This window comes from uncultured Paraglaciecola sp., assembly GCF_937123705.1.
GTDB lineage: Bacteria > Pseudomonadota > Gammaproteobacteria > Enterobacterales > Alteromonadaceae > Paraglaciecola.
Genome location: NZ_CAKZKO010000011.1, coordinates 1 through 57,354 on the forward strand (window position 1 = coordinate 1; position 57,354 = coordinate 57,354).

Annotated in this window: 57 protein-coding genes, 3 tRNA genes, 1 other RNA gene, 1 pseudogene and 1 riboswitch (1 of these 63 only partly in view); of the genes and pseudogenes, 19 read left to right on the forward strand and 43 right to left on the reverse strand. The window is 41.3% G+C overall.

Annotated features, from left to right (window positions below; translation table 11 throughout):
- Positions 1-530 (forward strand): annotated as a pseudogene (locus tag Q0688_RS01985) (RepB family plasmid replication initiator protein); the annotation flags it as partial.
- A gap of 96 nt (positions 531-626) precedes the next feature.
- Positions 627-1,559, forward strand: a complete 933-nt coding sequence (locus Q0688_RS01990; protein ID WP_299072477.1) for a hypothetical protein — start codon at positions 627-629, stop codon at positions 1,557-1,559.
- A gap of 151 nt (positions 1,560-1,710) precedes the next feature.
- Here the strand turns inward: Q0688_RS01990 and Q0688_RS01995 are convergent, their stop codons facing one another.
- The 6 genes from Q0688_RS01995 to Q0688_RS02015 form a co-directional block, all read right to left on the reverse strand.
- Complete coding sequence (locus tag Q0688_RS01995) at positions 1,711-3,573, reverse strand: DUF3732 domain-containing protein (RefSeq protein ID WP_299072480.1); 1,863 nt, start codon at positions 3,571-3,573, stop codon at positions 1,711-1,713.
- Positions 3,570-4,013 (reverse strand): three component ABC system middle component, encoded by a 444-nt coding sequence (locus Q0688_RS27620; protein ID WP_367179773.1) that lies wholly within the window; start codon positions 4,011-4,013, stop codon positions 3,570-3,572. The genes Q0688_RS01995 and Q0688_RS27620 overlap by 4 nt, the downstream gene beginning before the upstream one ends.
- Positions 4,010-5,224, reverse strand: a complete 1,215-nt coding sequence (locus tag Q0688_RS02000) for an ABC-three component system protein (RefSeq protein ID WP_299072483.1) — start codon at positions 5,222-5,224, stop codon at positions 4,010-4,012. The genes Q0688_RS27620 and Q0688_RS02000 overlap by 4 nt, the downstream gene beginning before the upstream one ends.
- Positions 5,225-5,404 carry a helix-turn-helix domain-containing protein gene (locus Q0688_RS02005; protein WP_299072486.1) on the reverse strand — a complete coding sequence of 60 codons (180 nt, stop codon included), beginning with the start codon at positions 5,402-5,404 and terminating at the stop codon, positions 5,225-5,227.
- A gap of 122 nt (positions 5,405-5,526) precedes the next feature.
- The gene (locus Q0688_RS02010; RefSeq protein WP_299072489.1) at positions 5,527-6,879 is read right to left on the reverse strand and encodes a hypothetical protein; all 1,353 of its coding nucleotides are present in this window, start codon (positions 6,877-6,879) and stop codon (positions 5,527-5,529) included.
- Entirely contained in the window at positions 6,869-7,387 is a 519-nt protein-coding gene (locus Q0688_RS02015) for a MobC family plasmid mobilization relaxosome protein (RefSeq protein ID WP_299072492.1), read from the reverse strand. Before Q0688_RS02015 ends, Q0688_RS02010 begins: the two co-directional genes overlap by 11 nt.
- 644 nt (positions 7,388-8,031) lie before the next feature.
- On the opposite strand from Q0688_RS02015, the gene Q0688_RS02020 reads away from it, so the two are divergent.
- Both Q0688_RS02020 and Q0688_RS02025 read left to right on the forward strand, forming a co-directional pair.
- Positions 8,032-8,217: a hypothetical protein gene (locus tag Q0688_RS02020; RefSeq protein ID WP_016390411.1), complete on the forward strand. Its 186-nt coding sequence runs from the start codon at positions 8,032-8,034 to the stop codon at positions 8,215-8,217.
- A 349-nt stretch (positions 8,218-8,566) separates the two neighbouring features.
- Positions 8,567-9,856, forward strand: a complete 1,290-nt coding sequence (locus Q0688_RS02025; protein WP_299072509.1) for a DUF6538 domain-containing protein — start codon at positions 8,567-8,569, stop codon at positions 9,854-9,856.
- Position 9,857: 1 nt separating this feature from the next.
- Here Q0688_RS02025 and Q0688_RS02030 read toward each other — a convergent pair whose 3' ends face one another.
- A complete protein-coding gene (locus Q0688_RS02030) occupies positions 9,858-10,313 on the reverse strand; it encodes a hypothetical protein (protein WP_299072512.1) in 456 nt (151 codons plus the stop codon).
- Positions 10,314-10,380: 67 nt separating this feature from the next.
- Positions 10,381-11,103: a hypothetical protein gene (locus Q0688_RS02035; RefSeq protein ID WP_299072515.1), complete on the reverse strand. Its 723-nt coding sequence runs from the start codon at positions 11,101-11,103 to the stop codon at positions 10,381-10,383.
- 195 nt (positions 11,104-11,298) lie between these two features.
- Between Q0688_RS02035 and Q0688_RS02040 the strand changes: the two genes are divergently transcribed.
- The 4 genes from Q0688_RS02040 (at position 11,299) to Q0688_RS02055 (ending at position 14,274) form a co-directional block, all read left to right on the forward strand.
- Complete coding sequence (locus Q0688_RS02040) at positions 11,299-12,984, forward strand: type IV secretory system conjugative DNA transfer family protein (RefSeq protein ID WP_299072517.1); 1,686 nt, start codon at positions 11,299-11,301, stop codon at positions 12,982-12,984.
- A gap of 182 nt (positions 12,985-13,166) precedes the next feature.
- On the forward strand, positions 13,167-13,598 hold the full coding sequence (locus Q0688_RS02045; protein WP_299072518.1) for a hypothetical protein: 432 nt from the start codon (positions 13,167-13,169) through the stop codon (positions 13,596-13,598).
- A gap of 4 nt (positions 13,599-13,602) precedes the next feature.
- The gene (locus tag Q0688_RS02050) at positions 13,603-13,998 is read left to right on the forward strand and encodes a hypothetical protein (protein ID WP_299072520.1); all 396 of its coding nucleotides are present in this window, start codon (positions 13,603-13,605) and stop codon (positions 13,996-13,998) included.
- 12 nt (positions 13,999-14,010) lie between these two features.
- The gene (locus Q0688_RS02055; protein WP_299072523.1) at positions 14,011-14,274 is read left to right on the forward strand and encodes a hypothetical protein; all 264 of its coding nucleotides are present in this window, start codon (positions 14,011-14,013) and stop codon (positions 14,272-14,274) included.
- Between the two features lie 81 nt (positions 14,275-14,355).
- On the opposite strand, the gene Q0688_RS02060 is transcribed toward Q0688_RS02055, so the two are convergent.
- From Q0688_RS02060 to Q0688_RS02075, 4 genes are all read right to left on the reverse strand, one after another.
- On the reverse strand, positions 14,356-15,243 hold the full coding sequence (locus Q0688_RS02060) for a hypothetical protein (protein ID WP_299072525.1): 888 nt from the start codon (positions 15,241-15,243) through the stop codon (positions 14,356-14,358).
- 167 nt (positions 15,244-15,410) lie between these two features.
- Positions 15,411-16,682: a site-specific integrase gene (locus Q0688_RS02065; RefSeq protein ID WP_299072528.1), complete on the reverse strand. Its 1,272-nt coding sequence runs from the start codon at positions 16,680-16,682 to the stop codon at positions 15,411-15,413.
- Between the two features lie 410 nt (positions 16,683-17,092).
- Positions 17,093-17,728, reverse strand: a complete 636-nt coding sequence (locus tag Q0688_RS02070) for a mobile mystery protein B (protein WP_299072529.1) — start codon at positions 17,726-17,728, stop codon at positions 17,093-17,095.
- Positions 17,725-18,192, reverse strand: coding sequence for a mobile mystery protein A (locus Q0688_RS02075; RefSeq protein ID WP_299072532.1), 468 nt, complete (start codon positions 18,190-18,192; stop codon positions 17,725-17,727). The genes Q0688_RS02070 and Q0688_RS02075 overlap by 4 nt, the downstream gene beginning before the upstream one ends.
- A gap of 624 nt (positions 18,193-18,816) precedes the next feature.
- Between Q0688_RS02075 and Q0688_RS02080 the strand changes: the two genes are divergently transcribed.
- Positions 18,817-19,071, forward strand: a complete 255-nt coding sequence (locus Q0688_RS02080; RefSeq protein WP_299072537.1) for a helix-turn-helix transcriptional regulator — start codon at positions 18,817-18,819, stop codon at positions 19,069-19,071.
- Positions 19,072-19,135: 64 nt separating this feature from the next.
- Here Q0688_RS02080 and rimI read toward each other — a convergent pair whose 3' ends face one another.
- The 7 genes from rimI to Q0688_RS02115 all read right to left on the reverse strand — a co-directional run bounded on the left by rimI (position 19,136) and on the right by Q0688_RS02115 (position 24,159).
- On the reverse strand, positions 19,136-19,582 hold the full coding sequence (rimI, locus tag Q0688_RS02085) for a ribosomal protein S18-alanine N-acetyltransferase (protein ID WP_299072540.1): 447 nt from the start codon (positions 19,580-19,582) through the stop codon (positions 19,136-19,138).
- 22 nt (positions 19,583-19,604) lie between these two features.
- On the reverse strand, positions 19,605-20,096 hold the full coding sequence (locus Q0688_RS02090) for a DNA polymerase III subunit psi (RefSeq protein WP_299072543.1): 492 nt from the start codon (positions 20,094-20,096) through the stop codon (positions 19,605-19,607).
- Between the two features lie 70 nt (positions 20,097-20,166).
- A tRNA-Trp gene (locus Q0688_RS02095) sits at positions 20,167-20,243 on the reverse strand.
- Between the two features lie 112 nt (positions 20,244-20,355).
- On the reverse strand, positions 20,356-21,147 hold the full coding sequence (locus Q0688_RS02100) for a phosphotransferase (RefSeq protein WP_299072546.1): 792 nt from the start codon (positions 21,145-21,147) through the stop codon (positions 20,356-20,358).
- On the reverse strand, positions 21,144-21,749 hold the full coding sequence (pnuC, locus tag Q0688_RS02105; protein WP_299072549.1) for a nicotinamide riboside transporter PnuC: 606 nt from the start codon (positions 21,747-21,749) through the stop codon (positions 21,144-21,146). The genes Q0688_RS02100 and pnuC overlap by 4 nt, the downstream gene beginning before the upstream one ends.
- On the reverse strand, positions 21,749-22,006 hold the full coding sequence (locus Q0688_RS02110) for a hypothetical protein (protein ID WP_299072552.1): 258 nt from the start codon (positions 22,004-22,006) through the stop codon (positions 21,749-21,751). Before Q0688_RS02110 ends, pnuC begins: the two co-directional genes overlap by 1 nt.
- Positions 22,007-22,065: 59 nt before the next feature.
- On the reverse strand, positions 22,066-24,159 hold the full coding sequence (locus tag Q0688_RS02115; protein ID WP_299072554.1) for a TonB-dependent receptor: 2,094 nt from the start codon (positions 24,157-24,159) through the stop codon (positions 22,066-22,068).
- A 57-nt stretch (positions 24,160-24,216) separates the two neighbouring features.
- A riboswitch (TPP riboswitch) is annotated at positions 24,217-24,320 on the reverse strand.
- 161 nt (positions 24,321-24,481) lie between these two features.
- On the opposite strand from Q0688_RS02115, the gene Q0688_RS02120 reads away from it, so the two are divergent.
- Positions 24,482-26,602, forward strand: a complete 2,121-nt coding sequence (locus Q0688_RS02120) for a GNAT family N-acetyltransferase (protein ID WP_299072556.1) — start codon at positions 24,482-24,484, stop codon at positions 26,600-26,602.
- On the opposite strand, the gene Q0688_RS02125 is transcribed toward Q0688_RS02120, so the two are convergent.
- From Q0688_RS02125 to Q0688_RS02155, 7 genes are all read right to left on the reverse strand, one after another.
- Positions 26,599-28,560 carry a hypothetical protein gene (locus Q0688_RS02125; protein WP_299072559.1) on the reverse strand — a complete coding sequence of 654 codons (1,962 nt, stop codon included), beginning with the start codon at positions 28,558-28,560 and terminating at the stop codon, positions 26,599-26,601. The genes Q0688_RS02120 and Q0688_RS02125 overlap by 4 nt on opposite strands.
- A gap of 178 nt (positions 28,561-28,738) precedes the next feature.
- Positions 28,739-30,001: a hypothetical protein gene (locus Q0688_RS02130; protein ID WP_299072562.1), complete on the reverse strand. Its 1,263-nt coding sequence runs from the start codon at positions 29,999-30,001 to the stop codon at positions 28,739-28,741.
- Positions 30,001-30,612 carry an energy transducer TonB gene (locus tag Q0688_RS02135; RefSeq protein WP_299072565.1) on the reverse strand — a complete coding sequence of 204 codons (612 nt, stop codon included), beginning with the start codon at positions 30,610-30,612 and terminating at the stop codon, positions 30,001-30,003. Before Q0688_RS02135 ends, Q0688_RS02130 begins: the two co-directional genes overlap by 1 nt.
- Position 30,613: 1 nt before the next feature.
- Positions 30,614-31,012: a biopolymer transporter ExbD gene (locus Q0688_RS02140; RefSeq protein ID WP_299072568.1), complete on the reverse strand. Its 399-nt coding sequence runs from the start codon at positions 31,010-31,012 to the stop codon at positions 30,614-30,616.
- A gap of 12 nt (positions 31,013-31,024) precedes the next feature.
- Entirely contained in the window at positions 31,025-31,549 is a 525-nt protein-coding gene (locus Q0688_RS02145; RefSeq protein WP_299072571.1) for a MotA/TolQ/ExbB proton channel family protein, read from the reverse strand.
- Between the two features lies 1 nt (position 31,550).
- Positions 31,551-32,903: a MotA/TolQ/ExbB proton channel family protein gene (locus Q0688_RS02150; RefSeq protein ID WP_299072574.1), complete on the reverse strand. Its 1,353-nt coding sequence runs from the start codon at positions 32,901-32,903 to the stop codon at positions 31,551-31,553.
- Between the two features lie 5 nt (positions 32,904-32,908).
- On the reverse strand, positions 32,909-33,673 hold the full coding sequence (locus tag Q0688_RS02155) for a DUF3450 domain-containing protein (protein WP_299072577.1): 765 nt from the start codon (positions 33,671-33,673) through the stop codon (positions 32,909-32,911).
- Positions 33,674-34,017: 344 nt separating this feature from the next.
- On the opposite strand from Q0688_RS02155, the gene Q0688_RS02160 reads away from it, so the two are divergent.
- Positions 34,018-34,278: a late competence development ComFB family protein gene (locus Q0688_RS02160; RefSeq protein ID WP_299072580.1), complete on the forward strand. Its 261-nt coding sequence runs from the start codon at positions 34,018-34,020 to the stop codon at positions 34,276-34,278.
- A gap of 21 nt (positions 34,279-34,299) precedes the next feature.
- Here the strand turns inward: Q0688_RS02160 and ffs are convergent.
- Both ffs and Q0688_RS02170 read right to left on the reverse strand, forming a co-directional pair.
- Positions 34,300-34,396: signal recognition particle sRNA small type (gene ffs, locus Q0688_RS02165), an RNA gene on the reverse strand.
- A gap of 119 nt (positions 34,397-34,515) precedes the next feature.
- A complete protein-coding gene (locus tag Q0688_RS02170; protein ID WP_299072582.1) occupies positions 34,516-35,562 on the reverse strand; it encodes a Glu/Leu/Phe/Val dehydrogenase dimerization domain-containing protein in 1,047 nt (348 codons plus the stop codon).
- 214 nt (positions 35,563-35,776) lie between these two features.
- On the opposite strand from Q0688_RS02170, the gene Q0688_RS02175 reads away from it, so the two are divergent.
- Positions 35,777-36,244, forward strand: coding sequence for an Lrp/AsnC family transcriptional regulator (locus Q0688_RS02175; RefSeq protein WP_299072585.1), 468 nt, complete (start codon positions 35,777-35,779; stop codon positions 36,242-36,244).
- 266 nt (positions 36,245-36,510) lie between these two features.
- On the opposite strand, the gene tyrR is transcribed toward Q0688_RS02175, so the two are convergent.
- From tyrR to pspA, 7 genes are all read right to left on the reverse strand, one after another.
- Positions 36,511-38,067 carry a transcriptional regulator TyrR gene (gene tyrR / locus Q0688_RS02180; protein ID WP_299072586.1) on the reverse strand — a complete coding sequence of 519 codons (1,557 nt, stop codon included), beginning with the start codon at positions 38,065-38,067 and terminating at the stop codon, positions 36,511-36,513.
- 218 nt (positions 38,068-38,285) lie between these two features.
- Complete coding sequence (gene phhA, locus Q0688_RS02185) at positions 38,286-39,086, reverse strand: phenylalanine 4-monooxygenase (RefSeq protein WP_299072589.1); 801 nt, start codon at positions 39,084-39,086, stop codon at positions 38,286-38,288.
- 155 nt (positions 39,087-39,241) lie between these two features.
- Positions 39,242-40,300 carry a YcjF family protein gene (locus Q0688_RS02190; protein WP_299072592.1) on the reverse strand — a complete coding sequence of 353 codons (1,059 nt, stop codon included), beginning with the start codon at positions 40,298-40,300 and terminating at the stop codon, positions 39,242-39,244.
- Positions 40,297-41,727: a YcjX family protein gene (locus Q0688_RS02195; RefSeq protein WP_299072595.1), complete on the reverse strand. Its 1,431-nt coding sequence runs from the start codon at positions 41,725-41,727 to the stop codon at positions 40,297-40,299. The genes Q0688_RS02190 and Q0688_RS02195 overlap by 4 nt, the downstream gene beginning before the upstream one ends.
- 71 nt (positions 41,728-41,798) lie before the next feature.
- Positions 41,799-42,263, reverse strand: a complete 465-nt coding sequence (gene pspC, locus Q0688_RS02200) for an envelope stress response membrane protein PspC (protein WP_299072598.1) — start codon at positions 42,261-42,263, stop codon at positions 41,799-41,801.
- Positions 42,260-42,496, reverse strand: a complete 237-nt coding sequence (gene pspB, locus Q0688_RS02205; protein ID WP_299072600.1) for an envelope stress response membrane protein PspB — start codon at positions 42,494-42,496, stop codon at positions 42,260-42,262. Before pspB ends, pspC begins: the two co-directional genes overlap by 4 nt.
- Before the next feature lie 42 nt (positions 42,497-42,538).
- The gene (pspA, locus tag Q0688_RS02210) at positions 42,539-43,216 is read right to left on the reverse strand and encodes a phage shock protein PspA (RefSeq protein ID WP_299072603.1); all 678 of its coding nucleotides are present in this window, start codon (positions 43,214-43,216) and stop codon (positions 42,539-42,541) included.
- A 238-nt stretch (positions 43,217-43,454) separates the two neighbouring features.
- Between pspA and pspF the strand changes: the two genes are divergently transcribed.
- The 6 genes from pspF (at position 43,455) to Q0688_RS02240 (ending at position 49,890) form a co-directional block, all read left to right on the forward strand.
- Positions 43,455-44,552, forward strand: coding sequence for a phage shock protein operon transcriptional activator (gene pspF / locus Q0688_RS02215; RefSeq protein ID WP_299072606.1), 1,098 nt, complete (start codon positions 43,455-43,457; stop codon positions 44,550-44,552).
- Positions 44,553-44,621: 69 nt separating this feature from the next.
- Positions 44,622-46,199 carry an ABC transporter substrate-binding protein gene (locus tag Q0688_RS02220; RefSeq protein WP_299072609.1) on the forward strand — a complete coding sequence of 526 codons (1,578 nt, stop codon included), beginning with the start codon at positions 44,622-44,624 and terminating at the stop codon, positions 46,197-46,199.
- Positions 46,199-47,230, forward strand: coding sequence for an ABC transporter permease subunit (locus Q0688_RS02225; protein WP_299072612.1), 1,032 nt, complete (start codon positions 46,199-46,201; stop codon positions 47,228-47,230). The genes Q0688_RS02220 and Q0688_RS02225 overlap by 1 nt, the downstream gene beginning before the upstream one ends.
- The gene (locus Q0688_RS02230; RefSeq protein ID WP_299072615.1) at positions 47,217-48,110 is read left to right on the forward strand and encodes an ABC transporter permease subunit; all 894 of its coding nucleotides are present in this window, start codon (positions 47,217-47,219) and stop codon (positions 48,108-48,110) included. The genes Q0688_RS02225 and Q0688_RS02230 overlap by 14 nt, the downstream gene beginning before the upstream one ends.
- Positions 48,110-49,105, forward strand: coding sequence for an oligopeptide/dipeptide ABC transporter ATP-binding protein (locus tag Q0688_RS02235; RefSeq protein ID WP_299072618.1), 996 nt, complete (start codon positions 48,110-48,112; stop codon positions 49,103-49,105). Before Q0688_RS02230 ends, Q0688_RS02235 begins: the two co-directional genes overlap by 1 nt.
- Positions 49,105-49,890 carry an ATP-binding cassette domain-containing protein gene (locus tag Q0688_RS02240; RefSeq protein ID WP_299072621.1) on the forward strand — a complete coding sequence of 262 codons (786 nt, stop codon included), beginning with the start codon at positions 49,105-49,107 and terminating at the stop codon, positions 49,888-49,890. Before Q0688_RS02235 ends, Q0688_RS02240 begins: the two co-directional genes overlap by 1 nt.
- A gap of 37 nt (positions 49,891-49,927) precedes the next feature.
- Here Q0688_RS02240 and Q0688_RS02245 read toward each other — a convergent pair whose 3' ends face one another.
- The 3 genes from Q0688_RS02245 to Q0688_RS02255 are packed head-to-tail and all read right to left on the reverse strand — an operon-like array spanning position 49,928 to position 53,150.
- A complete protein-coding gene (locus Q0688_RS02245; protein WP_299072624.1) occupies positions 49,928-51,058 on the reverse strand; it encodes a sodium ion-translocating decarboxylase subunit beta in 1,131 nt (376 codons plus the stop codon).
- A gap of 9 nt (positions 51,059-51,067) precedes the next feature.
- Positions 51,068-52,858 carry a sodium-extruding oxaloacetate decarboxylase subunit alpha gene (oadA, locus tag Q0688_RS02250; RefSeq protein ID WP_299072627.1) on the reverse strand — a complete coding sequence of 597 codons (1,791 nt, stop codon included), beginning with the start codon at positions 52,856-52,858 and terminating at the stop codon, positions 51,068-51,070.
- Between the two features lie 25 nt (positions 52,859-52,883).
- Entirely contained in the window at positions 52,884-53,150 is a 267-nt protein-coding gene (locus Q0688_RS02255; protein ID WP_299072630.1) for an OadG family protein, read from the reverse strand.
- 44 nt (positions 53,151-53,194) lie between these two features.
- Here Q0688_RS02255 and Q0688_RS02260 point away from each other — a divergent pair, with 44 nt between their 5' ends.
- Positions 53,195-53,323, forward strand: a complete 129-nt coding sequence (locus tag Q0688_RS02260; RefSeq protein ID WP_299072633.1) for a hypothetical protein — start codon at positions 53,195-53,197, stop codon at positions 53,321-53,323.
- Between the two features lie 19 nt (positions 53,324-53,342).
- On the opposite strand, the gene Q0688_RS02265 is transcribed toward Q0688_RS02260, so the two are convergent.
- The 5 genes from Q0688_RS02265 to Q0688_RS02285 form a co-directional block, all read right to left on the reverse strand.
- A tRNA-Arg gene (locus tag Q0688_RS02265) sits at positions 53,343-53,419 on the reverse strand.
- A 27-nt stretch (positions 53,420-53,446) separates the two neighbouring features.
- Positions 53,447-53,536: transfer RNA gene (locus tag Q0688_RS02270), tRNA-Ser, on the reverse strand.
- Between the two features lie 287 nt (positions 53,537-53,823).
- On the reverse strand, positions 53,824-54,039 hold the full coding sequence (gene csrA / locus Q0688_RS02275; RefSeq protein ID WP_299072636.1) for a carbon storage regulator CsrA: 216 nt from the start codon (positions 54,037-54,039) through the stop codon (positions 53,824-53,826).
- A 152-nt stretch (positions 54,040-54,191) separates the two neighbouring features.
- The gene (alaS, locus tag Q0688_RS02280; RefSeq protein ID WP_299072639.1) at positions 54,192-56,789 is read right to left on the reverse strand and encodes an alanine--tRNA ligase; all 2,598 of its coding nucleotides are present in this window, start codon (positions 56,787-56,789) and stop codon (positions 54,192-54,194) included.
- A 112-nt stretch (positions 56,790-56,901) separates the two neighbouring features.
- Positions 56,902-57,354: the 3' portion of a regulatory protein RecX gene (locus Q0688_RS02285; RefSeq protein WP_299072642.1), read on the reverse strand. 3 nt of this gene lie beyond the right edge of the window; the window shows 453 of its 456 coding nt (coding positions 4-456); the start codon falls outside the window, past its right edge — the gene reads right to left on this strand; its stop codon occupies positions 56,902-56,904.

Genomic DNA, 57,354 nt, shown 5'->3' on the forward strand with positions numbered 1-57,354 from the left:
AGAGTGAGTATGCAATCAGGCTGTATGAGCTGATAATCCAATGGCGAGCAGTTGGCAAAGTGCCTAAATTAGAGCTACAGGAGTTACGCAATAAGCTAGGCGTTGACCCTGAACAATATCAAAAAATGTGTAATTTTAAAGCAAAGGTATTAGACCTTGCTGTCAGTCAGATAAACGACCATACCGATATTACCGCTACCTATGAGCAGCACAAAACTGGCAAAGCGATTACTGGCTTTACGTTCACATTCAAGCAGAAGCCAAGCGCCAAAGCAGCAGCTAAGGGGGCGAACCCAGCGCGAGATACAGACACGCCCGATATGTTTAATGACATGACAGACAGCCAAATAGCCACGTTCAGTAGTAAGCTGGCACGACTGCCCGAACTTGGTAACGATGCCCCTATTGGTGGAAGCACTGACGACTACGCCACGCTGATAGCCACCCATCTAGCCGACCCAGTGAAGCAAAAGAAGTATCACAAGTACCTTGATAAGCTAGGTTTCAAGCCAACCAAAAGCAAAGCATAGCAGCCCAACCGATAACCAGCCCAGCCACCTACAACCACTCATAGGTGGCTTTTTAGTGCGCGACCAATCTACCCAGCAAGTAAAAAACGCACAAAAATGCGTGTCGGCAAGTTTGAAGAACTTCAAAGATTATGGGAGATCATTAATCAAAAAGCTGTTCTTGAATACAAAATTGCAGATGAAGATGAGTTTTTAGCATTGTTTAAAAGTTATCTTGTACAAGAATCTGATAAATTCAAGAAAACTGGCGTTCAGACACGCATTGAGAAAGTATATATCCACAACGAAACAGCCATGTCAAAGATAGTACATGGTGATGACGATGATTTTGCTAAATTTAGCACAATGACATACCGAGAATTCTTAAACCGTTTATCACAAGAAGCTTTCATTAAAATTTCAACTCTTCATAAAGCCTTTGCTTCAATTGAAGAAAAAATTGATATAACAGAATATCTTAATATCCAGACGATCAGAAAAATAATTTCAGGGTTCAGAAAATACTTGTTAAATAACTCATTTAACAAGTTTGGCCTTGGCTATAACATCATATCTAACTCCATACATCCAACAAGATTCACTACTACAGATGGTTCACCTAAAAAAGATGTGCTTGCTAGTGACTTAGGAGTACAGAGCGATGAACTTTTAAAACCATTAGATGCATACCTCTTTGATGAAGTTTTTTATGATTCTGAATTAGAAAAATTAAACATTACAGATGGAGAAATCACCTCCGTATCTGTGTTTACTAAAATCCCAAAAAACTCGATAAAAATTCCAGTTGCAGGTGGATATACATATTCGCCAGATTTTGCCTACGTAGTAAAAACAACGAGCGGCGAGTACCTCAACTTTATTATTGAAACTAAAAATGTTGATGGAAAAGATAGCCTGCGCCAAGAAGAAGAGAGAAAAATAGAACATGCTAAGGAGCTGTTTAATCAAATAAGCAAAGATATTAAAGTTGATTTTATGACTCAATTTGCAGATGACGTTATTTATGATCTAATAAAACGGCATACATAAAATGAATTAGGCTGTATTAGATGTAGTAGCTCAGATGTAGTAGCTCAGACCTGATCACGCTTCCTACATTCTACGGTTCTTACGTTTTGATACTTATCCCACCTGTTATTAGTGTCCGCCATAAGCCGACACTTTAACCCATTTTCTTCAATTACGAATTTGATTTTAAGCTATCGAAGTACTCTTGAGGGACAAGTGCGTTTCCATTTCGAAACTCTTCGACCAAATGGATATTGTCAAAATTATTAAAGTAGTCAGAAGGAACATGCTCCAAAACAATCATCTGGAAGGATTTCTTCATATCATTTAAAATACTGCCTGTAAAATTATCTAATAATTTAAACGCATCGATGACTTTTGCTTTATCCGAGTGCTGAAGTCTTTTTTCCGAAAGGTTTTCTTCTTCACCATAATACGGTCTACTAGGCTGATCAATTAGCAAAAATGAAGGAACATGTTTGCTATTTTTTGTTAGCATTAGCTCATGAAGACCTAAGAACATAAAGAGGTGTTTAAACATATCGTTCGAACTACTTCCGGAAGCTTCAATATACGTCGTTTTAGGCTTTCTAAAATCGATTTTCTTGTCTTTATAATTAAAGACTGGCTGGTAGCTTCCGTAGTTCTCCAATGATGGCTCAACCAGTTTCATGTATCCTTGAATGATCTCTTCTAAAACCTTAATACATAAATCCCTATTCTCTGTGGTATCAGCAACCTGAATTGAACTTAGCTGATCCTCAATTCCTTTTGTCGATGTGATTTCATCATCATTATTATTGGAGGTATATAGGTCGAGTTTAGTCTTAGTTTGACCTAGAAAAATGTACTTATCCCTATCATCGCTAAAGCTCTTTACTTTTTTAGGTAAGGCTTTGGCCGCTTCTTCAAGTTCATTTATCAGTCGTTTGCATTCTGCGATTTCATCTGAGGTTTTTCCGTCAATAGGCGTTCTTTTCTTATTTGCTTGCTTAATCCGATGAAAATCCTCATCTAAAGAACTAATCAGATCATCAAATATAGATGTTTTTACTATATCGTCCTTACTCTTCCAATATTCTACTGGCCTCAAGCTGTCCTCGATGACGTTCAGGCTAGATTTGTACTCATTGTATGCTGACTGAAACCTCGTAAGGTTTCTAATTTTGCGTTCCAGAAAGCTTATCTCTGAAATTATTTTATCAAGCCTACTCCCTTTTCCGCTATAGGCTTGATTAATTCCAGTATCGATGAGCAACTTAAGAGCCTCGACAGATTCTAATGTTTCGCTTTCTTCATTAATTAACCCAAACTCCCTAGCCTGAGAAGTTATAGTTTTAAGTTCATCATGGAATTCAGACTTTTTTTCAGAAATCTTCGAATTCTTTTTTTCTACTATCGCTAGCTTTGCTTGCAAATTGAGCTTTTTCTCGCGCATAAGAATGTTTTCAATTGTTTCAATCCCTACTGCAAGATCAAAGATTCTAGGAAGAGCCTCTCTATATCTGTTGTCATTCTGCTTATCAAAAAATACTTCACTATGCTGAATGATGTCGCCTGAAATACTGCAAAATAACATAAAGTATCTTAACGATATTTTACTATTAGCTTTTAATGACCTTCCGCCGAACGGAATTGTTACGTCCTTATCAATATCAAACTCGGTTTCTAATATTTCCTTCAAACTTCCCTCTGTCATATTTGAAGAGGGGAGATCCGGAACTTCACCAGTCGATGAAAAATAGTATTCGCTTGAAGTCTTGGTTCTATTGGGTGACTTTCTCGCGATAGTGTAATTCTTATTATTTATCTTAAACTCTATTCCATACCAAGCGACATTTTCATTAATTTTACTCTCTGCAATTTTGTGCCTCGACGCGAAGAGACAGTAATCAACGACATGAAGGATGGCTGTTTTTCCAGTATTTGACTCCCCTGTTATGACATTTACTTTGTCTTCTTCGAATTTAAGCTCCCTCCTGTAGCTATTTTCATCGTTCATCCAAAGAATTATTTTTGTTATGGAATACTTCATATCTCAATCCTTAAGTTCAAGTATAGGCTTGATGCATCTTCACTTAATATTTTTGATATATTATCAGAGGCCTTAGAAACTCTCTTTAGTCGATCTCCGACTGAGTTCGGGTACTCAACCTTTTCCATTGATACCATGCAAGAATTATCTATAGATATCATGTCGACCTCAGAAAGGAATTGAATGGCATTTATAGATGTGCTCAAGTTATCGTAATAGCGTTTATTAAAGTTTGAAAAGCAGTGAATCTTATCTATTATCAGCTTATCTAGACTTATTATTTGAGTTCTTCCATTGGCCAAATAGGACAACAGCTCTTTGTGTGCGATGAAAGGAATTATCAGCAGCGCCTTCGTTAGATCAAGTTTTTGCGATTTCTCTACCACTATGGACATTGCCAGTGATGCAAAAGCTAAGTTATTAAAAGTTTCCGTCCTCATTTATACTTTTCTTCCCAATTTTTAAGCCAACCAATTGTGGGTTTATTTGAAAGGCTATATAGACTTCCATGGCTCATATCTGAAAATAATTTTTGTCCCGATATTGAGAGTTCTTTATCTCTCATCGCCTTCAAAATCTTATGGGCTATATCAATAAATTCTTCAGGGTTATCCTTTCTTCGATATGAAGACCGGTATTCCGTCTCCCACTGCCTAAAGATTTCATCTTCAAAAATATTAATTTCTTCAGAAGTTAACAGGCCTTCTTCCACCCAATTGGCCAAGTTGCTTTCCAGCATAAGCCTATAGCGAGTGTAATTTTGGATAATTTCTTGCTCACTCAGATCAATATCTTCTATATCTAAGAGCTGTTTAATAAAGGTTTGCTCGTCAATGCTATCAGGCAGGCCACCATCAAACTTTTGTATTTTTAACTCTGGATTGTTTGCTATGTCAAAATATCTCCGAAACTTTCGACTCCTTTCTTCAAAGCTATAAATGAGCTTTTTACTGTTTGAGAAGTTTGTAAAAATATCTTGGCGCACAACAGAATCCAGCTGGTTAAAAAGGTGGTCGATAGATTTTGGATTAACATCTTTTTCTTCAAGAGCTGTTTTGCATTTATCAATTATACTATCGACCTGTAAATCTGATTTTATGTTATTCAAAAATTCTTTTAAGACTTGTTCATCGAGACTGATCACCGAATCAATATATTTTTTGGTTTCTTCTGATTTAGCTGAACCATTAAGTCCTGCCAAGTAATTCTTCATAGTCTCAAAATCCATATTTTCATTTTGAAATTCAGAAAGATTAGACAGGAAATTGTTGTTCGATGAAAAAGATTTGTTGGTAGCTAAAATAAAAGTGGTTTTTTCAACGAAAGCCTTTTGTTCAGCTGAGCTATCTCTGCCATCATTCTTATCCTTGATAACGGCACTCCAATTAAACAGGGTTTTCCATAAATCAGGATCAAGTTCAGTTAAATTGGCTGTAGCTCCATCTGTTTTTTTTTGGATTGTGTGTTTGATTTGAATTAGAACAAGATGATCATTATCAAGCTGAGTATGCACATCATCCAATAACTCAAATCCAATGGTTTCGCTCTTCTTAAGCGTTAACAATTTGTACAAAAAATAGTAATATTGGTAATCAAAACCAGCGATTGTCCCAGCGGCAGACGTTTTCTCAGTATGAGTTTTTCCTGTCATTTACTCTGTTCTCTTCTTCTGCTCTTCAATCCACTTGAGAATATCTTCTCGCTTAAATCGCCAACTACCGCCCACTTTAAATCCGGGCAATTTGCCCTCTGCGGCTAGTCGATACGCGGTTTTCTCTGCCAACTTGAGATAGCCAGCCACCTCTTTCAAGGTCATAATTTCATCGGACATAGTTTTACCTACCATGAGACTATAGGTGAGAATATGAGAAAATCGGGGAATGAGCAAGGTAAAGCTGATACTTTTGGATAGTTTTCTACACAAGGTTGTAATCACATAAATGTATGGCGTGATTAGTCCAAATCACGCCTTCTACGGTTTTTACGGGCTCTATTGATAGCTTGGCCGTCTTTATCATGTTTTGGCTTGTCTTGGCCTTTGTCTAGCGTTGAATCCTCAAAGCCTTGGCGCAATTTGTCGTACTTTTGCTCAGCTCGTTGCTCGGCACGAATTTGCTGTATGGTTTTGGCCAGCTGCCTTCGTTCTTCTAGCTGGCGATCTTTGTTCTGGCGAACGTGTTTTTGCAGCTCAGTGCGTTCGCGATCGTGCCGGAATATCATTCTATGGCGAGATTCTGCATGCTCAGCTTTTACGGTATTGAGCTCTTTACGACCAATCAGGCGCAATCGCTCGGCTTTACCTGTTACTTTGTCGAAAAAGCCCATTACGCCTTTTCTAAAACGACTACGCACTGTTTGCATTGTGGCTTCACGTTTCAAGCTATGCAGTTCTTGCTGCTCGCGCCGCTCTTGGCGCTGCTTCTTTATTAACGCAGCTTTCTGATCTTCATAAGGCCGCATCTGCGCCTTATGCTGATTTTTCAGTGAATTTACCTTGCCCAGCATTTCTTTGGTGTAGATGTTGCGAATACGCACATTGGTAAGCGCTATAGATTGCAGATCTTCGGGCGAGCCCAAGCGCGTTTTTAGTTCTTTGATTTTAACGCCGCCATGGCGGGAAAGCGAATAGACTTTCTCGGTATGATCAACTACCACAAAGCCCCGCTTATCGCCTCTTGCGAGAAACAAGCCAGAATCTTTCAAAGCCTGTTTAAAGCTTTCGCTATTATCTGAGCTTTGCCACGCTTTCTGGATGAGTGATTTAATCTCTTTTGGATCAATACCATGGCGTTTAAGCTTTTGCCATTCGCTGTTGGCAAGCTGAAATGCATCGCGCTCAGCTTTGTTTTGTAAACCTTGGGGCATTGCCCACCCGTTATCTAAATAAAGCTCGCGGCTTATTTCTGTACATTTATTTTTGAAATGCGACATGTTGATTGCACGCATGTTGTCTACATCTATGCGTGACCAAACCACATGGCAGTGCCGCCGTCCCTCTTTCTCATGGAACACCACGACACGTGGCTGATCCGTGAGCCCAAGCTTTTGTTCAAGCTTGGCAAAAGCGGCATCAAACTGGCCTTGTTTCACATCCGCATCCTGCGGTGGATTAAAGGACACAGAAAACAAAGGCTGCTGGCATTGCGTACCCTTAGAGACCGCATCGATCTCTAATAAGGCCGCATTTAAAGACTGGCCAGCCAGCCCTCGTATTTCATGTAACGTGACATGATCATTGTCTTTTGTGTTCGCAAGGTGGTTAGCCAGATTTCTGGCACCACTACGTTGCGAGGCTTTAATGATCATTCCGTTGCATTCCACTGTCAGGATAAAGCGGCGCAGGGTCATCCTCTGCATATCCTAGCGCCTTCATGACAGACTCACGGATCAGTGTCAGATCTTCCATTGCCTGCTGGAGCTCTGGCACTTCTATTGATCCGTGTACATTGAGCTGGCGTGCGATTTGGTTAAGGTTGTTACCAATCTTACCCACAGAGCCCAGAAGTTTCGCCAGCTCAGCTTTATCGCGCACAGGTCGCTTTGCGCGACGCGGAGGAGGAATATCAAAAATGGCATACTTGCAATAACTTCCCATGGAGATGCCTGCATCTTCAGAACGCTGCTCTAGTTCTTGACGTTCGTTAAAACTGAGCCGCAGAGAAAACGGTGCCTGCCGTTTTTTCTTGGGAGTTGGTGCCTCGCCATTTTTTGCAAGAATGAGATGATTGGGATCACTTGCCGCATTGAAAATGCCGGACAAGTTATCAGGTGGCACATTGCTATTGCCGCTTAAATTATTGAATTCGTTTTTCATGGATTTCCCCTCCGCTATTTACGATGGGGATGCAACGGGGGTTATGTAATACAACCCCTTGCCCAGACCGTGTGGTACTACCACACACATCTGGCGTAATCGGTAACTTCAAGTTTATGGCAAATTCCTTACCATTCAGTTAACGCTAACCAATCGGGTTATACAGACTTAGCCCTGCACTTAAAGGTAAAAACTACCCGTAAAAATTGCATCCCAAAATTAAGTTAGGGACATCCTATAAAGTAATAAAGGGGTGCGTAAATAGCTGAGCAGCAAGTAATTTTAATCAGCAAGGACAGGCCAAGACAAGCCCAGACGGTACGTTAAAAATAATTTTGTGACGATATACATTAGAACAATACAAGCGCAATCAACTCAACCAAAAATTAACCGACACAACTCTAGGTTAAGCGTTTCTTAACCTAAGTATGATCTAATAGACATGTTGCAGTAGCCCGACTTTACAGGGGTTATATACCCCTAGTCAGGCTGCTTTTAGTAATCGGGGGTGCAACACGAGGGGGATGTCTGCTTCAGGCTTGACATGCCCCTTATTACACCTTCATTTATTACTCTATCACAGGAAGATTTAACAAAGCTTTAAGCAGTTAAATCGAGTGGCTAACAAGAAAAGGAGTAATACCATGTCACAACGTGTTTCTGACGAAGAACTGAAAAAAGCTTATGAGGTTGCGGCTAAAGTTGTCGCTATTCATGGCGAAACCTACCTGCCTATTTTTGAACGATTAGAGCGTGAATACGAAGCCAGAATGCAAACTAAAAAAGCTTTGGCACGCGCGCAAGCCGTTGCTGAAAATGTGAGCATCTAAACTTACCCAAAGGCGAATTTCTCGCTTTGCGGTTTTTCATTGACTTAATCGGTCATGATCTTTACTTGTAACTCAAAATCGCTGGGATACTAAAACAGACAAAAAACGGGATACATTTTAAAGTATCACTTAAGGGTTAAATACCAAGGCATTGAAATTACTTATAAAACCAATTTCACACTTGCCACATAGGCAGACACCGTGTCCGCCATTTCCCTTAACAATATTTTAAATAATTATCCGGTAACATATTGTATAAGCACGATTTTGCTTTTTACTAAGCAGTGCTACGTCTGTTGCATCCCCGATTTGAGTTACATTTTGGGATACAAATTGGGATACATGGACGATGACCGATTACTTGATGCAAAGAAATGGCGTGTATTATTACCGCCGCAGAGTGCCAGAATATGTGGCACATTTTGACCCTAGAAAATTTGTGCGCAGCTCGCTTCAAACGCGAGATCGCCGCGAGGCTATGCGCAAAGCAATGATTCACAATGATTTTATTGAAGAATACTGGCGCAGCCTTGTGCTTCAGCATGGCGAGCCCAGCCCTAAAACCGACTATAAGCTTGCGGTAAAACGCGCAAGAACCTTTAACCTTAATTACCGTAGCGCTGTTGAAATCAGCGAAGCGCCTATTGAGCGCATTGTTGGGCGCATTACTCATATAAGCAAAGAATTAGACAGCACCGACACGGTAAAAGCCGTGCTTGGCGGTATCGACAAACCCAATGTTTTTCTTAAAGACTGTTTAAAGCAATATTGGGAAATCACAAAAATTCGGCTGGTTAACAAATCCTCTAATCAAATCAGAAAATGGCGTAATCCCAGACAAGCTGGTTTTATGTTTTTTATCGATGTACTCGGTAAAGACAAAGCAGTACAGGATTTACAGCGTTCTGACATTCTTAAATTCCATACGGCATTAAGAGACCGCATTGCCAAGCGAGAAATATTGGCCAATACGGCCAATAAGAACCTTGGCTATGTGAAAGACATTCTCGCGACCATAGCCCTAGATAATGAAATAGATATAAATTTTCGCCGCCTCTTTGAGGAGCTTAAATTTAAAATGGATAAAAATTCGCGTCAGCCTTTTGAGGCCAGTTATGTTCAAAATATTTTGCTCAAGGGCGATGCTCTTGCTGGGCTTAATGATGAAGCGAGAATGCTGATATTCGCGATGAGCGACACAGGCGCGCGCGAATCAGAGCTAATTGGGCTGCGCAAAGAAGATATTATCCTTACTGGAGAAATTCCGTTCATCTGGATTCAGCCTTATGAAGGGCATGCGCTTAAAACACCCCATTCTGATCGCAAGATCCCGCTTGTCGGTGCATCTTTGCATGCGTTCCAAAAACAGCCACATGGCTTTCACCGCTACAGCAACTCAGATACTGCATCCACAGCGATTAACAAATATCTACGTGAGAACGAATTACGGCCAACGCCGAAACAAACACTTTATTCACTGCGGCACACCTTCAAAGATCGCTTGCGGGATATTGGTGCGCCAGAAGAAGTGATTGATGAGCTAATGGGGCATAAAAGCCGTGGCCCGAAATATGGCCGTGGGCATTTGTTAGAGAAAAAGCATGAATGGTTAGAGAGGATTGCTTTTGAAGTAACTTAGGTCAACCGACAGATGTTTTATTTAGTTCTTCAATAACCAACTGGAGGTATGTGGTCACCCGATCAACATAAAAGTTAAGCACATTCTGGCTATTGTTATCGAAAGTATTCAGTAATTGCTCGTATTGTTTTCGCGTCATTTTAAAATCAAAATGCTTTTCACCGTGTTCTTTGTGGGTCAACCAAACCGATGTGCTAACGACTTGCGGTAACGCTAGATTGAAACAGCGGTCAACTTCAGAATAAGTGAGTAGCTCACTTTCAAGTTCCTTCAAGAACGCTCTGGTAAATTGCTCATTAAGCTGGACGCGGAACCGTCCTAAGTCACTGGTACTTGAATGTCCTGTTTCTTGCTTATGCAGGGCAAGGCAGCGATAACATTCAGTGCGTCCACATTCACAGTTATCTAAGTTTTCATCAGAAAAACTTTCACCGCACCCAGAACAAATCGCTCTCATATTCGTAGTCCACAAAACCTATTTAATTGAAAGTATAACGGGACTCAGAAAAAAGACTCAATAGCGTTTATATAGCCTCTTCATGTAATGAAAAAATAAGCAGCATACACAACACCATATTGCACTTGGCCTCAAATATCATTGACTCTAGCTTGTTACGTTTATCTTCATCGACTTGCGATAGGATTTTTTCATGCATCTGTGCGTGAGTAACGCCAGTTGCATTGGGTTCATTAATAGCCTGCGACATCATGACCGTTAGCACCAAAAAATACAGCTTACAAAACGCATAATGCCTTGGGTATTGCGCTTCGCGAATACCATAGTTTTTCTCAGACAACCGGATCAGTAAATTCAAGATACGGTAACGGAAAAAATGGTGGGTTGCTGTTTTCTCCTGACCTTGCTGGCCATTTACAGTGATTGCCCCCGTATCTCTGTAATTCTTAAAATCTTCATAGCTTATTTCTGAGCCATACTGGCTTAGGATCCCACCTGATTTCTCTTTCAGCAATTCCAGCATCTGATTAAACACTGCGACATCGCCGAACTTGGTGAGGAAGTCGCCCATTTTGTTGTTACTGGTTGGAAAGTGGCCATCTAATAGCCAAACAACACGTTTACCGATATCGGTAAATATTTTTTGTACAGATTGGCGTGATATGCCAACTTGATCAGCGCATTTCTGAGCACTCATGCCCATTGTGTATCCGGCAACCACTTTAAAGACCGTTGCTTGCGGGATTTTTGACGCTTCATAAAACGGCTTCTTTTTATATCGCCTGACCATATTCCCGCTCTCAAAACTTCACTTAAAAAGCCCTAGATCATACCTGAATTTACAAGCGGGGCAATTTGCTTGGCAAGCTTCGGCGAAGCGCTGGCATGCTGTCACCGCTTGGTTATTATCGTCTTAGCTTTGCAAAGCCTTCAAAAATTATTTTAACCAGATAGCCCCTGAGTCATCAGGGGCATGGAGGCTTATATGATCCGTAGAGAAGATCTGTCCAAAATCCTAAAACCTGTCAGTTGGGCAGTGTTTTGGGGCTTATCAGCCAGCGCTTGTGTTTATCACCGCGCTGAGCTGCCAATACTTGCTGAATTAACAGCGGCTTTTTGCGCTTATCGTAGCTGGAAGAACATCACAGAATCATGGCCATTATGGCTGCATGGCCGTTATCAGTACCTTCTTTTAAAAGCGGCGGAAACGCCGTCTGAAAAATTTGGTAAAGCTGGCTTTGCTAGCGAAAAAGACATCGAAGCGGCTGGCCTGTTTGATCCGAATAATGGTGTACCTATTGGCTGCTTCAATGGTCGCCCGATGTTTTACCCATTTACCCATGCCTTATGCGTAGCACCTGCTGGCTCAGGCAAGTCGATTTCAATTGCTTTGCCGTCAAAGCTCCACGGTTATCGTGTAAGCGATGAGAAAGGCAACAGCGAGGCGGCCTCGGTAGTTGTTACTGACATTAAAGGCGAGATTGCCGCAATGACTGCGCGTATGAGCGAGGCGCAGCACAAACACAAAGTGTTTTACCTCAATCCAGATCAGCTATTTGGCTTTCCCAATAGCTGCTTTAACCCGCTGCAAATGGTGATTGATGATATGGCGTACCCGCCAATGAATCAAAACGCCTTAGCAGACGCGCAAGAGTTAGTGCTTCAGCTTTTACCTGAGCCTGCCGAGGGCGATAAGAACAAGTTCTTTCGTAGTGGTTCTCGCAATATGATTTTGACCGCCATGCTGTTTCTGGCGGCTGAAAATCCAGCGTGCTGCACCTTGCCTGAATTGTTTCGCATTGTCAGTAGCGCCAAGCGTTTAAAAGCGCTGCTTGAAGAAGCTGCAAGTTCAACGGCTTTATCCGGTGATATTGCGCTGCTTGCCTCTGGCCTGCTAGATGCAGAAGAAGATTACTTTGCTGACTTTCTGACTGGTGCATTGCAAGTGCTTATGCCGTTTAGCCCTTCTACACCACTGGCGCAGTCAGTGAGTAAAAGTGACTTTACCTTTGAAGCGCTAAAACAGGAAAAAACCAGCGTATACATTATGTCGCGCTATGACCGCCGCGCAGCCTATGCACCATGGATTGGCCTTGTCACTAAGGCAGCCATCAAGTCATTGATCCGCACTGAAGGCAATGTGCCTGTGCATTTTTTACTGGATGAGGCAACGAACATTCCATTGCCTGGTCTTGCGAATGACTTAACCGCTTTACGCGGCTATGGCCTGCGCTGCCAGTTTATCTGTCAGGCAAAAAGTGAAGTATCCCGCATCTACGGAAAGGAAGCGACACAGACCTTTTATTCACAAACTGATCTCAAGCAATTCTTTGGTGTGTCATCGCTTGAAGAAGCAAAAGAAATATCAGACATGCTGGGTAATCACACCATTAAAACACATAGCTTTGGTACGTCGGCAACCAGTCCTGATGCAGATTTAAAAGACTCAATTGCTGAGACGACCCGCGCCTTAATGCGTCCAGAAGAAGTGCTGCGCATGCCCAATACCGATCAAATCATTTTGGTCGGTGGCGTAGCGCCAATTTACGCTGAACGGCTGCCATACAACCTAGTGAAGTCTTGGCATGCCGCGCTTGATGAAAACCCGCTAGAGGGTGGAAAACTGCCCCCTAATACGCAAATGAATATTCGCTACAAGGAGGTGCACTAATGCAAAAACTGACTGTTCGTTTTCGTAAGAAAAAGCGCTACCGATTTTCGCTCTCGTGGTTTTTGGGCTCGATATTGAAGCTGTTTCTTTGGATATGGGCGCTCAGAGTGACCGTTATACCCAGCGTTTTTATTTACCTGCTGTATCAGTGCAGCACTTAACAGACATAAAGGAGAACAACCATGTTTAACGTATTACTCGAAAAATGTGCAGATTGGCTACTACCCATCATTGGCGGCTGCCTTGTGTGGTATAGCGTGCACTATTTTGCATTAACGCCGCGCATTATCACTATTGATAGCAAACGTTTCTACGTGCAGGACAACTCACTGCCAAATCAAGTAAACAACTGTTTGCGCGAGCGTTTAGGGCGGCAAGTATTGCAAACCGGATTAATGGAAGCGGCTTTATACACCGCAACACTTAAACATTTGGCAGAGCCGTATCAAGACGTATTAGCCAATGCTTATGTGACTTTAGATGAAACCTGCGGCGTGAGCTACGCAAGACGCAAAGCACTAGAGAAAAAGCGTAGCGAGGCTGAAGCAATTAACACCATTAAAAATGTGACTGAAAAAATTAAATTCTGGCGCAAACTACTAACGGGGAAATAACACCATGCAAAAAATAATTTATAGCAAAGACGACATTATTGTGAGCACCGCTCTTTTTAAAACAGCGCGCCGTACCTATCGCATAAGCGATATTGAAAAAATCGCCATTAAGCGGCCTCTGCTTTGGTTCTCACTGCCCATAGCGCTTGGTAGCTTTGCGTTACTCAGTAACTTTCAAAGCTACCTCTATGTGCATGAGCGCTGGTTTTGTATGGCAGGCTTTATATTGCTGCCTTTAATCGGCTGGTTTATCGCCACCTTAAATGTGACATCCAGAGCTTACACCAATGACTTAGCGGCCATTGGCTGGATGCCGACATTATCGGCAGCCAGAAACGCGCTGGATACGGTTATTTTTAAAACGAATTACAGGGCTGATGTGATCAGCCATGAAGACTAAAGGGGAATAATCATGGTTAGAGAATATTTATCAACCAAGGATCTATGCCAGCGCTTTCGCTGTTCGTCACGCACCATTTTTCGGCGCATGACGCGCGAAGAAAACCCTTTCCCGCAACCGCTTATCAGGCAAGCAGGCAGTTTTAACCTATGGTGCGCGGATGCTGTGACAGAATGGGAAGCGCTGGAAATAGAGCGATCCGAGAATTGCCGCTGGGGCGGCATTAACGCCAGCCCGCCAGTAGCCGTTGAAAAACTAGCTCGGCGTTGGCATTGATTAACCCTGCCACAAGGAAGTGGCTATCAATTTTATCTTACTAGTCTAGCCAAATATAACTTACCTATTTTGCAATTATTATTACTCTTCGTCATAAATATGAGCACTACGTACATTGACATGTAAAAGAGAAAATGCCCCTCTTCCTGAATCAATCTCACCGGTGTGCGCATAGCTTTTAGACCAATCAACCGCCATTTTTAGATATTCTTGTCTTTTCTTTTTCAATGTATTTATTTCTGAAAAATCAAACATTGATTCTATACCCAGAAATGCTTGCTCTCCAGTTCGAAAGGGCTCTCCTAATCCGAACGAACTCCAAGAAACAAGTAGTGACCACATCCGGATTAGGAAGGCAAAGTCCTTATCAACTTCATCCCACTCCACCACCGGCATTGCTTCATTATGCGAAATTAGTTTATTTCTATACAGCATTGCTTGTGAATTTTCATTCGTGAAACGACCATTTTTGAAGTCAAGAGCAGCATTAATGCAATCCATTTCTAACTTTGTGCAAGCGCCTTCTTTTAGCATAATTGGTGAAACATTATTCCATAGCTTGCGTAATGAACTGTCACGCCCATCTTTGCTTAAAAGCTTGCCAAATATTGAGAAAATGCCATATATTGCACCCACATACCACTGGGCATAAAAGCCACTTTCTTTGAATGAATTACGCTTCGTTTCAACATTTTGGAAAGCATAAACAACTGCACGCCATTCAATTAATTCAAGAATCAACTCATCAATTCCCTGAGGATAATTCCCGTTCTTGAAATCATCACTATGTTTCCATTGTTTTACCTTGTCTAGCTCAGTGAGCCACAAATTTCTCGAAACATCGTCATGGGAATTGTTTGCCATCTTTTGATAATAACAAATAGCAGAATTAACCTCCTCTATGGATTTCGTCTTATTCGTTACAGAAACAACGTATTCTTTCGCTTCATCAGTATTATTAAAAACCAAACTCGACTCCTTTCTAATTGACTTTCACAAAGACTTCTCAGCAACTCTGCTTGCTCCGCCACTTCTAACAAAATATTTGTCAAACTAGTTGTAAGCCCAATTTGACATGAGTCAACCCGAAGCAATGGTTGCTAATCATTTATAAAATGTAAACTAACGCTGCTTTATCAGATCCTCTTTGATGTAAAGGTTACGATGTTATCTCGCACTGGAATCGACGCGATCGGCCTATCATGCACTAACGCAAACAACTTCTCACACCATGCCCCATAAGCCTCGGCTTGTTCTGCCAAATAATCATAATGATCATAAACCCTTGCCACTTGACTACCCACAGCATGGCCGAGCATCACTTCAGCCACATGGAAACTGGTGAGCGTCGAGAAACGTGAGCGCGCGGTACGGCGCAGGTCATGCATTGAGAAATGCGCCATTTCAAAGCCTTCATATCGGCGTAGGTGCTGCATGATGTTATATGGCAGCGCCAATGGCGCACGAATGCCCATAACCTCGTCTGAACCATCATTGGTAAAGGCATATTGGCTATCAGGGCTCAGTGCAAAAGCTTGTTTTAAATAGACTGCGATAGATGACGTAATTGGCCGTAATAACGGCTTGCCGCTTTTCTTACCGAGCTTGTGATTTTCAGGCGGGATCGTCCAGACCCCAGCATTAAAATCAAAATGCTGTTTTTCGGCCTGTCGCAGTTCACCATTGCGACAACCATAGATAAGGCAGAGCTTTACAAATAGTTTGTTCTTTGGTGTGATACGGGAATTATTGACCGCCAGCCAAAGCATTTTGATTTCATCGTCATTCAGAACACGATCGGTAGAGCGTTTCTGGATTTGTAAATCTTCTTTAGCGTAGATATCAGACAGCGGGTTGATTGGCACCAGTTTGCGTTTCATCGCGAATTTATAAAGCTGCTTAGCATTCACCAAAATACGCTCAGAGATTGCTGGTTTGGTTTTAGCGAGGGCTTCTAAGATTTCCAGCCATGCGTGTAATGTAATTTTCTCGGCTGGCAATTTGCCGAGCTTTGGAAACACATGGATTTCAAAGCTGCGCTTGATTTCTGTGTGGCCTTTTTTGTTATGAATGCAATATGCCTCATACCACAAGTCGAACAGCCCTGTGAGCGATTCAGCGGCAATAATGGCTTGTTTCTCAAGCAAGCGCACCACTTTGGGGTCATGTCCCTGCTCAAGCTGTTTTTTAAGGCGCTGTGCTTCTGTTCTGGCTTCCTTTAAGCTCATCAGTGGGTATGAGCCTAAATCTACGCGGCCAGCTTTACCAAAGTACTGGTAACGCAGCGTGTAGGTAATTTTGCCTTTTGGAGACAACCTAGCGCTCAGACCGTCACGATCTGTTTTCTCTGCGGCTTTGTCTCTCAGCTTTCTATTGTTGGCTTTTAGCCATGTTTCAGTCAGTGCCACCTTTCAGTCCTTAGCCCGCTTTGCGGATCTGTTTGTACAAATTTTTTAAGGAAGGTTTGTACAACAAAATTTGTACGAGAATTTGTACAAATTTCTTCTGACTGAGGATGACATAGACTGTCTTGAGATGGTGATAGGACAACCAAAGACGCGTTATAACATTTTGTTTTTAATAGAAAATGTGTCTTTTGGTGTCTTAACTTGGCTTAGGCAACTTTATTCGGATGCGAGATGATAGCAAAAGTCCTTCGCTTGTTGATTTCACTGACAAAATTGCTATTACTCATACCGACAGAACCCTTATATACACCTAAATTTACACCCGTTTAATACATCACCTTCAGAACACAGTTTGAAGGTGGCTTTTGATCTGGAGATTGATAGCGAATTATCAAGCTCCAGTTGTTTTATCAAGCCCCGACGCCTTTCGCACCTGCAAAGAGCAGCATTGCGCTAAAATCATGCTCATCAGCAGCTCGAAGCGCAGCAATATATTCATTGCGGCGCTCATTCATGGCTTCCAGCCTATAATTACCTGCCCAATCAATGGCAGGCTCATTTAATAGTTTAGTTAATATCGCGTCCGCCATAATCCTTGCATGGCGACCGTTACCGTTAGGAAACGGGTGAATATACACTAATTTGTGATGAAACCTTGCAGCGAGCTCTTTAGGCTCAAAGGTTCGATGCTCAACCCAGTATTTTGCATCATCCAACAATTGTCTTAGCTGAATGGATACTTGAATCGGATCTACACCAATATTTTTTTCTGTACGGCGGAATGTTCCCGCCCATTTCCAAACACTGCCAAAAAGCTTTCTATGCAGCTCACAAACAAAAGCTTCTGATAATACATCAGGCGTTTTTTGCTTTGCCAACCATTTAAGCCCATCGGTGATCCCGGCTTGTTCAAGTTGATCAAGTTCACCTCTGGTCGAAACATGCTTAAATTTAAGCCCAGCGAGTTCATCAGGATCTAATGGTGTAGCCCCTTCTGGATGTTCGACAAGATTTGAATAGTGCTCAGTTTTGTCCATCGCACTCATTCATCATTCCAAAAGTCTGACGGCATTTTATCCACTATTTGCGCAGCAATTCGTTGAATTTCATATTCTAATTGTTCTTTATTCAAAGATTGTGCTTCAAGCGCCATATGGGTTGAAGCTGCTTTTACCTGCAAACGCGCTTTTTCTTTCGCGCGCTGCTTAATTATGGCTTCAACGTCGTTATTTGGCACAACAGCATATACAAACTTACAATCCATAGCTTCAGCCATGCTTTGCATTGTCTTCAATGTTACACTGCCTGACGGCTCGTCTTGCTCGGCTTTTGACACTCTGGATTTAGTCACGCCAAGCCGCTTTGCCAATTGCGTACCAGACATGCCAAGCGCATTTCTAACGGTTCTGAGCCATCCCTCTTGGGGATGCATAGAGAAATCACCAAACTGCTTTACAGCTTGGTTAACTTTATCCCGATATTGCTTAGCAACTATCTTCTCTATACTCATTGTCAACCTTTATGTTTACGATGACGTTAATTAAGTCAATATATTTATATACCAAACACAGTCTTATGTCAATAAAAATGTATACTACTACAACAAAGCTGTATACATATATGTATACAGCCATACTACGTAAGTGAACATATACATTGACCAATGGTTTATGAAACAAGAATTTTACGGCGCTAACTGCCGTAAAACGGTAAAAATGTAAACTGCTATCGGTGGCGTCATTGCCGATAGTCAGTAATATTGAAACTTTTGGGGCTCAGCTTGACGACTGCAAAAACAAGATAGACAAAGCATGAGTGATTTAGGCAGCAAGGGCTCTAAGCCCCAAAAGTTCGCAACAAAAAGTAAACTCCCGTCCCTTCAACATAAAAGGGCAAGAACGCCAATATTTAGTGGTTCCAGAAAATATGCCCTTCCTGATAACCTGCTTCGATGGTGAATGCATCATAAAAATCGGTTAAAAAACACTCCAAATAGGTGTCAGTTTTAATTGATCATTAAAGATATTAATATATGATTAAAATGAGGCTCAAAAAACAACCATTTTGCTAATTTAGGTGGAACGAATTTCAAAGAGTAATGCTTACAGGCGTTGCTTCATATGAGGAGATTTAAATGTATATTACTGGTACTGACCTAAGAAATATGCGTCTTGATGCTGGATTAACAACGGTTATGATGGCAACCCTTGCTAATGTTAAAACTCGTAAGACTTACGAAAATTGGGAAAAAAATGTCGGGGCACCGAGTATGAATCAGTTTATCGCTATGTGTGTGGGCTGTAACTACAACTCGTCTAAGTTTGTAAAATTGGCGCTGGATAACAATGGCAGTGATAAAAACATCGATGTCACGGCTGCCCGTCGTTAAATGATTGCACTGGGAACCGAGTTCCCTTCCCTATCATTTAGTCTGCCTTAATTAAGCCCATTAATTACCCTAAGTAACAGCACATTATTAGGGCATCTTCTTTACCTTTGGCGCTAGGGTAATAATTTTCTCTTTGCTCAACCACGATAAAACCCGCTTTGTCATAAAGACTAATGGCAGCAGCATTAGACTCACGTACTTCTAGCCACACTTGCTGAATGTTATTTTGATGACATTGATCTAACAAGTGCTGCAGTAATAATTTGCCTAACCCTTTGCCTTGATAATTATCACTGACCACAATATCCATCAATGTCACTTCATCTAGCACTGTCATGCCGATGTAATAACCTAATGCTTGATTATCTTGATTAAGTGAAAAGGCAAAATAGGGCTTAGTTAAGCAGTCTTCGAATATCTTACGAGACCAAGGTGAATACTGACCTTGTTTATGCAGTTCAAAATAAGGGGCGCTATTTTGTGGCGTAACAGGGGAAAAAGTTGGGGTCATCAAATTAAATGGATTCGTTAGATTAAAGAGGTAAAGCAGTTTGTAATTGCTGCCAAAGTTGCTTTTTGCTATCGCTGTTATGTAACGCTGTTAAAGGCGGCGTGGTCAAATTACTCTGATGAAAACGAATGTTTTCGCCTTGGGACCAACATAAGGGGTAGTCTGAATATTGACTTATTTGCTCATTTGAAATGTATATAAGTTGTTTAGTATCTAAGCCTAACGCAATTAATACGTCGCTAAACATTGGTTCTTTACTGTCTTCTGGCGAAAAAGTGACGAGTAGCGAATTGGTACTTTCACTTTTTTGGGTTTTCACTTTGAGTTGTTTTAACTTGGCTAGGGCATCTTCTGTTGAGGAAGTCTCTGAAGGTTTACCATCATGTTTAGGGCTAAGCCCCTCGGTGTTTACAGCTGACTGTTGTTCGTTGACTAACTGCCATGAGGATATCCCCATTTCGTGCAAAATGGCCTGTTGATAATCACTTATAACAAATTGAGATTTATTTTCCATTGCAACAGATTAACATGAATTGACTACAGATAGGCATGGTTAAAGACAAGTGAGTAGCGTAAGAATTATTTGGCAGGGGTGGAGGGATTCGAACCCCCAGCCATCGGTTTTGGAGACCGCTGTTCTACCAATTGGAACTACACCCCTGCTGAGGTGCTGAATTATACTGACGCAAGGCAAAAGGTAAAGTGATTTTAGGTTTACAATCGATATCTAGTGCACAACTGCTCGTTTAACAGGCGACTCGTCTAATAAAAGCTCAAGCTGACTGCTTTGCAGCCTGATACCAAAGCATATTGGTTAGTTCGACTAGGGGCTTCATAGTGGTCACTTTGGCAACAACTTCCGATACACGCTGTTTAGTAGATTGAGCATAAAAGGCGCACAAGCTAGCTTCATTTGTAGCACTAAAACCATTTACCAAGATACAGGATGCCAAATCAAAATAAGGACAAGATTTCGAGCAATATTCCCAATCAAAAACTTTATAGGGCGTTGCATAAGTGACATGTGATAGCGCCAAATCGTTATGGCAAAATACCGTCTTATTGGCGCAGGCTTGTTGCCATACGTCCCTATAGTTGTCTAGCGTTCGCTGCTGCTGTGCTGAAACAGGAAGATCAATCAGGTTTATGTAATGTTGCCATTGACTCGGCAAGTCTAGCTCAGGGGCATCGACTTCTGTGCTGTGTAATGTTGACAAAACAGACGCTAAGGTTTGACTCGTCTCTACATCAGATAGGCCGGCCATATCTAAGGTAGCAACATCAAGCCATTGATCAACTTGAAATGTCTCCGTCTTCGACAAATAAATAGGCTTTACTGCCAGTCCCTTTTCAGCCAGTGTTTGTTGAATATCAAACAGCCTTTTTCTATCTAACACGGCAATATTGTCAGACTCAAAGGTTTTCACAAAATAGCTTTTGTTGCTGGTTGCTAGTCGGTAACTACTATTAAGCGCCCCGCCCTTTAAAGCATTAAGATGAAAACCTTCACAGACAAAGGGCAAACCCGCTAATTCAGTTTCCATCCTAACCTTTAATGGCTTCATGCACCCTCGGTTTGGCTTTTTGGATTAACCGGTTCAATGCGCCACTGCACAAATCCATAAATGGCAAAGCCGGTGTAACATAAAAATAAGATCCCTGTTAAGGCTAAGTCTTTAGCAAAATAAAGATACGCAGCAAACAGGTTGATCACAATCCAGTACAGCCAATTTTCACGTACTTTATGGGCCACCAGTACAGTAGTGAACACACTAAATACCGTTATAAAGGCATCGAGATATAAATACTGGGCATCTAAAACTGACTTTGCCACTTGGCTTAAAACAAAAGCGCCAATTGTTAGTCCTAAAATACTCATTATATGCCGAGATAGCGGCCAACTTTGCACAGCCAAAGTATCTTTTTGGTTATTTCGCCATTTTATCAATCCATACACAGCCATGATCAAATAGTAAAAATTTAACCCAGTATGAAAAGGTAACGATACACTCCAAAATAACCAAGTGTAGATTCCAGTACTTAATAACGCGCTAGGCCAACACCAAATATTTTGCCTCGCCGCCAACCACACATAAGCCAAGGCAAAAAATACCGCAATACCTTCTTGCCAAGAAGTGGCCACTAATTGTGCTACAAAACTATCCATTAAACATCTGAGCTCATTTTGTCACCATTCAAAAATTTGCAGACAAAAATTGCCTGCCCCACTTCCTCGTGGCTGCGTTGCATTTCTTCCGCGAGTAATTGCATGGTAGGTAAATACTCACCACTGACTGTGGTACTGGTTGCTGTTGTCACAACCTGTATATTTTCATAGGTGTTTAAGCGGTCAATAAATGTTTGAATCGGCCCAATGTATTGTTCTTTTAGAGGATACATTGATATCTCTGCCACTAATTTCATGTTAACTCCTTAAAATAAAAGCCGGAATGACAGGTCAATTCCGGCTTGAGATAGCGTATTTAATACTGATACTTAAAGTTGAGACCTATTCTGCGAGGCTCACCAAACTGCTCCCATACATGAGGAGCATATTCGTCTCTGGGGTCATTGCCAAAATAAAACCCTCGGTTTGCGTAGTCTTCATCGAACAGATTACGTGCGTATAAGCTAATTCGCCAATTATTGATGGTGTAATCAATGCTTGCGTGGGCAATGGCCATGGCATCTGAACGATTGTCGTGGCTGTAGGAGTAATAAAACTCGTCCTTGGCATCCACTTCTACTAACCAGCTTAGGTTTTCAGTAATATCCATGTTAATACCCAAGTTTAGGTGGTATTTAGGGGCATGGGCCTGCTCACGTTTATCGATATTACTGCCATCTTGACGGGTGAAACCTGTAACTTGGGTTTTCAAATACCCAAGGTTTGCGAATAACACAATATCATCAGTCGCAAGGTAATTAAGACTGGCTTCAATCCCGTAATTTTTGCCATCGGCGGCATTATTTATAGAATCAATAAAGGATTGCCCTTCTACAATGGAGTTTTTAAATTGTACATCGTCTCTTTTTTGATAAAACGTGCTGAAATCAACGGTTAAACTGCCATCGTTATTGCTACCTTTAATACCAAACTCCAGCCCTAATAAAGACTCGGCATCAAATTCGGCGCTGTCTAGTAAGGCATCGCGTAAGGATTGCGATTCTATGTCATCAATTTTTCCTAAGGCCTGACCATTGACGCCGCCCATCTTGTAACTACGCACTAGGCTCAAATACAGCATGCTAGTGTCAGATACGTTCTGGTGGTAACTTAATTCTGCTCCCCAATCGTCATGTTCAACTTTTTTATCTAACAGGTTTGAATCGTCATAACGAAAGGTTTGTGACGCTAAACGTAAGCTGCTGGTAAGCCATTGGTCATCAGACAACACAAATTTATATTGAGCAAATAACGCGCGGTCGAGTCGTTCTACATCACTCTTAAAAGGGGCGTCTAAATAGGAATATTCGCGGGTTAAATCTTCTGTAGAGTCGGCAAAGTAAAAGCCAACCACCCAAGTATTGGCTGCGTCATTCTTGCTGCTTAACTTGCCTTGAATGCTCACATCTTCTCGATCACGAAAATAATAATCGGTAGAAGAATACTCCCAACCTGGGGAAATACCATCATAGCTCCAGTCTTCATCAAAACCATAACTCAGGTCAGCTTCCATAAAGCTCCCCTGCAATTGCACATTAGCCCAAGCTAAGCCTTGGTAATCGGCCGTTACGGCCCACGCATCGCTATCTTGACGATCGACGCCAGGCTCATCTGACAATGTGGTTCTATCGCGATCGAGAGAAAACCCGTCATAGCCGTTGTCTACATCAATAAGATGCAGCACAGATTTAATACTCAAATCATCTGTGGCTTGCCAATTTAGTTTTGCTCGAATGGTTAATTCATCGACGTCGTTGGTGTCTTTACGCCCTAAAAAAGTATTCTCGATAAAACCATCGCTGTTATTTTGGTGCACAGACAAACGAAAATCTACTGATTCGACTAATTCGCCGCCCACGGCCGCACCAAGGTGCCAACTATTATAATTAGCCACACCAAATTGCGCATTAACACTGGTGTCGTCAGATGCATCTTGGGTAATCACATTGATCATGCCGGCCAAACCGTCTGCGCCAAAACGTGCACTATTAGGGCCTTTAAAAATTTCCACTTGCTGCACATCAAAGGTACTGGCACCTGCCATTAAGCCCGAGTAATTAATGCCATCCACTAAATAACCCACAGAAGGATTAACAGGATCGGTAAATTGACTGCGCTCGCCTATGCCGCGAATCTGCACAAAACGACCGCGACTGGCGCCTGTGGCAAAGTTAACGTTGGCAGCGCGGTTTAATAATTCCTCTAAATGCTGAGCTTGACGTTGTTCGATGACTTGTTTAGTTAACACCGAAATACTAGTCGCCATCTCTGACAATGGTGTAGAAACAAGGGCACCTTGCACCGTAATACGTTCTATTTGTTGTAAATCGGTGTTTTCTTGGGCTAAAAGTACTGGGCTTGCTAGTAACAAACTAATGATGCTTGTTAGCGGTTTTCTATTAAAAATCATTCAAAAGGATCTCTTCAGTATGGGTTGAAAAGATCCGGCTTTACGGCAGGTAAATGGGGATAGTTGTCTGACCATTCCTACGCCGGCATTATCCGGATCAGGTATAAGGGTTTATGAGTGCAAACTCAAATCTCAGCCTAATGGCTCCCCTTGGTGACTTAATACAAAAGGTTTGATGACCTTGTATCAAGCGCGGGCAGTGTAACAGGCAAAAAATCCTTAGCAACCGATAATTAGGAATTTATAAGAGCAAAATAGTATTTTTGCGCCAGTTTGCTTACACTAGCAGCAACATTCCCTCGCTTTTACATTAGAATTTTTTGTGAATTTACCTAAGCAACTATTCCACTGGTTTAAACAACGTCAGTCAGGGTTATGCCACCGGCAGCTATTGGTCATAACGGGTCAAGAAGAATGGACCACAAAGGCAGCCACAGCCTTATTAAAGAACAACAATATTCACCATCATTTATGGGTTGGGCACAACCAAAACTCGCCTGAAAGCATTGCTATAAAAGATTACCGAGGGCAGCTAGGCCATGAATATGATTGGCTAGTAATAAACTGCTTCAGTGGTTTTAGAGCCAATGCCGCAATGGCATTAAGCGGCACCATAAAAGCTCAAGGGTTAATGGTTATTTTGTGTCCTGAGTTGTCTGATTGGGCAAACTATAAAGATCCTGAACAAAACAATCGTATTTCTTATGGTTACCAAGATAAAGTGAAACAAAGCCTGTTTATCCAGCATTTAGTTTCTTGCTTTAGGGCTGATAACGGGGTTGCCATATTATCTGCTGATAATTTTTCGGGAGAAGCATATTTTGTTGCTGAAAGTAAGGTTCACACACAATTTAATGAGCAAGAACGCGCCATAAACAGTATTTGTAAAGTGGCACAAGGTCGCAGAAATAGACCATTAGTCCTGACGGCAGATAGAGGACGTGGAAAATCTTCGGCGCTAGGTATAGCCGCTGCACAGTTAATGAAATCGGCACCAAAAACAATTATCTTAAGTGCGCCCCATATTCACAATGTGGAGCAGGTGTTTTTACATGTCCAGAGCTTATTACCTGATGCTCAAACCGCTAAAAATACCTTGACCTATCAGTCGAGCTCACTCAGCTTTAAACCTTTGGATATATTACTACAAGACCATCATACCGCTGATCTGTTGTTAATAGACGAAGCCTCAGCAATACCGGTGCACGTACTGAGCAGGCTTGCCGTGAGCTTTCCACGAGCAGTATTTAGCGCAACAGCACATGGCTATGAAGGCAGTGGCCGTGGTTTTGAGATGCGCTTTATCAAACAACTCGCACAGCTAAAACCCGAATTTAAAAGACTGCAACTGCAACAACCCATACGCTGGTATCAGCAAGATAGGTTGGAACAGTTTTGGTTTAATTCTATGTTTCAAAATGAGCAGCATCAGATCGACAGTAATGACTCAGTCTCGCAAACCATTAGCTGTAAACAAGTAACAAAAAGGCAATTGCTTGACGACAAGACCTTGTTATCTAATTTATTTCGATTACTTATCGAGGCTCACTATCAAACCAGTCAAGATGATTTGCAACGACTATTAGATGCCCCCGAAATCCATTGCTTTATTTTAACCAAAGGCAGCACTGTGCTTGGTGTTGCACAAATAATCGAAGAAGGCGGGGATTGCATTGCAAATCTTGCCCAAAGTATTAGCGATTGTACTAGGCGTGTTAAAGGGCATTTAGTGGCGCAGAATATTGCCTCTTCTTATAACGAACCTCAATTTGTCAGCGCCCCTCAATGGCGAATTAGTCGAATTGCCATTGCCCCGGAACATCAGCGGCTAGGACTCGGCAAAAACTTATTAGAATTTGTAGAGCAAAATGCCATACAGCAAAAGATCCAGTATTTAACGACTTCTTTTGGCTGTAATACCGACATCCTGAAATTTTGGACCAGAAGTGACTTTTTGCTTACTAAACTCAGTGCTAAACCAGAAGTATCCAGCGGTGAGCACAGTTGTATTTGTATAAAGTCCTTGGCGACTGAGGCGCTGCTAAAAGCCCAAGCAATTCACCTAGAACTTCACCAAGAAATATTATATCAAATGAGTAAAACCTTTCGATATTTGGACGAAGAGTTGCTGTTACAGATAATACTGTTACGACCGCAATCCATAATGAATGCGTTTACATATTCCGAAATCATTGAGCAGTTTGCTATAGGGCAACGTCCCTATTCTGGCTGTAAACGGTACTTACAAGAGTACCTACTTGCTCATCCAGCATGGTTATCAAGATTAGTTATTGTAGAACAATGCTTTATAGTCGCCGCGCTTTTTCAAAATCACGAAGATAAAAGGCTTCGAGAGAGATTTAACTTAGAGGGTAAAAAACAAATCGAACAAAGACTAAAAACTAACTTCAAGCAAATACTAACAATACAGCCAGTTAATTAGTTTAGAACTTTCAAAATTGGCAATAAACTCGAGTAATCATCTGTCCAAATCACCTTTTTATATTGCTGCTGAATTATGACAGTTTGCTTTTTACGCAATTCCTCCGATTCTGTTAGGCGGCTATTATTGGTGAGCACTACCCACTGCGCATCATGTTCGTAATCTCCCCCTGGGGTTTCGAACAGCATAACCTGCATCCCTAAGTTTTCACTATGGTGCAAGATAACCGGCAGCAGTGATAAATGTCGATTAGAAATGTGTAAGGCGATAGTCCCTTGTTTGGCAATATGCTGTTGATACAATAAAAAAGCTTCTTGAGTCATAAGGTGGGTGGGAATTAAGTCTCCCGAAAACGCATCGATAATGAGCAGATCGAAAGCATTTTGTTGCCCTGAGTCCAATTCACTTTGTAAGCTAACCCGCGCATCACCTAATTTCACATCCACTTCAGCTAGAGCGTCACTTAGGTAACTAAAATAATGGGCAGCATAGTCTGACACTAATGGATTAAGCTCATAAAAAGTATAATGGTCTCCTGCTTGGCCATACGCGGCTAACGCCCCTACCCCTAAGCCAATGATCCCCACCTGTAATTTTCGCTCTTTAGAAAGGGCTGCAATAACCAACTGCACTCCAGTTTCAGGACGGTAATAACTCTTAGGTATTGCAGCCTGCGATACAATTAAAGATTGGCTACCATGTGAAGTGGTGCCATCAATTAACCTTCTTTCATTAAGCTGGCCTTGAGTGATATCTTTAACGGCTAAAATGCCATAAAAGTTTCGTCCTTGGACGATATCATATTGCTGGTATTGCTTGTTAAGCAGCATAAAAGCCAACAGCCAAACCACAGCAACCGCGAAGATACCGAGAGTTAACTTTGAATGCTGGCTATGGCTGGCAGCATTATCATCCATGTTTTCTGTAACAGCTTTATCCTTAGGCGGCCACCACAATGCCATAGCCGTCAGTACTAACACACTAAAAATGGCCAAAGGAAATTCCAGAAAGTCATCAAACAGGTTTTTCGCAACAATAGACACTAAAAAGCTGCCAAAGACACCACCTACTGCTAACACCAAATAAAACAGGCTAGTATTGCCCTGATGCGGTTTAAGTGCATTTAACTCACCATGGCAAATCATACAACCGCTGAACAAAATCACTAGATAGAGAAATAACTGAGTAAGAATGTCAAATTGGCCGCCTATGAAATAAATCAGTAAAGCAACAAAAGTCAATAGCATAAACAAAGGCAGCCAGACAACTCTATTGTAAAATCCAAGTTGACTGAAAGCTAACACATAAGTTAGCAAATACAGGGCTAATGGCACGATCCACAAAAAAGGCACGGGAGGAATGTTTTGAGTAAGTGCATTAGTAGTGGATACCAACAAAACCACACCCAATGCTGAGAACGTAAACCAAAGGAAAACCCTTAAACAACCTACTTTAGAATGGCTTATTTGGTTAGCTATGGACTCCAACTTTGAATTTTTTTGTTTTACAACAACATAAAATATCCAGCCAACGAGCAACACGAATAACCAATAAAAAGCAGACCATAGCTTTAGTTGGGACTCTAGAGTTAAAAAAGGTTCAATAAACAGTGGGTAACTTACTAGAGCTAAAAATGACCCTACATTCGATACCGCATACAACCTATAGGGCTGTGATCCTTGTGACTCTCTAGTAAACCAATGCTGCAACAAAGGCGTATTGGCAGATAGGATAAAATACGGACACCCTAGACCTAAAAATAATACTTTAAGTACGGCCCAAGTAGGCTGCTCAAGCATCACATCTTGGTGCATGTCTGCAACATTATAAGGTAAAAACATTAAGCTCAGTAGCAAGCATGTTAGATGTACCACTACCTGAGATTTAACTTTGAAAACTTTAGTTAATGTATAAGCATATAAATAGCCCATTAACAAAAATAATTGAAAGAACAACATGCAAGTGGTCCATACACTAGCACCGCCACCAAACCAAGGAAGTATAATTTTTGAGATGATAGGTTGTATTTGAAAGACTAAGAAGGCACTAACAAAGACAGAGAAAAAATATTGCATGAACTATTCAGGTAAATTAGAAAATGAAAGCAAAAAAAAAGCTCCCTAAGGAGCTTTTCATCTAAAGCTTAATTCCGCGATTCTTCGCTTTCTCTTTAATATAAGGTTCCCAACTCCTAGCATTTCGAGCTGTAGACCGATCTTTCTTCGCTTCCAACACATGTTTGTAAGCAGATTTAAAATCACCCTTATCAAAGTTAGCTTGCATGATAGCGATATGAAGAGCACCCTTTTTATTAGAGCCTCCATCTAAAGCCTTCTGCAAAGCGACAATAGCAGGACTATATTTCTCTAATGCATACAAAACCATACCTTGCTTTTGATACAAATCAGGATCAGAGGAAATCGCCGCAGATTTTCCATAATACTCAGCCGCTTCCTTAAATTCTTTAGCTTGCTGATAGGAAGATGCAACATTAGTCAGCATTCTTTCTTCGTTTTTAACCAAACCAGACTTAATATGCTTTTCCAATACCTCCGCGGCTTTTAGCGGTATATCGTTCATTGCATATAGCTGACTTAGAGCCTTAATTTCAGCTGCTTTAGTCAAGTAGCCTTGATTGTAAGCCATTTCAAAGGTAGACAATGCTTTCTTATGATCTTCCACTAACATGTAGAAGAAACCAAGTTGCGTCCATTGCCCCTTATCATCTGGAAAAATCCTAACAGTTTCTTCCTGCACGGCTATGGTTTCTTTATACATCTTACGATTGTAATAAGACGTCATTTTGAGTGCATAGGCTGTTTTGTTAGGCTTTTTCGCTAAAGCGATAGCTTTATTGATAGGAGCAATCATTTCAGGATACTTTTGCGTCTGATAATACGCATTGGTCATTCTAAAGTAGACATCAAAATCTTCTTTACAGGTAACCTTCATCCATTGTTGATAGTATTTAATGGCACTATCATATTGCTCTTCTTGAAGACTCAAATCAGCAATGAGCTTTATTGTACCTACTTGCTCAGCATCATTTAATTTATTCGGTGCTACAGCTTTTTGTAAGTAATCAATCGCCTTCTTAGCTTTACCTTTTTGGGTAGCTAACAAATTTCCGATAAATCTATCAGTAAAGGCTCTATCAAATTTATTAGATGTCTCAATATCGTATAGCAGTTCCAACGCTTCATCGATCAAATCATTATTGTAAGCTTCTAAGGCTTTCCCAACCTTTTTACCTACTTTTTGACCAGGGATGTTGGTTGTTCCACGCTTATAATCAGGACATGCAATAGGTGTCGATGCCTGAGCGAAAACACTCGTTGGCATAATAGTGGCAACAGACATCACTGAAACCACACATAAATGTTTTAGATGTTTCTTCATTATGATTGATCCAACTTAAAGTCTAGTTGCACTGTAAGGCCATATTGCTTCATCGGTTTACCATCTTCGATTTTAGGCTTGTACTTCCATTTACCTAAGGCACGTCTAGCTTCTCTATCGAATACCCGCTTAGGATCCGCTTCAATAACTTTAACGTCTTCAACACCGCCAACTTCGTTGATAGTAAAAGATAATTTAACCCAACCTTCCTTACCATCCCGTGCTGCTTGAACCGGATACTTTGGTTCAATCCTAACAATTGGAGTGGCATCGCCATCACGCATAGCACCGACGCTTCCAATACTTACGGAGGCACCGCCCACATCAACAGTAGGCATACTGAAGCCTAAACCATCGGTATTCACTTCAGCCACATCAGGTTCAACAGGCTCAATTTTAGGAGGCTGTTTGGGTGGCGGCGGTGGCGGTGGTGGTACTCGTTTTCTTAGTTGAGTTGCATCATCTGGCGTAGACATAACAATATCAATCACTGTTGCTTCTGGACCTTTTTCAACAGGCCTACCAGAGTTTGATATTAACTCTGCCATCAACACAAATAAAGCAAAGGCTATAACACCGCCTACAAATATAGAAACTATTAATCGACCCATATTAACTACCTGCCGTTGCAATTGAGATTCGATCAATACCAGCTGACTTAATCTGATCCATCACTTCAACTACTAGACCATGTTCGGCTTTTTTGTCGGCTTGGATAATTATTATGTCAGAAGGTTGCTCAGCCATTAAACGTTCCAAATTAGCACGAACACTGTCCGCATCGATTTGGCGTTTGTCCATCCAAACCTTTCCATCTTCGGTAACGCCGATGAAAATATTGGCATTTTTCGGCATAACTGCTAAATCACCATTAGGTTTATTAACGTCTACACCTGCTTCTTTTACAAAAACAGTAGTTACAATGAAGAAGATCAACATAATGAATACTATGTCTAGCATAGGTGTCATATCAATTGCAGCATCTTCTTCTACTCGAACTTTACGACCCATAAAATCCTCTCTTTAATGATGGGGCAAGGCATCTACTAACTTTTCTCTAGCAATTTTAACTTTAGACTCAAGACGAGAGCTAAAGAAAACGCCAGATAAAGCAGCTACCATTCCAGCCATAGTAGGAATAGTTGCCATAGAAATACCTGCTGCCATTAGACGAGGGTTACTTGTACCCTGAGTCGCCATGGTCTCGAACACACCGATCATTCCGGTAACTGTTCCCAACAGACCAATTAGAGGGCACATAGCTACAAGCGTCTTAATTAACAACATTCTTGTACCTAAGCCATCTGAAGCTTGTGAAATCCAAGTGTCACGGATTCTATGCGCATACCATGAGGTAGTGTCTTCTCTTGCATCCCAGTTGGAAACGATTTCGTCTCGTAACTTAGGGTATACAGAAGCTAAATACCAAAAGCGCTCTATCATAAATGCCCACATAAGAAAGAGCGCTACTGCGACAACATAAAGTACGTCACCGCCAGCAGCAATAAAATCCCTGACAGACTCCCATAGTTCTATCAGGTATAACATCTTAGGCTTTCTCCGTCTCAGCGTGCGTGGCAATGATGCCCGCTGTTTGCTCATCAAGAATATGAATAATAGACTTGCTTCGACCCGCTACAATACTATGCGTAAGTAACAATGGAAGTGCAGCAATAATACCCAAAGCAGTGGTTACCAAGGCCATTGAAATACTACCCGCCATTAATTTAGGGTCGCCTGTTCCGAACAATGTAATCTGTTGGAAAGTAGCAATCATACCGATAACGGTACCTAACAAACCTAATAGTGGAGCGATGGCAGCAAAAATCTTAATGATATTAATACCACTTTCAATTCTCGGTAGCTCTTTAAGAATAGCTTCATCAAGTTTCAATTCTAGGCTTTCTGCATCTGCAGTTTTATTTTCTGTATACACTTGCAAGATACGACCAAGAGGGTTGCTACTAGAAGGGTTAGATACATTCTTAAGTTGTGACTTCATTTTGCCGCCCACTAAAGTAAGGGTTACAACTTTGTATACACCTATTAGTAGACCAATAAACAACATAACTGTGATGGTATAACCTACTGGCCCACCAGCATGATAACGCTCTTCCATGGTAGCTTTTTCTTTCAATAGACCAAGAATACCGCCTTTTGAAGGATCCGCATAGAATGGAACAAGACCAGAAGTAGCTGATTGAAGTGCTTGAGCAGTACTGGTTTGGAAACCGTCTGGTTGACGCCCTAACGGCTGCACCATTTCGTTTTGATCATCGTATACTAAGTAGCCTTGCTCGCCAATTAGGTTAAATGTACCAACACGTACTACTTCTTGTTGCGTAGAACCACCGTCTAGGCTGACTACTTCAGTTGTAAAACGCGAAACCTGTCCAGATTCAGTCATTTCAGTTTGAAGTGCAAACCACAGATCTTCTAATTCTTTAATGTTAGGAAGCCCTTTAGATTCTTCAGACATACGTTTTAAAAACGCACCACGCCCTGGGAATTCGGCACTTACTATTGAAGTAGATATTTGACCATAGGCTTCAGCTGATGCTTGGCGAACAACACCAAACATTTCACCTAATGTACCTGTAGCTGTGGTTAGCTCAACTTCTTTTTCAGCCAATTTCACTTCGTTATCAGCAAATTGCTTTTGCAATCTGTCGCCACGAGCTTTTTCAGCTTTAAGTTCAGCTTTTCCTTTTCTTAGTAAGGCTTGTTTGTCAGCTCTTGCCGACTGAAACTCTGCTTCACGTTTTTTATTAATGCGCGCTTCGGATACACGGTTTTTCTTAACTTCAGCTAACAAATCTTCTAACGAAGTCGCTGCTTGAGCAGACGAAGCTAATAACGTAATCGACGCAGCAGTTAATATGGATTTAAATACAGTTTTCATCAATATTACTCCGCAGCTTTGATTGGTAGTTTAAGAAGATCAGCTGGCAATAGTTTGTTGGCCATGCGCACAGCAATTACGACTGGATTAATATATTCAGCACCCAATTCTTGCCAAGCTCTATCATCATTATCCCAAACCCATGCACTTTTGCCATCAAGAGACAAAGCTAAATGCGCGGTACGGCCTAGGTTGAAGAAATCTACAGTGATTTCGGTTCCCTGATAATCTAACTTACCTTGGTAAGCTCGGATTGTACCACCGTACTGATTCTCGATTTGGTAGGCCTCAATAACCTGACGAAATTGCTCAGAGGTCGTAACATTTGAATTAGCCATAACATCACGTAGACGTTCAACTCGCTCTCTACGCTCATCGAGATTAATAGGCACATCAAGTTCAATAAACTTCTCTAAGCTATCAATCATTCTAAACATAAGCGGAACTACGCCACGTTTAACGCCATCAATACCATCAATTTGAGTTTGAAGTGAATCAATACCACGTTGCTGATCGGCAACAAGGGTTGCGACATAATCGTTATACACTTTTAAATTTTCTGTTTCGTCAACGATTCCACGATACTCAACAAACAATTCCTGTGACTGTTCATACAGATTGTTTATTTTCTTTTGGGATTTCGCTGCAGCCGCGTGAATTTTAGCTTCTTCTTTATGAAGATCACTTAACGGATCTGCAGAGACAACGGCGCTGCTACCGAGTGCAAACGCACCTACGACGGCAGAAGCAATTAGGTTTCTCTTGCTCATTTTGGACATAATTCCCAACCAATTTTCTTTTTTTGAATCCTCGTCACGCAGTATATTTTGCAGACAAGGGGCTTTAAAGCTCTATTTATTTAAGGGGCTTAACTTTTACAAATATAAAGGCTAAGACGGTAGAATGTTCACACGTATGTAAGTAAATTGTCAAGAAACTAACACGCTATAAACAAATATTTTGTAGCAAATATGCTGTTGTGTTCAGAAATCAAGCATCATAGACGCCATGCTAATACTAATTAACCAAAACTTGATGTTAGAAAGTACTAGGTTAATTATAACAAAGGTGTATATATTGATCACTTCATTTGATTTTTTGATAAGGAAGTAACATGAAGCTAGATGATGATATCCATAACTATTACGAACACTTAGTATTAGAAAGAATAGATACATTAGCGTTGACTCAATCAAAAGAGGAAGATTATTTGGCTGATTTATGCTGTCTTGCTTTGAATCAGTTGCAACCGAAATATATTAGATTTGAAGTAGATATGTCATTTTACCTACCACAAAATGAACGGCAACAAATGGAGATGAATGTTGTTAATGCGGTCAATCAGGCGATAAAGTTTTTAGATCAAAATAACTGAACAGAGACTAAATTGGTGGCTCCCTTTCAGCCACACCTCGGCACATGAGTCATTTGCTGCGGCTGCTCCCTTCCAGGCCTGACCGGGTTCACAAATTATCATTGCGAGGGGACCGAAAGGTCACCATTGAAAGCCTAACGGCATGTTGACACATATCGTCAAAGGCGGGCGCATTATGAACAAAGCTAATGTCAGATGCAACCCACTTTTGACTTCTTTGGTTTGTTAGATTAACTATTAACCAAAACGTTCTTCCGCAATTTGATTAGCCACTATATTTGTCGCAATTCCTTGTGACTGGGCGCGACTGTATATCTCTAATAATGTGTCACTAATTTTTTCGATATGCTCTCGCATTTGCGAATCAGAACTAGAAATAGATTGATGGTATATGTCAATAATACCACCAGCATTAATGACATAGTCAGGAGCATATAAGATCCCCTTGTCGGCCAACAACTGGCCAAACTCTTCTTTTGCCAACTGATTATTTGCAGCACCAGCAATGGCTTTGACTTTTAATCTCGCAATATTTTTCTCATCAAGTATGGCTCCCATTGCACACGGAGCAAACACATCCACATCTAAGTCGAAGATATCTTCTGGGCTGACGGCAATAGCTGAGTATTCATTAACCGCCTTTTCAATATTCTCAGTATGGATATCTGTCACATACAAACAAGCACCTTGGCTATGCAAATGTTTAGCTAAACGAAGACCAACATGCCCTAACCCCTGAATGGCGACTTTTACGCCATTCAGATCTGAATTCATAGCTTTGGCAACAGTTGTTTTAAGACCAACATACACCCCATAAGCTGTTGAGGGGGCTGGATTACCATCAGCAGGCTCTGAGTTAATATGATATTTAGCTTGGATACCCGATACGTGCCGGGTTTGATTTCCCATTAACTTCAAATCATCTACAGTCAAACCTGAGTCTTCAGCACTGATATATTTCCCTGATAGGCTATCAATAAAGTTGCCCATGGCTACCATTTTCTCAGGAGTTTTCTCAGTGCGAGGATTTCCAATGATAACAGCCTTGCCTCCGCCTTGATTCAGGCCTGCCATCGCGGCTTTATAGGTCATTCCCTTCGACAATCTTAATACATCTCGCAACGCTTCTTCATCAGTTGCATAGGGCCACATACGACATCCCCCTAGCGCATTACCAAGGTTTGAGTTATGTACCGCTATAATTGCTTTTAGCCCACTACTTGCGTCTTGATAAAAAGCTACATGTTCATGTCCGTCAAATTCACTGTGCTCAAAAACCGACATTTTTTTCCCCGATTAGACTAGATATTAAGTGATCATATCTCATAAGACATAGGACATTTTTTGCAACTTTAATGAGCTGGTTATCTCGTTACATTAATAAATCACCGGTAAATAGCGTCACTAGGATAAATATCCTCTTTTTTGCCTTGAAAAAGAATTGATTTTTCATCATGCTATAACCAAAGTTTAGGTCTCTAATGAAACAATATATATTATGAAAATAGATAAGTTTGATCGAGAAATTTTGCGGGTTATGCAAAAGGATGCGACCGTTTCTATGGCTGATTTAAGTCAAAAAGTGGGGTTGTCACACACGCCTTGTTGGCGCAGAGTAAAACGCCTTGAAGCTGAGAAAGTTATTTTGCAAAAAGTAACTTTGCTGGATAGTAAAAAACTAAATTTGGGCGTCTCTGTTTTTATATATGTCACCCTAAAAAACCATGATGGTGAGTCTTTAAATGACTTTGAAAAAGCAGTTCAGAGCATAGATGCAATAGTTGAATGTCATACCACAAGTGGCGATAAAGACTATTTACTTAAGGTCATTGTTGAAAATATAGAAGAATATGAACATTTGCTAAAGACAACCCTAACAAATTTGCCTTTAGTCGATCACCTAAGTTCTACTTTTGCACTTAAACAGGTTAAAAACACCACTGAATTACCTATTAAAAATTTGTGAACTTATACCAATTCATCTTAACAATTAGTCACTCAGAGAACATCAGCGACTTTCAATCAAGGCGTAGTCCTGCAGGAATGGCCGCCCTCTTTCAAAGGGCTAGAACGAAGAGTGAAAGTCGCTGCTGTTCTCCCTTTGGGCGAGGTTTAAAAGCACCTACTCTGCGTTGCCCGAACTTACAATAGAATAACTATTGCTTCATTCGAGCGCCTTGATTAGGTGCTTTTAAATCTCGCTGAGTGATCAATTATTAGGATGAATTGGTATTATACTATTTTCACGGTTTTTTTATTGATGCCGTAATCTCGTAGTTTATTAGCCACTGCTGTATGACTTAAGCCTAGCTTTTTAGCTAATTGCCTAGTACTAGGAAAGCTAGGATACAAACGCATCAGTATGTCTTTTTCGAAACGTTTGACTTCGTCATCTAAACTCCCGGTAAACTCTTGCGATACAAAACTCACGGTTTCTGAACAAGACGGTAACTGGATCTGTTCTTTTTCAAGGGCGCTACCTTCAAGTAATGACACAGCGCGATATAGTGCGTTTTCAAGTTGCCTTACATTGCCAGGCCAAGGATAAGTCTGCAAATAGTGTGAGCAAGCCTTAGTCATCTTTGGGGCTTTACGCCCTAATTTAACGCTATGTTGTTTAATAAATCTTTCAGCTAACGCAACGATATCTGACTTGCGCTCTCGTAAAGGAGGGAGCACTAAGTTCAATACATTCAATCGATAAAAAAGATCCGCTCTAAATTGCCCCTCTTGTATCAACTTACCTAAGTCCTTTTGGGTAGTACACATGATCCGCGCATCCAGCAACAGGTCTTTTTCATCTCCTATCTTTCGATACCGGCCACTTTGTAAAACCTGTAACAGCTTTACTTGCAGCTCAATTGATAAATCTGCCACTTCATTTATTAACAAAGTTCCGCCTTGAACTAGCTCTAATAACCCAGCTTTATCCTCGGTTTGTGTACCTGGGTCGGCCACTATACCAAAAAGTTCTGCCTCTGCTACATCAGCAGATGCAGCACAGTTGAAAGTTAAAAAACCATATTCATTACGTCTACTGGCCTCATGGCACGCTTTAGCTAGTATTTGTTTCCCTGCGCCTGTTTCACCAAAAATAATGATTGGCTCATCTAATTCGGCCAATCGTTTAGCCTCTTTCACGACATTTTTCATGGCCTTACTCTCTGCCTGAATAGCGAGAAAGCTATCTGGGCTCGCCTTGTGAAAAACGGTGAGCTGTTGCCCTAATCTGAGCTCAGACTTCAGCATAAATACAGCGCCTGCCAATATATCAGCGTCATCTGAGTTGGGGACCATTACGGGTAACATATCAACCAAATAATCTTGTTCTAAAAACCTAATCCTTTGTGCTTGGGCCTGAGGATTGTTACACTCCAACCAACGAGTAACATTAAACCCTTTAAGAAATTCTCCGATCTCACTGCCAATAATTTCTCCCTTAGGGATATCTAAGTTTGATATAACGGCTTCATTTATTAGAATGATTTTGCCTTTGGTGTCCACTGAAAATACAGGATCAGGCAAAGTCTGCAGCAGCGCCTTTAGTTGATACTGCTCACGTTCTATCGGCATAAAAGGAGTAGTTTTTACATCTTCAATACCCTCAATTTTGCGGATTTTGGGCATTAAGTGCTGAAAATCTGCAAATTCAATATTTGGGAAATTTAGGTAAATTTTACCTTGCTCATCAATCTCAATGCCACGTAAATCAATTTCGTGTTCAACTAATATATCCAAAACGTCTTGGGCTATACCCAAACGATCCTGACAGTTTACTTCTAAACGCATTTAGAACCTCATTTGTATACAAAACCAAATCTTTCGTTCGTGAATTAGTTTGTTTTCCAGCAACACTCCCGATGCTTCTAATGTAGAGTTGAATGATGCTTAGGATACGCCAGCTCAACTTGAGCTGGCGTAAAGATATTATTACAATTGGCAGGTATAGGGTAGTGTTATTCTAGAATAGATAATTGGCTTTTGACTGGGTGATAAAAATCAAACAATCAACTTGCTTGTTTGGTTTTAGGTAAAAATTTAGGTTCAAACAACCCCAGTTTTTTGGCTTGGTTCACTAAAGACATAAGATCCATTTCTGCAATGTCAAAAAGAGAGTCAAATGATTCAAGCATGTAATAGATAGGCTGCATGATATCGATTCTGTATGGTGTCCTTAACGCGTCTAAAGGTTTCATAGGTAAGTGTTCACATTTATCTGAACCTAGGGCATAAATTGTCTCTCCAGGCGAAGACAAGATACCACCACCATAAACTCGCGGACCGTCAACGGTGTCAACCAAACCAAATTCGACAGTAAACCAATACAAGCGAGCTAAATACGCCCTATCTTCTTTACTAGCTGCGTAGCCTAGTTTCCCGTAAGTATGAGTGAAATGAGCAAAAGCTGGATTCGTTAATAATGGACAATGCCCAAAGATTTCATGAAAAATATCCGGCTCTTGCAGATAGTCGAACTCTTCATTGGAACGTATAAACGTGGCCACAGGAAATTGTTTATTTGCTAACAAACGAAAGAACTCATCAAAGTTAATCAAGGACGGAACTTCCTTAACTTGCCAGCCTGTTGTCTCTTTCAATACCGAATTGATGTCGGCTAACTGCGGAATATATTCAGTGGGTAAATCGAGTAATGCCAGTCCATCAAGGTACTCATTACAAGCTCTACCTTGCAATAAGGTCTTTTGCTCTTTAAGCAATGATGCCCAAGTTTTATTCTCTTGCTCACTCCAATTGACTACACCATTCTCATCGGGCTCGTGGGATACATAAGTGGTACTTTTTGACATGAAACTACATTAACTTTTAATAAACATAGTACAAAATTGTACGCACCCTTCATCAAATCTAAAGCCTTTAGGGTGTATTTATGTAATGATGAAATTGTAAATAATAGCTTACACAAGTGTTAATATTGTCAACATTAGCGCTCTTTAACTAAGTGCTAACTAATGTGTTTATTCAGGTCAGCCAAAAGCTGTTTACTAATACCCGACAAGCCTGGTTTTGCTTGAGATAACCAAGGTAATGGCCGGCTTTCATTAATAGCCTTAATACCAATTCTAGCGGTCAAGACTCCTGCCCCTAAGCCCTGTGCTACTCGTGTTGATAACTTACCAGTTATGCCAGCTCCTAAAGCATAATTGCCCGCATCAGACAAAATCTCGGCGGCGCCAGCGTACAGCATTGTATGAAATATCTTACGGATTAGCGTTATCCTCCCCCAATAACCTAAATGTAAACCATAGATCTCACTCACTTGATTCATCATCCGAATGTTGCGCCACAACACAATCAACATATCCAACAACGCAAAAGGGCTAACCGCAATCATAACACTGGCGGCAGAGGCATTTTGACTCACATGCTTTATGGCCAATTGATCAATAGGCGCTAATACTTGGTGTTCGAACAAAGCTAACACTTCACTATCACTGTGATGTGGGTCAATGCTATTTCGCCAATTTTCCGCTAAGTGCTGATAGTCTTGGGCCAAATTTTTAGTTATTTTTAGGCAATGTTGCTCCGCCAAACCTATGACATTTGTCGCGGCCATTTGCTCAGATTGCGCACGGATCGCTTGCTGATATTTAAGTTGTCTCAGCCCTTTATATTCAACAATGACTAGGCGAACAACTATTCCCCCTAATCCAAAGAGAATAACTAACCAAACGCCTGCCAACCAGTCCATTGCTTTAATAGTCGTCACAACAAAAATGGCTAGCTCGGCAATACTTGCAAAGATCACTGCAATCAATAAAATCACCAGCCACTTGTGCTTAGCTTTTTTGACGGCTATCACTTCAGTAGACGACAAAGACAAGGTGCTATCTATAGGTTCATTACCTAGATCAACAGAGTCAAGATCATCCACTACTACTGCGGATTTGATACTTGGTTGCGAACTCAAATCGGCACTCTTATTGTCAAAAACATCAGCACCTTTAAGCTTTACCGCGGCTTTAATTGCTTGTTGCTCTTGGTGTTCAGAAGTGGGTTTCATTGCAATTTATCCTCCAATAAAAAGTTGAGGATCTGATCCATTCTAATATGTGGCAGCACGTGTTCGGAATTTATCACTGGTGGCGACAATTTCGGAAACTCAAACCGTTGTTGTTTCCAAAACTCAGGTTCCGGACAGCTTTGTGGCACTTCCCCCGGAAACAATGTAATGGACTCACCTTTTTCATTGGTGCCTTGTAGTACAGGAATGCTTTCATTCTTAACTCTGCCATAGCCAGATTCAGACGCTCGAATAGCCGATACCGCTGTCGATTCTGTACTCACGCCTTCAAATTGTATTTGCTTCCTTGCATTATGTAGCATGCTTTCTAACAGCTTAACTAAATTAGTCTGCTGATCAGGTGTTATATGATCAGCTTTACTTGCCGCAAACACTAATTTATCAATTCTAGGTTGGAACAAGCGATTAAGGATATTAGAAGAGCCATATTGAAAACTGCCCATTAACCAATTTAACGCTTTCTGTAAATCTTGATAGCTATGGAAGCCACGATTTAACGCAGATAAACAATCAACTAATACAACTTGTCTGTCAAATCCCTTAAAGTGGTCTTTGTAAAATGGTTGAACAACATGGGTTTTGTAATATTGAAAGCGTTTACACAACAACTCTGCATTACTGTCTTGTTGCGGTGAGTTGATATCAACGCCTTGCGTTTCAAGTTGCTTTTCAGCAATCGGAAAAAATTGTAAAACAGGCGCCCCAGACAATTCACCAGGTAATATAAATCGACCAGGTTGCAATAGTTGATAACCCTGCTTTTGGCAATCCACTAAATATTGGCTGTACAACTTTGCCACATTCTGTAACGCCAATTCGTCACCTTTGGCATTGAGATCTAGCTTCTCTACCGCTTCGAAAAACTCGCTAGCAAGGAGCCGTCTCTGTGGATCCAAAAGCTCCTCTTGACAATGTTTCGACCATTGCTGGTAATCCATTTCTAGCAGCGGTAAATCGAGTAACCATTCCCCTGGATAATCTGTAATATCAAGAGTGAGGGTCGCATCTTCTGTTAGGTATTTACTCAACCCTTTACTCTTTTTATACTTAATTTTGAGCCTGACTTGAGAAATACCCTTGGTTGACGCTGGCCATTGTGGGGAAGCTTGAGTTAACTTAGCCATGCCATCTTCATACGCAAATCGGCTAAAACTCAAGTTAGGCTGTACATCTCTTTTTACTCCCACCAAGCGAGATTCTCTGGCCACGGTGAAAAAGGGTAAGTGTGCTAAGTCATTAGCCTCGATAAGTTGATTCACTAAAGATGTTATAAAAGCGGTTTTTCCGCTACCGCTCAATCCAGTTACAGCCAAATTAATATGCTGATTTGCCAGTCTTGCGGCCGTGAGTTTTAGTTTTTGTGTGGTGTGCTGAATATTTGGATGCTGAAAAAAAGAAGTCTGCATAAAAACTGTTATAAGCCTTATGAAATTAGAAAAGCAACGCTTAGGGCTAACATATAGCCAGCCCCTTTATATTATAATTTATTTAACTCTCGGTTGAGTTGAAACTCAGATGATGTGACATAAGTTTCCATTTTTCTGAGTCTACTCTCATTTTTTGCAAAGCGCTGTTTTATGTCGCTAAAAGCTTGCTTGGGGGGCTCTCCTGCTTGCCAAACTTTGGATTTCACTACTACTTTTTCGTGGTTTTGCTCTGATTCATTGTGCCAGCCTTTCCCTTTAGCTTTATCGCGACGACTAGGTGTTACGTACTTGTCACCTGCTACGTTGGTCGATAAACCTTGAGGCTTTTTTTCAAGAATAAACCATCCGGCAATATACCCAATGACAAAAAATGGCGGCGCTAATAAGAAAAATCCAGTCAGGGTGAGCATACGAACCAACCATATTTCCATGCCAAAGTATTCTGCTACCCCAGCACACACTCCAGCTATTTTTCCTCTACTCGGATCACGCTGTAAACTGCCGTAGGTTTTCATACTTTATTCCTCCACTCAGGTGCCTCTGCATCCAAGATTGACTCTAAAGTATGAATACGGTCTGACATTTTTTCTGCCCTATCGGCTAACTTTTGTAAAGTGTCGTATTCAACTTCAGTCAGCCCCTGACTAATTTGTTTCTTGCTTCGATAATGCATTATTAACCATATTGGAGCGACAAAAATCATAAATATAATGATAGGTGCCACTATTATGCCAATCACGTCTTCCACAGTTGATCTCCTTCTTGTCAGTGTTTACCGATTATCACTAGATTATTTTTTAGTCGCTTTCGATTTAGATTGCATTTTTTTCTTTAAGGCGGCTAATTCTTCATCGATATCTTCATCGGTTTCAAGTTCAGCAAACTCATCAGCTAAGGTTTTCTTACCTAAATCATAAGCATCCACTTGTGATTCTAAATCATCAATCTTACGTTCGTATTGCTCAAAGCGTCCCATGGCGGCGTCCACTTTGCCATTGTCTAGTGTTTTCTTTACTTCAAGTCTTGAACTGACAGTTTTCTGGCGTAATAAAATCGCTTTTTGACGTGTTTTCGCATCGGCTAATTTATCTTGCAATTGCCCTACTTCACTTTGCAGTTTAGTAATTTGTTCGTCGACAATCTTAAGCTCAGACGTCAGGGCCGTTGCATGTTCATCACATTTTTTCTTTTCTTGTAAAGCGGCACGGGCTAAGTCTTCCCTATCCTTGCTAATGGCTAATTCTGCCTTCGCTTTCCAATCCTTCGCCTCGCCTTGCACTTTAGAAATTTGCGCGGCAATGTCTTTTTTACTCGCTAAGGTTTTTGCAGAAGCAGAACGCACTTCAACTAAGGTGTCTTCCATTTCTTGGATGATTAACCGTACCATTTTTTCCGGATCTTCGGCCTTATCTAAAAGGGAATTTATATTTGAGTTCACTATGTCGGTGAAACGCGAGAAGATACCCATAATCTTTACCTCTTTAATATCAAATGTTAGCTAAATACTATTTAACTGGATTGTTGCTGCTTATTGTTCACTCTATCCGAGTTCTACTTAACCTTTATTCAATTTGTAGGCCAACATTGTTTTTTCACTAAATTGTTGATTTTAAACAAATATAAATTTACATGCTGTACTCGGAGATCTACAATAATTAGTAAGCACACTATTAGTTAGTCGTTTAGACCACTTTTTGAGGATATTGATGAGCCGTTTTCGAGAGCAAGATAAAATGTTAGGTCAATCTAATAACTTCTTAGAGGTATTAGAACAAATATCGCAAATTGCCCCTTTAAATAAACCGGTGTTAATTATAGGAGAAAGAGGCACAGGTAAAGAACTAGTGGCCGCGCGAATGCATTTTTTGTCAAAACGCTGGGAACAAACCTATCTCACACTAAATTGTGCAGCACTTAGTGAGAACCTCTTGGAAAGCGAATTATTTGGGTACGAGGCTGGAGCCTTTACTGGCGCTGCTAAACGTCGTGAAGGGCGATTTGAAACTGCACATAACGGCACCTTATTCTTAGATGAGTTGGCCAATACCTCGGGAATGGTACAAGAAAAACTATTGCGTGTTATTGAATATGGAGAATTTGAACGAGTTGGCGGCTCTCGAAGCGTGAAAGTGGATGTTCGCTTAGTGGCTGCAACTAATGAAGATCTACCTGCCTTAGCAGATTCAGGCGAGTTTCGAGCAGACTTGTTAGATAGGCTAGCATTTGATGTTATCACTTTGCCGCCTCTTCGTGAGCGTAGAGAGGACATCTTGATGTTAGCTGAAAATTTCGCCATGAATATGGCCAGAGAAATGGAAATGGAGCTGTTTAGTGGTTTCACCGAAAAAGCTAAACGCACCCTATTGGATTATCACTGGCCAGGTAATATCCGAGAGTTAAAAAATGTAGTGGAACGCGCTGTATATCGTAGCAATAACCCCAACTTACCTGTGCACAATATTGTATTAGACCCATTTGAGTCTGTTTACCGACCGCAAAAAAGGATCAAAACCCTTACTAATGCGCCTGGGCCTGTGGCAATAAATGCCTCTGTCGCCTCAACTGAAGCAACTCTAAAAACTCAAGTCGAAGTCGAACCTAAAGCAAGTACCGTCTTTGAGTTTCCTGTGGATTTAAAAGAACTTTCTCAAGATTTTGAAATGGATTTAATTAAACAAGCGTTAGCAGACAGTCAGTTTAATCAAAAGAAAACCGCAGAGAAACTTGGATTAACTTATCACCAACTTCGTGGTTATTTGAAGAAATACAATTTGTTAGATCAAACCAACGAAAATATGGGTTAAGCTTAAGCTGTGATTACGCTTAATAAACATTCAACCCGGGCAACACTCAATTCTATATTTATTATATTGATGAGCATATTGTTGGTTGCCTGCGATGCTTTATTGCAGTCGACAACCGACGCTAATAGTATTGTTTACTGCTCGGAAGGTAGTCCAGCCAATTTTAATCCACAACTAGACACCTCGGGTACTACAGTCGATGCATCATCACACCAAATTTATGATCGCCTCCTAGATTTTGATCTTGAAAACGGTGATATAGTCCCGGCTCTAGCCACCAGTTGGTTGGTCAGTGATGATGGTAAAACCTATACTTTTCAACTCAGAAAAAATGTCCCTTTCCATCAAACTCAAACGTTTACCCCTACTCGATATTTTAATGCTGACGATGTGTTATTTAGTATCAATAGGTGGCGCTTAACTGAGCACCCATTTCACCAAACATCGGGAGGTATGTATCCCTATATCGATAGCCTAAACCTCAGTGGACTAATTACCGACATTAAGAGTCTAAATGCATATCGAGTACAAATTACACTCAGTAAGCCAGAGAGTTCATTTCTTGCGAACCTGGCAACGGATTTTGCGGTGATCTTATCCGCAGAGTACGCAGACAAACTAATTGCGCGAAACCAAAAAAAGCTAATTGATCATCAGCCAGTAGGCACTGGACCCTATCAATTAACTAGTTTTCGTCAGGACCGTTATATTCGCTATGCAGAACATCCAGAATATTGGCGACAAATACCCTTAACCAAAAAGCTTATATTTGACATTACGCCTTCTAGCTCGCTTAGACTGGCAAAACTACTGACAAATGAATGTGACGCCATTGCATTACCTTCCCACAGTGAGCTAGAGGTAATACGTCAACAAGAAGATTTAGTGTTAGATACACAACCTGGGCTAAACGTAGGTTTTTGGGCATTTAACACCTCTAAAGCACCTTTTGACAACCCTCAGGTTCGCAGAGCATTAGGCATGGCAATCGACAGAAATGCGTTGATTGAAGCCATCTATTTCAATAATGCCATTGCGGCAAAAAACATTGTTCCGCCCACATCTTGGGCTTTTCAAGCAGATGTTAGACCGCTAAGTTACAATCCTATCGCGGCCAAGAAGCTGTTACGAGCGCAAGGTATTGGTGATGATTTTACAATGAATATTTGGGCCATGCCGGTACAAAGGGCGTACAACCCCAATGCCATGAGAATGGCTGAACTGATACAAGCTTATCTACAAGAAGTAGGGATCCAAGTTAATATTATCAGTTATGAGTGGTCAAAATTCAGGCAGCGTTTAACCGAAGGTTTGCACGATTCTGTGCTAATTGGATGGTCTGCGGACAATGGCGACCCAGATAATTTTTATCGTCCGCTACTTTCTTGTTCAGCGATAGAATCTGGTACCAATAGAGCGATGTGGTGTTCAGAAGAATATGACACATTAATCAACCAAGCATTGCAGTTTGCTGACGTCAGCGAACGTACTTACTTTTATGGCAAAGCGAACGAACTTTTGGCAGAACAACTCCCCCTGATCCCTATAGCTCATGCATCCCGATATCAGGCCAATCGGAATAAATTACAAGGACTCGTGATTAATCCTTATGGTGGGGTGCGTTTTGGTGGAGTGAAGAAGCACTAATGGGTAGAATTTTACTACGATATACCAACCTTGTTTTAGTGACTCTATTCATTCTGAGCTTGCTGTCTTTTATCCTAGCCTATTTATTTCCAGGGCAAGCTATTGAGAATCTTACTGGCTTGAGATTGGACAACTTAACCACACTGCAAAGTAGTCAAATCCAGTATAGGGTTACCGATAGTATATTTGCTCAATATAAGCATTATATGAGCGAGTTATTTGCAGGTAATTGGGGGGTCAGTTTCAGCTCGGGACTACAACTTTATGACGAAATAGGAGATTACTTGCCTGCTAGTATAGAGTTAAGCTTCTACGCCTTATTCCTTTCTTTTGCTATTGGATTACCGTTAGGATTTCTAGCCGCTTTACGGCATCATAAACTTACCGACTACAGCTTGTTGTCCGTAAGTTTGTTGGGCTACTCACTACCGGTTTTTTGGCTCGCATTAATCATGATCCTCGTATTTTCGTTGCAGCTTGGGTGGTTCCCATTATCGGGGCGTATTAGTTTAATATTCGAAATTCCCAGCATAACGGGCTTTATTCTTATCGACATTTTACTATCCGATATAGTCGATAAACACACTGCATTTATGGATGCATGTCGGCACCTGATTTTGCCAACATTATCCATTGCGGTGGTCACTACTACTCTGATTTTAAGGATCACCCGCCGCTCTGTCATTGAGACGTTAAATAGCGAGTTTATTTTAGCTGCATACGCGCGAGGATTAACACCAAGGCAAGTGTTAATGCGTCATGGCATAAGAAATGCGTTAATTCCCATCCTACCATTGTTAGCAATGCAATTTCCTACCCTACTGACCAACGCCATGATTGTTGAGAGTATCTTTTCATGGCCAGGCATAGGTAATTGGTTAATACAGGCTATCTATCAACAAGATTACCCAGCTATAAGAGCGGGTATGTTAGCGGTTTCTGTTTTAGTCGTTATCTTTACTATGTCAATTGATATGACTATTCGCCTGACAGATCCAAGACGTAGAAGAGGTAAACGTGCCGCAATATAGCTTATATCAAGAAGAGCAACATCCATCTCCATTACAATATACTTGGATGGAATTTAAAGAAAACCACATAGCTGTTGCTGGCTTATTAGGTTTTACTTTTATTTTAATTATTACAATTTTTTGCCCATTGTTAGCACCCTTTGACCCAAATATGCAGCAAATTGGGGATTTACTTATCCCTCCTGCTTGGGATCCTAATGGCGGAATTACCCATTTATTTGGCACAGATGCCTTAGGACGTGATGTCTTATCTCGGGTGATTTATGGTTGCAGAATGACCTTTGGTATTAGCCTATTGTTGGTATTAGTAGCAATGCTATTGGGTGTTGGATTAGGAGCCTTGGCCGGCATGAGTAGAGGCGTTCGTTCGAGTTTTCTCAACCATACGCTAGATTCCATTCAAGCTATCCCAACCTTACTTATCGCTATTATTATTATTGCCATACTAGGCCCTGGATTGGTAAACAGCATGTGGGCTATTGCACTAGCGCTGATCCCGCAATTTATGCACCAAACACGAGACTTTATACGCCACGAATTATCTAAAGAATATATTATGGCGGCCAAACTAGACGGCGCAACTAAATTCCATATTTTTGTTCACTCCATTTTACCCAATATGGGAGAAATGTTAGTAGTACAAGCCACCTTAGCCCTGTCTGTTTCTATACTTGATATCAGTGCTTTAGGTTTTTTAAAATTAGGTGCCCAAGCTCCATCGTCAGAATTAGGTGCCATGCTCGTAGAAGGAATTGAAATTGCGTACATCGCCCCTTGGACTATAGCCCTACCCGGCTGCGCGTTAGTTCTAATGATGATTTCCATTAATCTTGTGGGCGATGGCTTACGGTCAGCGTTAAGAAATAGGTTACTGCACTAATGATTTTGCTTGATATCAAAAACCTTACCTTAGAAATTGATATATCCTCAGGGTGGGTAAAGGCGCTGGATAAAATCAACATGGTGATCCATGAGGGTCAAATTCACGCTTTAGTAGGAGAATCAGGATCGGGTAAGAGCTTAATAGTGAAAGCGATTGTTGGGGCGTTGCCCAACCGCTGGCGGATCACGGCTGACCGTATGACATGGAAAGGAAAAAACTTATTAACCATGTCGCCCAAAGCAAGACGAAAATTAATTCGTAAAGATATATCAGTGATTTTTCAAAACCCTCTCGAATCCCTTGATCCCTCGTTAACTTTAGGTCAGCAAATAAAAGAAATGCTGCCGAGCAATCAATTCACAAAAACCTGGTTTTGGCAAAACAACAAAGAAAAACACGCATTAGCAGTCAAATTGTTACATAAAGTAGGTATTAAAGATCACCAACAATGCCTAACGAGTTACCCACATCAAATTACCAACGATGTTGTACAAAAATTTATGGTTGCTATGGCTTTGGCATCTGAGCCTAAGCTTATTATTGCCGATGATCCCACCCGTGGAATGGAGATCACCTCTAAGACACAAATATTAAAGTTACTCGCTCGCGTCAATCAAGTAAAAAGCCTGAGTGTAATGTTCGTTAGTCATGATTTATTAGCCATTTCAAGTATGGCCAGTTATGTAACTGTTTTATATTGTGGCCAAACCGTAGAAAGTGGCGAGCTCAAACAACTAAGAAAACGCGCTTTTCATCCTTATACCCAAGCATTGCTTGATAGCGCCCCAAGTTTTCGAAAAGATCTTCCACCAAAATCTCCTCTTAGATCATTAGATGGCTCTATTCCTACTTTGCATCATCTACCTATTGGTTGCCGATTAGGCCCTAGATGCCCTAGAGCGAGGAAAGAGTGTGTGGCAACCCCGCAAATTAGACGGGTTCATACACATTTTTATACTTGCCATTTCCCTCTACATTGGGAGGCCAAGTAGTGGATCTTATTAATGTTGAAGCCTTGACCTTTCAAAATAAAGTAAAAAGCTTCTGGTCAAAAAGTACAGTAACCTTTGATTTAGGCCCCGTCAGCTTTAATTTTAAAGCAGGTGAAACCCTAGCTATTGTGGGTGATAATAGCTCAGGAAAGACCTTGTTGGCTAAACTACTGGTAGGATTAGAAACACCTAAAAGTGGCAAAATTTTTATGGATGGCGTTGAATTAAATAAATCCAATATTAGTGTTAGATGCCATGATATCAGAATGATTTTTCAAAATAGTAACGAGTCTCTCAACCCTGGCCTAACCCTAGGCACAATACTGGATGAGCCTTTACGTCTTAACACAAAACTTAATACCCAAGAACGCAAAAAACTCATAGAGCGTACATTAAGACAAGTTGGACTAATGGCAGAGCACCAATTTTTCTATAGACATATGCTATCGGATGGACAACAACAAAGAGTCGCCTTAGCCAGAGCGTTAATACTTAGCCCTAAAGTAATTGTGGCTGATGAGCCTTTTGCCGCTTTAGATCCGTCGGTACGCTCCCAAGCCGTTAATCTGCTAATGAAACTGCAACGTGAATTAGGACTAGGTTTTATCTTTATATCCCACAACTTAGGTATTGTTAGGCATATATCTGACAAAGTCATCATCATGAAAAATGGTAAAGTGGTTGAGTCTGGCAAAACTGACGTAATATTTAATTGGCCAAAAGATGAGTACACCAAAAAATTAGTGGACTCACATCAAGCATTGCTTAACACACAACACAATTAACGGGATAATCAGCGTGCCATACCATTTTGTAGCTATGTTACCCAACTAAGGCTAACAAAATTCCAGCAGCAACGGCCGAACCTAACACACCTGCCACATTTGGCCCCATAGCGTGCATCAACAAGAAATTATGATGATTAGCTTCAAGTCCTACCTTATTGACCACTCTGGCCGCCATAGGCACTGCAGAGACACCTGCCGCACCAATCAAGGGGTTAATTTGTTTACTGCTTAGCTTACTCATAGCTTTTGCCATTAATATGCCTGCTGCAGTGCCAATAGAAAAGGCGATAGCGCCTAACGCCAGAATACCAAGGGTTTCCACCGTTAAAAATTTGTCGGCAGATAACTTTGAGCCTACCGCTAACCCCAAAAATATGGTGACCACATTAATTAATTCATTTTGAGCGCTATTGCTTAGTCTGTCGACTACTCCCGACTCTTTCATTAGGTTACCTAAGCAGAACATGCCCACTAAAGGTGTAGCTGTGGGTAAAAACAAAATACACAGTAAAAGTACCGCTAAAGGAAAGATGATTTTTTCGCGCTTAGAGACCTCTCTAAGTTCGGGCATTTCGATTTTTCTTTCTTGCTCTGATGTGAATAACCGCATGATGGGTGGTTGAATGATAGGCACTAGCGCCATATAGGAATATGCGGCAACGGCAATAGCACCTAATAAATCGGGGGCAAGTTTAGAGGCTAAAAATATAGCCGTGGGACCATCTGCACCACCAATAATAGCGATGGCTGCCGCGTCTTGTAGTGAGAATTCAAACCCAGGTACCATATTTAGCGCAATGGCACCGAACAGCGTGCCAAATATACCAAACTGTGCTGCCGCGCCAAGCAATAACATTCTAGGATTAGCAATCAAAGCGCTAAAGTCTGTCATCGCTCCCACACCCATAAAAATAAGCAGCGGGAACACACCTGTATCTATACCCACATGATAAACCAGATAAAGTAATCCACCCGCTTCGCTAAACCCAGCCAGAGGAATATTAGTTAAGATGGCACCAAAACCTATAGGCAATAGCAGTAAAGGTTCAAACTTCTTAACAATCGCCAAATAAAGTAGTAAGGCCCCGACACTCATCATGAGTAACTGCCCTAACTCAAAGTGAGCGAGTGAAGTGCTTTGCCATAATAATTCGAGCTTTTCCATTGCTGCGCTCTACCCTATCATTAATAAAGGTTGACCGGTTTGCACCGCATCGCCCTCTTTGGTTAAGATAGTGCCAATAACACCCGAAACGGACGCACGAATTTCAGTTTCCATTTTCATGGCTTCCATAATAATGACCACGTCACCAGCATTGACCTTATCACCTTCTGTGACTAAGACTTTAAAAATATTGCCGGCTAAGGGAGAGTTTAGCTTTTGTCCTTGAGCGGGTACCGGAGCTGCACTTTGAACCGCTGGTGCAGTATTCGGCGCAGCTTGAACCTTAGTTAATTCACCGCTTGGCGCTACATCAACTTCAAATACTTGACCATCGACTCGTACTGAATACGAAGCAGTATTAGACTGCGATGTGCTTGTTGGCACTAGGGGCTCAGCCACTTTGGGTGCAGCGACACTTGGGATAGGCTCAAAGGCATCAGGATTGTGTCTGTTTTTAAGAAATTTTAAACCAATTTGCGGAAACAAAGCATAGGTCAACACATCGTCGACCAATTCATCTGCGGTTTGAATCGCCTCTTTTTGCGCTATCTCGGTTAGTTCTGTGGTCAGAGTCGACAATTCGTTATCAATAAGATCTGCAGGGCGACAGCTAATGGCGTCTTGTCCATCTAATACACGTAACTGTAGTTCCCTGTTAACTGGTGCCGCCGTCGCGCCATACTCGCCTTTCAATACTCCAGCGGTTTCTTTGCTGATGGTTTTGTATCGTTCGCCAGTGAGCACGTTAATTACAGCTTGAGTACCGACTATCTGTGAGGTGGGCGTTACTAATGGGATAAAACCAAGATCTTCTCTGACCTTAGGAATTTCTAGCAGCACTTGGTCTAATTTATCTTCAGCACCCTGCTCTTTTAGCTGACTTTCCATATTGGTTAACATGCCACCTGGCACCTGTGCAATTAAGATACGGGCGTCGACGCCTTTTAGACTTCCTTCAAAGGGCTGGTACTTTTTACGTACCTCACGAAAATAGCTGGCAATATCGGTAAAATCACCGAGCGCTAAACCTGTATCGCGCTCTGTGCCCTCTACAATAGACACCATAGTTTCTGTGGCTGTATGTCCATATGTCATGCTCATGGATGATATAGAGGTATCTAAAATGTCGACCCCAGCATCAATCGCTTTTTGATAGGTCGCGGTACTCAAGCCAGTAGTTGCATGACAATGCATGGCAATAGGTACCTCGATTGATTCTTTTAATCGCGTGACTAATTCTTCACACTCATATGGCTTTAACAGACCCGCCATATCTTTGATGCAAATTGAATGCACCCCCATATCTTGTAACTTGCTGGCCATATCCAGCCATGTTTGCAATGAATGCACAGGTGACACAGTGTAGGACATGGTGCCTTGAGCATGAGCCCCTTGCTTGATCGCCGCCTTTACTGCGGTCTGTAAATTGCGAATATCATTCATCGCATCAAAAATTCGAAAGACGTCAATTCCGCTGGCGTGAGCCCTTTCAACAAATTTCTCCACTACATCATCGGCATAATGGCGATAACCTAATAAATTCTGCCCTCGCAATAACATTTGCTGTTTTGTTTTTGGCATGGCCTTTTTAAGCTGGCGTATACGCTCCCATGGGTCTTCACCTAAATAACGAATGCATGCATCAAACGTGGCCCCGCCCCATGTTTCTAAGGACCAATAACCAATATCATCCAACTTACTAGCAATAGGCAACATGTCTTCTAGTCGCATCCGAGTGGCAAACAAGGATTGGTGGGCGTCACGCAATACAACATCTGTAATCGCTAGTGGTTTACGCATGGGATATTTCCTTAAAAATTATAAACTAGTGTGATTGTCTATGTTGAAAGATAGCAGTGCTTATTACAGCTAAGGTTTTAGGAGACAGGTTTTCAGAACTGCTTAAGGTGCTTTGGGGAGTCACTGCGTGTCTCTCGGCACTATTGCGGGTTTCATCTGGAAAAAGTTTATTGATCCAAGCAATCAACGTAATAGCGCCAATTAGCATAGATAAAAACAAAAATACCACTACCATACCAACTAATAGTAAATTGGCGGCTTCAACTAGGGCATCAGCGACATGAGATTGCATATTCGGGTGATCTCAAAGTTAAATACTTATAGGAGATAAGTACCATGCAGCCTAATAAAAAACAACAAATCGCCAATAGAAAAAGTGCATATAGAATAAGAAAATATTCGGATATTATGAATATTTATCCAATTTTAGGACGGGGAAGTAGCAACAAAAAAGCCCACAGATAAATCTGTGGGCTTTAGTATATGGTGCGCGTGGAAGGATTCGAACCTCCGACCACCTGGTTCGTAGCCAGGTACTCTATCCAGCTGAGCTACACGCGCATTGCCATTTTATCTCACCAAACCTAATGGCGGAGAGGGAGGGATTCGAACCCTCGGTACGAATAAACGTACGGTTCCTTAGCAGGGAACTGGTTTCAGCCACTCACCCACCTCTCCGGAACTAGATCTTACTACACATCTTCGGAAGTTGGTCTATTCGACTAATCCTGGTTATCTTTCTAAACCGCTAACTGTAAGGCCTTTGGCTTAGGGTTAACCTCTCCTAAATGAGGAGCAGGATTTTACCTATCCACATGAGTAAGTCAAACACTTTTTATGAAGTTAATGAAGGCTTGCTGGCATTTTAAACGATTAAGCGCTAAGTGCTTAAAATTTGTCTAATTTACATAAACCTCAGGCATAAAAAAAGCTGGTGTCCCAGCTTTTTTTAAATCCAATTGCTATTAGTCTTCGTCTGAGCCTGCAGCCTGATCTTGGGCGGCAAGTTGAACGTTTTTTTCAGCTTGGATACGCATATATATTTCTTCACGGTGCACAGATATTTCCTTAGGCGCATTCACACCAATTCTTACCTGATTACCTTTTACACCTAATACAGTTACGGTGACATCGTCACCAACCATTAGGGTTTCTCCAACACGACGAGTTAAAATTAGCACTCTATTGCTCCTTATTTCCGTTAAAAAACACGATTCCTTCGTTAAAGTTAGTGTAAATTACCAGCATAGCCAGAAAATTTACCCTATCGGTTTTTCCCTATTTTTGTTGTCACTACAAAAAACAACCGAAAAATTCATTTCATATTAAAGGTTCACAACTTCTGTTCTATCCATGCTTGCACTGAAGCAATGGCAGACTCTAGATGTTGTGGTTGCGAACCTCCGGCTTGAGCCATATCTGGACGACCACCACCTTTGCCCCCTACCTGTTGAGCAACAAAATTAACCAAGTCACCGGCTCTAACCTTTGAGGTGAGATCCTTGGTTACACCCACTATCATGCTGACTTTATTCTCTTCAGCCATGCCTAAAACGATAATGGCACTATCTAATTGGTTTTTAAAGTCATCAACCATAGTTCTCAAGGCCTTACTTTCAACACCTTTAAGTATGGTAGACAGCACTTTCACACCTTTTATTTCACGAACTTCAGACAACACATCCGAAGTAGCATTGCTGGCTAACTGTTGTTTGAGCTTTTCTAATTCTTTCTCTACTCGTTTACTTTGCTCTACCACTTGCTGTATACGAGCCGATAAACCTTGCGGATCGGTTTTTAACAAATTCGCCATTTGGCTCATTTGATGCCCTTGGCTTTGCACTAAATCAAGGGCCTTCTCACCCGTGACTGCTTCTATTCTTCTAACACCAGATGCGATACCGCCTTCTGAGACAATCTTAAAGAAACCAATATCTCCGGTGCGATTTACATGAGTGCCGCCGCACAGTTCCATTGAAAAATCACCCATAGAGACAACTCGTACGTCTTCGGAATACTTTTCACCAAATAATGCCATAGCCCCTGCCGCTTTGGCTTGGTCCAAATTCATTAATTGGGTATCTAAGTCATGATTGGCACGGATTTGCTGGTTCACTAACTTTTCAATACTTTGTAACTGAGCACTGCTAACGGCTTCAAAGTGAGAAAAGTCAAATCGCAATCGCTCATCGGTAACCAAAGAGCCTTTCTGATTAACCTGTTCTCCCAACTCTTGTTTTAACGCAGCATGCATAAGATGGGTGGCACTATGATTTAGCTTGATGGCCGCTCTGCGCTCAACATCAAATTCGGCATCAAGGGTATCACCTAATTTGCAATCAACATTAGCTATACCCTGGTGGGCAATGGCATTTCCCAACTTAAAGGTGTCTGTTACGGTAAATGTGCCTTTTTCTAAAGTTAATGTGCCGGTATCACCTGCCTGCCCGCCTGACTCCGCATAAAATGGCGTTTGATTAAGCACCACCACGCCTTCATCACCGGCTCGCAACTGTTCAACAGCTTGCCCTTTTAAAAATAACTCGACAACTTTAGCTTGCGAGCTTTGCTGCTCATAACCAGTAAATTCAGAACGACTGCTAGACTGAAGTTGCTCATTGTAGTCCGTATCAAATTGACTCGCTTGTTGCGCCCGCTTGCGCTGCGCTGCCATAGCCGCCTGAAACCCTGGCTCATCTATAGTTAGTTCTTTCTCACGGGCAACATCAGCGGTTAAATCGGCCGGAAAACCATAGGTATCATAAAGTTTAAAAACCAATTCCCCTGGTACCACATCTCCACTTAGCTGGTTGAGAGCTTCATTAAGAATGTTCATACCACGCTCTAGAGTACGAGAAAACTGCTCTTCCTCTGTTTTTAAGACTCTTTCTATTAACTCTTGATTAGCAATGAGTTCAGGGTATGCATCACCCATTTGAGATCCCAAAGCTGCAACCAATTTATAGAAAAACACCTCTGTAGCACCAAGTTTATTACCATGCCTTACCGCTCGGCGAATAATACGTCTTAATACATAACCGCGACCTTCATTTGAAGGTAACACTCCATCACTGATTAAAAAGCTACATGAACGAATGTGATCGGCAATTACTCGCAGAGATTTATTTTGTTTATCTGTTGCGCCAACAATCTTGGCAGTTGCCTCAATTAGGCTCTGAAAAATATCGATTTCATAATTGCTATGTACATTTTGCAAAATAGCCGATATTCGCTCTAGTCCCATACCGGTATCAATTGAAGGCTTTGGTAAAGGCTGCATGCTGCCATCGCTTTGACGGTTGAATTGCATAAAGACAAGGTTCCAGATTTCGATAAATCTGTCGCCATCTTCTTCAGGCGTACCTGGACGGCCACCCCAAATATGCTCACCGTGATCATAAAATATTTCTGAACAAGGACCACAAGGACCGGTATCACCCATAGACCAAAAGTTATCCGAGGTACTAATACGTATGATTTTGTCTTCAGAAAGACCAATCTGATTTTTCCAGATTTCAAAAGCCTCGTCGTCCTCATGGTAAACCGTTACCACTAACTTCTCTTCAGGAAGACTAAGCTCTTTGGTCAAAAAGTCCCATGCATATTGGATCGCATCGGTTTTGAAATAATCACCAAAACTAAAATTTCCTAACATCTCAAAAAACGTATGATGCCTTGCGGTATAGCCTACATTTTCAAGATCGTTGTGTTTTCCGCCTGCGCGTACACAGCGTTGTGACGATGTGGCTGTAGAGTAGCTACGCGATTCGCTGCCTAAAAACACATCTTTAAACTGATTCATTCCAGCATTAGTAAATAACAGCGTTGGATCATTTGCTGGCACGAGTGACGAACTGGATACTTTTTGATGCCCTCTAGCGGCAAAAAAATCTAAAAATGCACTCCTGAGTTCGGCTGTTGTTTTACTCATTTACAATCCTGAAATATTAATAATTAATGAAATTTAAATTCGCCTAAAGCGGCGGCGCACAAAGATAGCAGTTTAGCGTAGTTTTGTTAAGGCCAGCATTGCCCCTAACGCGTTATTCTTTAGATGTTTCAATTGCATAACGAATTTGTTCAGGGGTAAATCCTCGAGAATACAAAAACCTTTGTTGTTTCTGCTGCTCTTTGTAGTCTTTAGGCGCTTCGCCTTTGTACTTTTTTTCATAGACTTTTAGCACCAGTTCAAACCAATCAACACTTAGTTCGTCCATCGCTTGGGCCACGATTTCTGCGGTAATTTGATGCTCTTTTAATTCTTGACGAATTCTTAATTCACCTATGCCTTTATTGGCACGGCCCCTTATTAATGACTCGGCAAACCTCTCATTACTTTGCAGCTTATGTTGCTTGTATTTCTCAATCCATTCAATGCATAAACTGCGCTCAAAGTCGCGTTGCATCAGCTTTTTTAAAAGTTCATGTTCACTATGCTCTCGCCCCGCAAGCAACCGAGTGAGCGTATATTTGATGATTTTGCTATCATTCTCTGC

What these genes read in the sequence shown, in the direction of transcription:
- Q0688_RS02170 (WP_299072582.1), bottom strand. Translation starts at nt 35,562, where the DNA reads ATGTCGGTTTTTGAGCACAGTGAATTTGACGGACATGAACATGTAGCT.
- rimI (WP_299072540.1), bottom strand. Translation starts at nt 19,582, where the DNA reads ATGACCCCAACTTTTTCCCCTGTTACGCCACAAAATAGCGCCCCTTAT.
- Q0688_RS02220 (WP_299072609.1), top strand. Translation starts at nt 44,622, where the DNA reads ATGAGCATATTGTTGGTTGCCTGCGATGCTTTATTGCAGTCGACAACC.
- Q0688_RS02045 (WP_299072518.1), top strand. Translation starts at nt 13,167, where the DNA reads ATGTTTAACGTATTACTCGAAAAATGTGCAGATTGGCTACTACCCATC.
- Q0688_RS02070 (WP_299072529.1), bottom strand. Translation starts at nt 17,728, where the DNA reads ATGAGTGCGATGGACAAAACTGAGCACTATTCAAATCTTGTCGAACAT.
- Q0688_RS02160 (WP_299072580.1), top strand. Translation starts at nt 34,018, where the DNA reads ATGAAGCTAGATGATGATATCCATAACTATTACGAACACTTAGTATTA.
- Q0688_RS01990 (WP_299072477.1), top strand. Translation starts at nt 627, where the DNA reads ATGCGTGTCGGCAAGTTTGAAGAACTTCAAAGATTATGGGAGATCATT.
- Q0688_RS02245 (WP_299072624.1), bottom strand. Translation starts at nt 51,058, where the DNA reads ATGGAAAAGCTCGAATTATTATGGCAAAGCACTTCACTCGCTCACTTT.
- Q0688_RS02035 (WP_299072515.1), bottom strand. Translation starts at nt 11,103, where the DNA reads ATGGTCAGGCGATATAAAAAGAAGCCGTTTTATGAAGCGTCAAAAATC.
- Q0688_RS02145 (WP_299072571.1), bottom strand. Translation starts at nt 31,549, where the DNA reads ATGTTATACCTGATAGAACTATGGGAGTCTGTCAGGGATTTTATTGCT.
- Q0688_RS02115 (WP_299072554.1), bottom strand. Translation starts at nt 24,159, where the DNA reads ATGATTTTTAATAGAAAACCGCTAACAAGCATCATTAGTTTGTTACTA.
- Q0688_RS27620 (WP_367179773.1), bottom strand. Translation starts at nt 4,013, where the DNA reads ATGAGGACGGAAACTTTTAATAACTTAGCTTTTGCATCACTGGCAATG.
- Q0688_RS02040 (WP_299072517.1), top strand. Translation starts at nt 11,299, where the DNA reads ATGATCCGTAGAGAAGATCTGTCCAAAATCCTAAAACCTGTCAGTTGG.
- Q0688_RS02225 (WP_299072612.1), top strand. Translation starts at nt 46,199, where the DNA reads ATGGGTAGAATTTTACTACGATATACCAACCTTGTTTTAGTGACTCTA.
- alaS (WP_299072639.1), bottom strand. Translation starts at nt 56,789, where the DNA reads ATGAGTAAAACAACAGCCGAACTCAGGAGTGCATTTTTAGATTTTTTT.
- pspA (WP_299072603.1), bottom strand. Translation starts at nt 43,216, where the DNA reads ATGGGTATCTTCTCGCGTTTCACCGACATAGTGAACTCAAATATAAAT.
- pspC (WP_299072598.1), bottom strand. Translation starts at nt 42,263, where the DNA reads ATGAAAACCTACGGCAGTTTACAGCGTGATCCGAGTAGAGGAAAAATA.
- Q0688_RS02140 (WP_299072568.1), bottom strand. Translation starts at nt 31,012, where the DNA reads ATGGGTCGTAAAGTTCGAGTAGAAGAAGATGCTGCAATTGATATGACA.
- tyrR (WP_299072586.1), bottom strand. Translation starts at nt 38,067, where the DNA reads ATGCGTTTAGAAGTAAACTGTCAGGATCGTTTGGGTATAGCCCAAGAC.
- Q0688_RS02100 (WP_299072546.1), bottom strand. Translation starts at nt 21,147, where the DNA reads ATGAAGCCATTAAAGGTTAGGATGGAAACTGAATTAGCGGGTTTGCCC.
- Q0688_RS02235 (WP_299072618.1), top strand. Translation starts at nt 48,110, where the DNA reads ATGATTTTGCTTGATATCAAAAACCTTACCTTAGAAATTGATATATCC.
- Q0688_RS02050 (WP_299072520.1), top strand. Translation starts at nt 13,603, where the DNA reads ATGCAAAAAATAATTTATAGCAAAGACGACATTATTGTGAGCACCGCT.
- Q0688_RS02175 (WP_299072585.1), top strand. Translation starts at nt 35,777, where the DNA reads ATGAAAATAGATAAGTTTGATCGAGAAATTTTGCGGGTTATGCAAAAG.
- Q0688_RS02025 (WP_299072509.1), top strand. Translation starts at nt 8,567, where the DNA reads ATGACCGATTACTTGATGCAAAGAAATGGCGTGTATTATTACCGCCGC.
- Q0688_RS02125 (WP_299072559.1), bottom strand. Translation starts at nt 28,560, where the DNA reads ATGTTGTTCTTTCAATTATTTTTGTTAATGGGCTATTTATATGCTTAT.
- phhA (WP_299072589.1), bottom strand. Translation starts at nt 39,086, where the DNA reads ATGTCAAAAAGTACCACTTATGTATCCCACGAGCCCGATGAGAATGGT.
- Q0688_RS02010 (WP_299072489.1), bottom strand. Translation starts at nt 6,879, where the DNA reads ATGATCATTAAAGCCTCGCAACGTAGTGGTGCCAGAAATCTGGCTAAC.
- Q0688_RS01995 (WP_299072480.1), bottom strand. Translation starts at nt 3,573, where the DNA reads ATGAAGTATTCCATAACAAAAATAATTCTTTGGATGAACGATGAAAAT.
- Q0688_RS02260 (WP_299072633.1), top strand. Translation starts at nt 53,195, where the DNA reads ATGCAGCCTAATAAAAAACAACAAATCGCCAATAGAAAAAGTGCATAT.
- Q0688_RS02005 (WP_299072486.1), bottom strand. Translation starts at nt 5,404, where the DNA reads ATGTCCGATGAAATTATGACCTTGAAAGAGGTGGCTGGCTATCTCAAG.
- Q0688_RS02055 (WP_299072523.1), top strand. Translation starts at nt 14,011, where the DNA reads ATGGTTAGAGAATATTTATCAACCAAGGATCTATGCCAGCGCTTTCGC.
- pnuC (WP_299072549.1), bottom strand. Translation starts at nt 21,749, where the DNA reads ATGGATAGTTTTGTAGCACAATTAGTGGCCACTTCTTGGCAAGAAGGT.
- oadA (WP_299072627.1), bottom strand. Translation starts at nt 52,858, where the DNA reads ATGCGTAAACCACTAGCGATTACAGATGTTGTATTGCGTGACGCCCAC.
- Q0688_RS02020 (WP_016390411.1), top strand. Translation starts at nt 8,032, where the DNA reads ATGTCACAACGTGTTTCTGACGAAGAACTGAAAAAAGCTTATGAGGTT.
- Q0688_RS02150 (WP_299072574.1), bottom strand. Translation starts at nt 32,903, where the DNA reads ATGAAAACTGTATTTAAATCCATATTAACTGCTGCGTCGATTACGTTA.
- Q0688_RS02255 (WP_299072630.1), bottom strand. Translation starts at nt 53,150, where the DNA reads ATGCAATCTCATGTCGCTGATGCCCTAGTTGAAGCCGCCAATTTACTA.
- Q0688_RS02090 (WP_299072543.1), bottom strand. Translation starts at nt 20,096, where the DNA reads ATGGAAAATAAATCTCAATTTGTTATAAGTGATTATCAACAGGCCATT.
- Q0688_RS02195 (WP_299072595.1), bottom strand. Translation starts at nt 41,727, where the DNA reads ATGCAGACTTCTTTTTTTCAGCATCCAAATATTCAGCACACCACACAA.
- Q0688_RS02015 (WP_299072492.1), bottom strand. Translation starts at nt 7,387, where the DNA reads ATGAAAAACGAATTCAATAATTTAAGCGGCAATAGCAATGTGCCACCT.
- Q0688_RS02110 (WP_299072552.1), bottom strand. Translation starts at nt 22,006, where the DNA reads ATGAAATTAGTGGCAGAGATATCAATGTATCCTCTAAAAGAACAATAC.
- Q0688_RS02135 (WP_299072565.1), bottom strand. Translation starts at nt 30,612, where the DNA reads ATGGGTCGATTAATAGTTTCTATATTTGTAGGCGGTGTTATAGCCTTT.
- Q0688_RS02030 (WP_299072512.1), bottom strand. Translation starts at nt 10,313, where the DNA reads ATGAGAGCGATTTGTTCTGGGTGCGGTGAAAGTTTTTCTGATGAAAAC.
- Q0688_RS02130 (WP_299072562.1), bottom strand. Translation starts at nt 30,001, where the DNA reads ATGAAGAAACATCTAAAACATTTATGTGTGGTTTCAGTGATGTCTGTT.
- Q0688_RS02080 (WP_299072537.1), top strand. Translation starts at nt 18,817, where the DNA reads ATGTATATTACTGGTACTGACCTAAGAAATATGCGTCTTGATGCTGGA.
- Q0688_RS02075 (WP_299072532.1), bottom strand. Translation starts at nt 18,192, where the DNA reads ATGAGTATAGAGAAGATAGTTGCTAAGCAATATCGGGATAAAGTTAAC.
- pspF (WP_299072606.1), top strand. Translation starts at nt 43,455, where the DNA reads ATGAGCCGTTTTCGAGAGCAAGATAAAATGTTAGGTCAATCTAATAAC.
- Q0688_RS02190 (WP_299072592.1), bottom strand. Translation starts at nt 40,300, where the DNA reads ATGAAACCCACTTCTGAACACCAAGAGCAACAAGCAATTAAAGCCGCG.
- Q0688_RS02155 (WP_299072577.1), bottom strand. Translation starts at nt 33,673, where the DNA reads ATGAGCAAGAGAAACCTAATTGCTTCTGCCGTCGTAGGTGCGTTTGCA.
- Q0688_RS02000 (WP_299072483.1), bottom strand. Translation starts at nt 5,224, where the DNA reads ATGACAGGAAAAACTCATACTGAGAAAACGTCTGCCGCTGGGACAATC.